Here is a 57,094-nt window from a genome sequence, read left to right as displayed (position 1 = left end):
CGAGCCCGCACCCGAACCAGCCACTTCGCAGCACTTCGCCCCGCCGACCAAGTCAGCGGGGCGAAGCAACAGGGCCCGAATTAACCAACAGCGTCTGCTGAGCACTCCGGGCCCTTCCCGTTACAACTCCGTCACCGAATGTGTCGGTGACGGCACGTGCCGGTTACCGGCTGTGTCGCCTAGGCGACAGCGCGGCCACCGCCGACGAGGCGCGGCAGCATACGGAAGCCGATGCCACCCGCGATCATCGTCGCGGCACCGATCAGCAGGAACGTGGTCTCTGCGGCGCCGGTCTCCGCCAGCTCCTCCTTGGCCTCGCCCTGCTGGACCGGCTCGGAGCCGGCGTTGTTGGTGTCGGTGCCGTCGCCGCCGATCGGAGCGTCACCGTCGATGACGCCACCGTCGGTGTCGTTGTCGTTACCGCCACCGGGGTTGTCCGGAGTGGGGGCGGGGTCCTCGATCGGGTCACCGGGGTTGCCCGGCTCTCCCGGCTCACCCGGTTCCCCAGGCTCTCCCGGCTCACCCGGCTCACCCGGCTCACCCGGCTCTCCCGGCTCACCCGGCTCTCCCGGCTCTCCCGGCTCTCCCGGCTCTCCCGGCTCACCCGGCTCTCCCGGTTCCCCAGGCTCTCCCGGCTCTCCCGGCTCTCCCGGCTCTCCCGGCTCACCCGGCTCACCCGGTTCCCCAGGCTCACCCGGCTCACCCGGCTCACCCGGCTCTCCCGGCTCTCCCGGCTCACCCGGCTCACCCGGCTCACCCGGCTCACCCGGCTCACAGATCGTCGGGTCGATCTCGCAGTCGCCCTCGTTGATGCCGATACCGGCGGCGATGCCGTTCTCGTCGGCATTGGCGGACACCTCGACGGGGCCGACGTCGAACCCGAACCCGACGGCACTCGCGGCGCCTGCGGCGGTCAGCGACGCACCCGCGGCGATCACGGCGCCGGCGGCTATACGCGCGACACGAATCCGCGTCTTCTTGGTCATCTGGCTGCTACCCCCAGTAGCTATCTCGTTGTCGGAGCAGCGTCAGGGGCAGCGGGTTCAGGGGCCGTTGCTCCGTGGCCCCCGTTCGCACGCGCCCCAGAAACACGCATGCCGCGCGCCACCATTCCCAGTTTCCGAAAGCGCGTCAAGGTCGTTAGCGGACGCGATGCCCGAAATGCTGTCACTTGCCTGACCTGCGGGGATGCAACTGTGACATAAAACGGAACTGCCGCCCCGTAGGCGGCAGTTACCTTGTCGACAAAGCGCTTCGCTACTTCTCCTGCTGCTTGCGCCAGCGAATTCCGGCTTCGAGGAAGCCGTCGATCTCACCGTCGAGCACCGCCTGCGGGTTGCCCACTTCGAACTCGGTGCGCAGGTCCTTGACCATCTGGTACGGGTGCAGCACGTACGAACGCATCTGGTTTCCCCAGGAGTTGCCGCCGTCGCCCTTGAGGGCGTCCATCTTGGCCTGCTCCTCCTGGCGGCGGCGCTCGAGCAGCTTCGCCTGCAGGACGTTCATCGCGCTCGCCTTGTTCTGGATCTGCGAGCGCTCGTTCTGGCAGGAGACGACGATGCCGGTGGGGACGTGCGTCAACCGCACCGCGGAGTCGGTGGTGTTGACGCCCTGGCCACCGGGTCCGGAGGCGCGGTACACGTCCACGCGCAGCTCGGACTCGTCGATCTCGACGTGGTCGGTCTTCTCGACGACGGGCAGCACCTCGACGCCCGCGAAGGACGTCTGGCGGCGGCCCTGGTTGTCGAACGGCGAGATGCGCACCAGCCGGTGCGTCCCCTGCTCGACGGAGAGCGTGCCGTACGCGTAGGGCGCCTTGACGACGAAGGTGGTCGACTTGATGCCGGCCTCTTCCGCGTACGACGTCTCGTAGACCTCGGTGCCGTAGTTGTGCCGCTCGGCCCAGCGCAGATACATGCGCTGGAGCTGCTCGGCGAAGTCCGCGGCGTCGACACCGCCGGCCTCGGCGCGGATGTTGACCAGCGCCTCGCGCTCGTCGTACTCACCGGACAGGAGGGTACGGACCTCCATTTCGTCCAGCGCCTTGCGCACCGACTCCAGCTCGGTCTCGGCCTCGGCACGGGCGTCCGGGTCGTCCTCGGCCTCCGCGAGCTCGAAGAGCACCTCGAGGTCGTCGATACGGCCGCGGAGCGCCTCCGTCTTGCGGACCTCGGCCTGCAGGTGCGAGAGCTTGCTGGTGATCTTCTGTGCCGCTTCGGGGTCGTCCCAGAGGGACGGTGCCGCCGCTTGCTCCTCGAGCACGGCGATCTCCGCCCTCATCCTCTCGAGGTCCAGAACGGCCTCGATCGACCCCATGGTCGAGGAAAGGGACTTCAGCTCTTCGGATACATCGACGACTGCCACGGGTCCAGCGTAACGGCTGAGCGGACGGGCCCGTGATGGCCCCGACCGCCCGAAGATCGTCACAACCTCTCGGGACAGAACACCTAGGGGTCGGAAGGTGCCGACTGCTGGGAATCCCCCGGGGGTGCGGGGCTGTCGTCGCCGCTGGTGGCCAGCCAGCCGCCGACGCCGACGGCCGCGGCCACGGCGAGTGCAGCAACGGCCAGCGTGATGCGCCGCCTGCGCACGGCGGTGGACCTGTTGCGGGCCGAGCCGGGGCGGCGCTGGCCCGGGGAGCGCGGGGCCCTGGCGGTGCCGTGGGCGCCGCCGGCGAGCTCGTCGGGGGCGGGGACACGCATCGAGGTGTGGGTGTCGCGGTTGGAGTCCGCTGGGGCCGCACCAGGGACGAGCGGGACGGCGCCGCGTCGGCGGGGCTCCCCGGCGGCGGGCCGCACGATGTCCTCGTACGGCTCGGTGGGCGGCTCGGCGTCGGGCTCGTCGACGTCCAGGGGCGGCATTCCCGCCAGCGTCGGGAGCAGGTCATGCAGCCGGGACGCCACCTCGGAGGCGCGCAGCCGGGACGCGGGCGCCTTGGCCAGGCACTGGACGATGAGCTGCCACAGCTCGTCCGGGATGCCGGGCAGCGGCACCACGGTCTCGGTGACGTGGCGGCGCAGGACCGCGCCCGGGTGCCCGCCGCCGAAGGGGGTGAAGCCGGCCAGGAGCTCGTAGAGGACCGTGGCCAGGGCGTAGATGTCGACCGCGGCGCGGGGCGGCAGGCCCTCGACGATCTCGGGCGCGATGTAGTCGGGGGTGCCGATGATTCCCGACGGGTTCGGCGCGCCGGTGCCGGTGGGGCGCTGCGCCTTGGTGCGGCGGGGGGTGTCGATCAGCTTGGCGACGCCGAAGTCGGTGAGGAGCGCGGGGTGCGAACCGGCGGGCCCGAGCGGGCCCTCCATGTCGAGCAGGATGTTCTCCGGCTTGACGTCCCGGTGCACCACTCCCGCCGAGTGGGCGGCGGCCAGACCTTCGGCGACGTCCGCGATGATCGCGACCGCGGCCTCCGGCGCGAGGCGGCGCTCGCGGTCCAGGCGCGTACGCAGGTCTGTGCCGCGCACGAGCTGCATGACCAGCGCGAGATCGTTGCCGTCGACGACGAGGTCGCGGACGCCGACGACCTTGGGGTGGCCCAGCCCGAGCAGGGCGGTGCGCTCCTGCACGAAGCGTCCGACGAGTTCCTGGTCGGAGGCGAGATCCTCGCGAAGAAGCTTGATGGCCACGGGACCCTCGGGTCCCTCGCCGAGCCACACCGTGCCGGCGCTGCCCCGCCCCAGGATCTGGTGGGCCGTGTACCGGCTGCCGATATTCCGTGCCAAGACTGCTCCCTCAGCGGCTGGCGTTGCCCCACAACGTACGCGGGCATCCGGGGCCTGTGTGCCCCGGATGACACCAACCTCCACTTCTGCGGGATAAATCGGCCCGCGGAAGTCGACAAAACGACAGAGTTACTGCTGGTTACCGGCCCTGGCGCCGATTACTGGTTGCCGATTTCGTCGGCGGTGTCCTGGGCCGAGCCGAGCTCCGAGATCCAGTTGGTGACCGTGGAGATGCCGTCGCCGATCGCGTCCCAGTAGCTCTTGCCCTGCGCGACCCAGTCCTGCAGCGGGGTCAGCTCCCAGATCAGCCAGCCGGCCACGACGAACAGCAGCACCGTGAACAGACAGCCCTTGAGGCAGCCGAGCCCCGGGATCCGCATGGGGTTCGCGCGCTGCCGCGGCTGACGCGGCGCGGGCTGCTGGGGCGGCGGCTGCGGGGGGGCGTACTGCTGTTGCTGCGGCGGCGGAGCGTACTGCCGCCTCTGCGGCTGATGCTGCTGCGGGGCCGGCGCGTACGGCTGCGGCTGGGGGCGCTGCTGCCGCTGCGGGGCCTGGCGCTGCGGCGGCTGCTGCGGGGCCTGGCGCTGCGGCCGGCGGCGCAGCGGGTCCTGGCTGGGGTCGAGGTACTGGACCTGCGTCTGCTCGTTGCGGTCCCGGGCCGCCCGAAGCTGCGACTGCCAGGGGTGCGGGTCCTCCGGACCCGGCTGCCCCTGCGGCACGGGCGGCATCAGGGCGGTCGGGTCAGCCGTGCCCCCGGACGGACCGGTCTGCGGCATGACGCTGGTCGCGGCGGACGGGTCGTAGGCCGCGCTGCCGCCACCCGTGTTCGGCAGGACCTGGGTGGGATCGGCGGCGCCCGGCGTCTCGGGGACCGGGGCCGGCGTCGGGTCGGGTGCGAGCAGCACGGCGACGCCGAGGGCGGCGTCGACCTGGGCGGCGTTCGAGTGCACGCCGATGCCCGCGGCGACCGTGCGCAGGCCGCGGGCGAGGTTCTCGGCGCTGGGCCGCTCCGAGGGCTCCTTGCGCAGGCAGCGCTCTATGACCGTCCACAGCGGCTCGGGCACGGTGGTGGGGCGGCGGGGCTCTTCACTGAGGTGGCGGTGCAGCACCTCGAGCGCTGTGCCGCCCGCGAACGGGGGCCGCCCGGTGACCAGCTCGTACAGCAGGATGCCCGCGCCGTAGATGTCGACGGCGGACGTCTGCGGGCGTCCCTCCGCGGACTCGGGGGCGACATACGCGGGCGTGCCGACGAACTCGTGCGTGCGGGTCAGGCCCGGGGAGTCGGCGAGGCGTGCGATGCCGAAGTCGGTCAGCATCGGGTGCATCTGGCCGTCGGCGTCGGTCTTGAGCAGCACGTTCGCCGGCTTCAGGTCGCGGTGCACGACGCCGTCGGCATGGCTGGAGGCGAGCGCGTCCGCGATCTGGGCCGTCATGAGCGAGGCGGCGACCGGGGTGAGCGGGCCGCTGTCGCGCAGGTAGCGGTGCAGGTCCGGGCCGTCGACCAGGTCCATGACGAGGGCGAGGAGATCGCCCTCCACGACGAGGTCGCGGGTGCGGACGATGTTCGGGTGGGTGAGCCGGAGCAGGACGGAGCGCTCCCGGAGGAAACGCATCACCACGTCCGCGTCGTTCGCGAGCTCCTCCTTGAGGACCTTGATCGCGACGGTCTCACCGGGCTGGCCCGCGACGGCCGCCTCGGCGCCCGCGGTCTCCCTCTGACGGGCTCGCCAGACGGTGCCCGTGGCGCCGCGCCCGAGCGGCTCCTCGAGCAGGTACTTGCTGCCTACCGGCCGCACGTCATGCGCTCCCTGCTGATCGTGATCATGGGTCCCGGCCCACCGGGCGATCTTCGGCCCGCCGGGTCTCCGTCCCACTTTAGGGGAGGTCCTTCCCGTCGCCCCTGTTCGAAGAACAGACGCGGGCATCGTACGGATGGTTGCCGGGCCCGCGCGCACTGAACATCACGATCGGTGCCGTCCGTACGTACGGATGGCATACCCACCCGACCCGACCTGGAGCCTTTCCTTCCGGACTTGGCCCTGATTTGTTCGTGATGTGCCCCATGGGCCGACCGGTCAAGATCAATTACCGGTAGGGGGCGGGCGTGTTGTCAGTGGCGGATGCGAGGATGCCCTCAGCACGGAGCTGTGGGGAGGGAGACCGTGGCGCGTGCCGACCTGCCGGGCGGGGGCGATCAGGGCACTCCCCTGCCGGGTACCCCGCGCAGAAGGGATGGCTGACGGCGATGCAGATCCGGCTGACTGTTCTCGCGCCGCGCGGCGGACCGTCGGGGGCCGCCGGGCGCCCCTGTGACGTGGTCGTCACCGCGCCCGCAGGGACGGCGCTCGCCGCAGTGGCCTCCGGCCTCGCCGCGGCCGTCTCCGGCCCCGACGTCTCCGGCACCGTAGTGCTGTACGCGGGACAGGAGCGCCTCGATCCGCAGCGCCGCACCCTGGGCGAGCCGCCCCTGGTGGACGGGGCCGTGCTGGCCCTGCAGACACCGGTCGAGGACGAGGGACACGACACGGACGTCTTCGCGCAGCTCCATGCGGTCGCCGGGCCCGACGCGGGCGGCGTCCACCTGCTGCACGGCGGCCGGGTCGACATCGGCCGGTCCGCCGAAGCCGACGTGCCGCTCGACGACCCCGACGTCTCCCGGCTCCACTGTGCGGTCACGGTCGCGGAGGACGGCCGGGTCACGGTCACCGACCTCGGCTCCACCAACGGCACGACGGTCGACGGCACCCCTGTGGAGGCCCGCCCCGTCCGCCTTCCGGCAGGCGCGCTGCTGCGCCTGGGCGAGTCCACCCTCCGCCTGTCCACCGGGGCCCCGCCGCCGGTCCTCCCCACCGCCCCGGACGGCGAGGGCCACCTCCGCGTTCCGGCGCGCGCGGCCCACGGCCCGGCCGCCTCGCCCGGCGACCCGGCGCGGACAAGCGGAGGCGGCTCGGCGTGGACAGCCGAAGGCGGCCCGGAAGATCACGGGCGGGCCGTCGAGGGCACCGGCCGGCCCCTCGCCGGCTCGCCGCACCACGGCGGGGCCCGGCCGGTGCCCTCGTGGGACGCCTTGGACGGCCACGCCGCCGCGGCAACCGCGGGGGGGCGTTCACGCCCTGACGCGGCAGGGCGTGAGGCACCGGGCGCGGCCACCGGCGTTCACGGCTCCCCCGGCACCACAAGCGCCACGCTCCGCACCGACGGCACCGCGTACCCGGCCAACGGCGTCACCGCCCACGAAGCCGTGTCCCCGCCGTACGGACACACCGGCTCGGCGGCGACGCACCATTTGCAGAGCCCGCTCGGTGACGCCGCCGCGCGCGTTCCCGCGCAGTACGCGCCCGGTGCGCCGGGCCGAGCCGGCTCCGACGTGCCGGGCGGCTCGTACGACGACGCCCAGGAGGGCCTCCCCCACCCGCTGCGCACCCAGCGAAAGCGCGGCATAGGCGCCTGGGCACGACGCCTCGCCGGCAGCCGGGGCGGGGCGGCGGCCGAGGAGAGCAGCGCGGCCGGTCCGGCGCTCTCCACAGCAGTGCCCACAGTGGAGAGCTGGCCCGATCCCGCGGCCGTCCTCCTCACCGCGCTCGGCCCCGGCCCCAGGCTGTGGGAGCGGGACGCCGAGCACCCCGAGTGCCTCGTCCTCAGGCTCGGCACCGCCGACCGTGCCGAGCTGCCGTCCGTGCCCGTGACCGTCGCCCTGCGCGAGGCCGGCTCCCTCGGGCTCGCCGGCCCGCGTGCACGGCTCGCGGGCCTCGCCAGGTCCGCCGTCGCCCAGCTCGCCGCGCTGCACTCACCGGGCGACCTGGAGATCGTGCTCATCAGCACGGACCGCGCCCGCACCCTCGAGGAGCGCACGAGCGAGTGGTCCTGGCTGGGCTGGCTTCCGCATCTGCGCCCGGCGCACGGCCAGGACTGCCGGCTGCTGCTCGCCTACGACCGCGACCAGGCGGCCGCCCGCACCGCGGAGCTGACGCGCCGGCTGGACGAGGGCCCGCTCGGCACGGGCTGGCCGAGCGCCGGCCGGCGGGCGGTCACGGATGCCGCCTCCCGCCACACCGGCCCGCGCACCGTTGTCGTCGTCGACGGGGACCCCGGTTCCGCGGCGCTGCGCGAGACGACGGCCCGGCTGGCCGAGGTGGGCTGGGCCGCCGGTATCCATCTGATCTGTCTGGCGGAGACGGCCGCGGCCTCCCCGTCGTCCCCTGTCGCCGCGACGTACGAGTCGGCCTGCGCCGCCTCGCTGCCTTTCCGGGAGTGCGGGGCGGTCGCCCTGTTGAGCGGGGACGTGGCCACAGCGCTGCGGCTGATGCGGGTGGCGGGCGGTCAGCCGGCCGGCCACGGCACCGTGGGCGTGGTGGACGCCGTCTCCGCGGCCTGGGCGGAGCGGTTCGGCCGGGCACTGGCCCCGCTGCGTGCCGAGGGCGCCGGCGTGCACCCGGGCAGGGCCGCGGTTCTTCCGCAGTCCGCCCGGCTGCTGGACGAGCTGGAGCTGGCTCGCGCCACTCCGGCGTCGCTGATGGCGCGCTGGGCGTCGGCCTGCGACGGCACCGTGGTCCTCGGCGCGGGCCCCCGGGGTCCGCTGGCCGTCGATCTGGCCGAGGAGGGCCCGCATCTGCTGATCGAGGGCCCGGCGGGCAGCGGCCGTACGGAACTGCTTCGCTCCGTCGCCGCGTCGCTCGCGGCGGCCGGCCGTCCGGACCGGCTCGGCCTGCTGCTGGTCGACGGGGCGGGCGGCGGGCGCGGCGAGGGGCTGGCGGTCTGTACCGAGCTGCCGCATGTGACGGAGCACCTGGTAGCGAGCGACCCGGTGCGGATGCGGGCGTTCGCACAGGCGCTGGGCGCCGAGCTGAAGCGGCGCGCGGAGCTGCTCGACGGCGGGGACTTCGCCGAGTGGCGTACGCGACGCGAGGTGGCGGACCGCATGGTCGGCCAGCGCGGGCCGAGCCCCGCCGAGCAGCGCGGCGACCTGGACTCACCCTCCTCGGGGACGCTCAGGCTCCGGCCCGGGGGGCGCACGAGGAGTCAGGAGCCGGATCCGCTGCCGCGTCTGGTGGTGCTCGTCGACGATTTCGACGCGCTGGTGGCCCCGGCGCTGGGCAGCCCCGGCCGGCCGGCGGCCGGTTCCGTCGTACGGGCCCTGGAGGCGGTGGCCAGGGACGGCGGTCGCCTCGGGGTACATCTGGTGGCGACGTCGTCGCGCCCGGACCGCACCTCGGACACGCTGCTGGCCGAGGGAGCGCGACTGCGGGTGGTGCTGGAGGCGCCGCCCGTGGCGCCCGGGCCGGACGACCCGGCGCCGGGCCGGGGCAGGCTGGGGCACCCCGACGGGCGGGTGACACCGTTCCAGAGCGGGCGGGTGACGGGTCGCATTCCGCGTACGGCGACCTTGCGGCCCACTGTGGTTCCGCTCGAGTGGGAGCGGATGGGCGATCCACCCACGCGCCGCCCCGTGCGCGAGCTGGGCAACGGACCGACGGACCTGGCGCTGCTGGCGAGTGCCCTGGAGCGGGCGGCTCGTTCGGTGGACGCGGCGCCGGTCGCGCCGCTGACCGCGGCGCATTCCTGATCAACCGACCGCTCCGGGGCGCTTCCGCACCCCCGGGACTGTTCCCGGCCGCCCCGCCGTTTGACCTGACATCACGTCACAAGGGGATCACGAAAGGGTGATTGTCGCCGGGGGCGGTATTGCGACACCCGAACCGCGGGCGTAGACCTGTCGGACGGACCGGCAACGGCCCGGTCACAGGTGACTCGCAACAGATCACGGGACAGCAGCGCACGGCAGAGACGGGGCAGTGATGCACAGAACTCTTCGTACGGGCAGGGCCGCAGTGGTGTTCGCGGCGATCGGCGCGCTCGCACTTGCCGGCTGTGGCGGCGACAAGGACGGCGACGAGCCGGGCGACGGCGGCCCGACGAAGGGCACCGAGAAGCCCGCGTCGGTCCAACTGCCCAAGCTGGACGGCGAGAAGATCGAGATCGCCGCCGTCTGGAGCGGCCCGGAGCAGGAGAATTTCACCAAGGTCCTCGACGAGTTCGAGAAGCGCACGGGCGCGACGGTCACCTTTGTCCCGGCGCAGGACCCGATCGTCAACTTCCTCGGCACGAAGATCGCGGGCGGCAGTCCGCCGGACGTGGCGATGCTGCCCCAGGTCGGAGCGATCCAGCAGGCCGTGGCGCGCAAGTGGGCCAAGCCCGTCGGGCCGGAGGCCAAGGCGCAGCTCGCGAAGAACTACGCGAAGGCCTGGCAGGACCTCGGCGCCGTCGACGGCACGCAGTACGGCGTCTACTACAAGGCCGCCAACAAGTCCCTGATCTGGTACAACAACACCGTTTTTGAGAACGCGGGGGCGACAGCGCCGAAGACCTGGAAGGAATTCCTGACGACGGCGGAGACGGTCTCGGCGTCGGGCGTCACACCGGTCTCGATCGCCGGCGCCGACGGCTGGGTCCTCACCGACTGGTTCGAGAACGTCTACCTCTCCCAGGCGGGCCCGGAGAAGTACGACCAACTGGCCAAGCACGAGATCAAGTGGACCGACCCGTCGGTGAAGGACGCGCTGACCACGCTGGGCGAGCTGTTCGGCAAGCCGAGCCTGATCGCGGGCGGTACGGACGGCGCGCTCCAGACGGAGTTCCCCGCTTCGGTCACCCAGACGTTCAGCGGCGGCGACGCACCCAAGGCGGCGATGGTCTTCGAGGGCGACTTCGTGACCGTCAACATCGCCCAGACCGACGCCAGGATCGGTACGGACGCGAAGGTCTTCCCGTTCCCGGCCGTCGGGGCGAAGCCGCCGGTCGTGACCGGTGGGGACGCCGCGGTGGCGCTGAAGGACAGCAAGGGCGCGCAGGCGCTGCTGACCTTCCTGGCCTCGCCCGACGCCGCGGCCATCCAGGCGGCGGCCGGCGGGTTCCTCTCGCCCAACAAGTCCCTGGACGTGGCCGCGTACCCGAACGACGTGCAGCGTGAGATCGCGAAGGCGCTGATCGCGTCGGGCGACGACTTCCGCTTCGACATGTCGGACCAGATGCCGCAGTCGTTCGGTGGCACGCCCGGCAAGGGCGAGTGGAAGATTCTCCAGGACTTCCTGAAGAACCCGAAGGACGTCGCGGGCACCCAGCAGAAGCTGGAGTCGGAAGCGGCCAAGGCGTACAAGAGCTGACGTCATGTCGGCCGTGACCGCGGGGGGCCCGGCTCGTCCGACGCCCCCCGCCGACAAACGCAAGAGCGTGACAGGCACACGTAAATTGGTGGCGGCCGGCTTTCTGCTGCCCGCGCTGGTGCTGCTGGGCGCGCTCGTGGTCTACCCGATCGGGTTCTCCCTCTACCGCTCCTTCTTCGACCAGTCGGGCAGCGGCTTCGCCGAGCTCGGCAACTATGTGGAGATCTTCACCGACGACACCATCCTGACAGCGGTCAAGAACAACGCGATCTGGGTCGTCGTCGCGCCGACGGTCTCCACGGCCCTCGGCCTCATCTTCGCCGTGCTCACCGAACGGATCCGCTGGGGCACCGCGTTCAAGCTGATCGTCTTCATGCCGATGGCGATCTCGATGCTCGCCGCGGGCATCATTTTCCGGCTCGTGTACGAGCAGGACCCGGAGCGCGGAGTGGCCAACGCAGTCTGGGTGGGCGTGCACGACACGTTCTCCGAGTCGGCCGGTTTCCCGCGTGCCCGTCCTCTGCCGGTGCATCCGCTGGAACCCGCCGGGGGCGGTGCGTTCATCACCAAGGAGCCGGTGTCCGCCGGGACTCCGGTACAGATACCCCTGGTCGGTGTCGCACCCGCGAAGATGCCGACGGACGCCGAGCCCGCGAAGCCGGCCGAGACGGGCGACGGGAAGATCCACGGCACGGCGTGGCTGGACTTCACCCGGGGCGGCGGCGGCAGACCGAACGTCGTCGACACCAGGGAGCTCGGGCTCAAGGGCATCAAGGTGGAGGCGGTCAAGGACGGCAAGGTGGTGGCGGACGCCCGCGCCGGAGCCGACGGGACGTTCACGCTCCCGGCCTCCGCGGAGGGCGCGCTGCTGCGGCTGCCCGCCGAGAACTTCCGCGAGCCGTACAACGGCGTCAACTGGCTGGGACCGAGTCTGGTCACCCCCGCGATCATCGGCAGTTACGTGTGGATGTGGGCGGGATTCGCGATGGTGCTGATCGCGGCAGGTCTGGCGAGTGTGCCGCGCGAACTCATGGAGGCGGCCCGCGTCGACGGCGCGAACGAGTGGCAGGTGTTCCGCAGGATCACGGTGCCGCTGCTGGCGCCCGTGCTCGCGGTCGTCCTGGTGACGCTGATGATCAACGTGCTGAAGATCTTCGACCTGGTCTTCATCATCGCGCCGGGCTCCTCCCAGGACGATGCGAACGTCCTGGCGCTCCAGCTCTACCGCTCCTCCTTCGGCACCGACGCGGACCTGGGCCTGGGCAGCGCGATCGCGGTACTGCTGCTTCTGCTGGTGCTGCCGGTGATGTTCTTCAACATCCGGAGGATGCGAAGGGAGACCCGGCGATGAGCTCGACCGGCACCACGGCGAAGGCCGGCACCCCGGTCGGGGCGAAGCACTCCCTCGCCACGCGGATCGCGGCCCGCACCGGCGGCGGCGTGCTGCGGGTCTTCCTCGTCCTGGCCGCCCTGTTCTGGCTGATGCCCACCGTCGGCCTGCTGCTCTCCTCCCTGCGCGACAGCGGCGACATCGCGGAGAGCGGCTGGTGGAAGGTGTTCAGCGCCCCTGCCGAGCTCACCACCCAGAATTACTCACGGCTGCTGGAGAACGAGGCGATCACCGGCTCGCTCCTCTCCACGGTGATGATCACCGTCCCGGCCACCGTGCTCGTCGTGGTCATCGGCGCGCTCGCCGGGTACGCCTTCGCCTGGATGGAGTTCCCCGGCCGCGACTGGTGGTTCATGGTCGTCGTGGGGCTGCTGGTGGTCCCGGTGCAGGTCGCCCTCGTTCCCGTGTCCGAACTCTTCGGTGTGATCGGGATCTTCGAGACGACGCTCGGTGTGGTCCTCTTCCATGTCGCGTTCGGTCTGCCCTTCGCGATCTTCCTGCTGAGGAACTTCTTCGCGGAGATCCCGCGTGAGCTGCTGGAGGCGGCCCGGCTCGACGGCGCCGGCGAGATCCGGCTGTTCACCCGGGTCGTCATGCCGCTGGGCGGACCGGCGATCGCCTCGCTCGGCATCTTCCAGTTCCTGTGGGTGTGGAACGACATGCTGGTCGCTCTGATCTTCGCGGACTCCGACAGCGCGCCGATCACCGTCGCGCTGCAGCGTCAGGTACGGCAGTTCGGCAACAACATCGATGTGCTCGCGCCCGGCGCGTTCGTGTCGATGATCATCCCGCTGGCGGTGTTCTTCGCCTTCCAGCGGCAGTTCGTCTCCGGTGTCATGGCGGGGGCCGTCAAGTGACCGGCTGACACAAGAGCGCGCGAAGGACGGCGGCCCGGTTACCCCGTAACCGGGCCGCCACTGCGTGTTGGTCCCCCGTATGCCACGTGCGGCGTAACCAAGTCACCCCATTGGCCGTTCTCGGGCCATCTGCCCGCGCCGACCCATGGATGTGACGTGCCCCGGTTCAGTGTCATCGTGCCCGCGTTCAAGGTTCAGGCCTACCTGCATGAATGCCTGGATTCGGTGCTGACACAGACTTGTCCGGACTTCGAGCTGATCGTGGTCGACGACTGCTCGCCCGACGCCTGCGGTGCGATCATCGACGAGTTCGCGGCGCGCGACCCGCGCGTGCGGGCCGTCCACCTCCCCGCGAACGTCGGCCTCGGGCAGGCGCGCAACACCGGCCTGGCCCGCGCGAGCGGCGAGTACCTCCTCTTCCTCGACAGCGACGACAGCCTCGTCCCCGGCGCTCTCGCGGCCATCGCCGACCGACTCGAGGAGACCGAGGACCCCGACGTCCTGATCTACGACTACGCCCGGACGTACTGGACGGGCGAGGTCGCCAGGAACAGGTTCGCCTCGCTGCTGACCGATCAGGGACCGGCTGTCTTCCGTCTCGACGACCGCCCGGACCTGCTCAAACTGCTCATGGTGGTCTGGAACAAGGCGTACAAGCGGGAGTTCGTCGAGCGCGAGGGCTTCGCCTTCCCGCCCGGCTACTACGAGGACACTCCCTGGACCTATCCGGCCCTGCTCGCCGCGTCCACCATCACCACGCTGGACCGGGTCTGCGTGCACTACCGCCAGCGCCGCCAGGGCGGCAACATCCTCGCCACGACCAGCCGCAAGCATTTCGACATCTTCGACCAGTACGACCGCGTGTTCGCGTTCCTCGACGTACGGCCTGCGCTCGCGCACTGGAAGCCGGTCCTCTACCGCCGCATGATCGACCACTTCTCCACACTGGCCACCGCACGCGGCCGGCTGCCGCAAGGCAGCCGCGCGGAGTTCTTCCGCATGGCCCGCGCGCACTGCCGCCGGCACCGTGCCCCCGGCGCCGCACCCGCCCTGCGCGGCCGGCTGCGCCATGCGCTGATCCGCAGCGGCGGCCACCGCGTCTACCGTGCGCTGTGGGCGACCGACCTGCTGCGCTCACGCACCCGCCGTGTCGCCGGGCACGCCCGTCGTGGGCTGCTCGCCGCCGCCCTGCGGGTGCACTACCGCATCCAGCTGCGGCTCCCGGTCCGCTCGGACCTGGCGGTATTCGCCGCGTACTGGAACCGCGGCTACTCCTGCAATCCGGCCGCGATCGAGGAGAAGGTGCGCGAGCTCGCCCCGCACATCCGCACGGCCTGGATCGCGCAGGAGGCCCACCATCACACCGTCCCCGCGGGAACGAGGCGGCTCCGGCCGGGGACGTTCGCGTACTGGTCGGCGCTCGCCCGCGCCAAGTACCTCGTCAACAACGTCAACTTCGACCGCCGCCTGGTCAAGCGGCGCGGCCAGATCATGCTCCAGACCCATCACGGCACGCCGCTGAAGACGATGGGCATCGATCTCCAGGAGCGCCCGGCCGCCGCCCGCTCCATGGACTTCGAGCAGCTGCTCGCGAACGCCGACAAGTGGGACTACTCGCTCTCCGCCAACCGCCACTCGACCCTGGTGTGGGAGAGGGTGTACCCGTCGGCCTGCACCGTGCTCGAGTACGGGTATCCGCGCAACGACGTGTTCCAGCGCACCGGTGCCGAGGACGTGGCACGGCTGCGCGCCTCACTCGGCATCCCGGAGGGCCGCACCGCCATCCTCTACGCCCCCACCCACCGCGACTACCGCCGCAGCCAGACCCCGCTGCTCGACGTCGAACGGCTCGCCGCCGCTCTCGGCCCCCGGTCCGTACTCCTCACCCGCGCCCACTACTTCAGTGACGCGCCGCTCGGCGGCGCCGCGGCCCACCGCGTCATCGACGTGTCCGACCACCCGTCGGTCGAGTCCCTGTGCCTGGCCTCCGACGGGCTCATCACGGACTACTCGTCCCTGATGTTCGACTACGCGGGCCTCGACCGGCCGATCGTCCTGCACACCGGCGACTGGGACGCCTACCAGGCGGCGCGCGGAACCTACTTCGACGTGCGGGAGTGTCCGCCGGGGGAGGTCGCCCGCACCGAGGACGAGCTGATCGACATCTTCGCGACCGGCCACTGGCGCGGCTCACGCTCGGCCCAGCTGCGGGCCGCGTTCCGCGAGCGCTTCTGCCCGTACGACGACGGGAACGCCGCCGAGCGCGTCGTGCGCCGGGTGTTCCTCGGCGAGTCCGCGGGCCTGCCGGTCGTCCTCCCGCAGGAACAGCGCACCCCGGTGGGGGTGCCGGTACCGGCACCCGCCAGGGAGGTCGTGCCCGAGGACGTGGCCGGATCCGCCCCCGGGTCGGCCTCCGTCTCCGTCCCCGAAGCCGCCCCCGGGTCGGTACCCGGGCCGGCGCCCGTCCACGCCTGAACCAGAGCAGACAACCAGAGCAGCAAGAACGCGAGAAAGAGTGTCCATGCCCCGTCTGAGCGTCGTCGTCCCCGTCCGTCGTGTGCGCGGAAGCCTGCGCGAGTGCCTGAACTCGGTGCTCTCCCAGTCCTTCGCCGACTTCGAGATCATCGGGGTGGCCGACGGATCGCCGGACGGCTCAGGGCAGTTGCTGGACGAGATCGCGGCCGGTGACCCGCGGGTGCACGCCGTCCACCTGGCGGAGCCGGCGGGCTCCGACGGCCGGCGCACCGCGGGGACCGAGCGGGCGAAGGGCGACTACCTGCTGTTCCTGGAGGCCACGCACATCCTGCTGCCCGGTGCGCTGCAGCGCATCGCCGACCGGCTCAGTGCCGCGCAGGACCCGGACCTGCTGCTGTTCGGCCATATCCGTACGCCGTTCCGCGGCACGCCCCAGCCCAGCCGTTCCCTCCAGCTGCTGACGGAGACGGGCGGCGCCGAGGTCTGTACGCTCGCCGACCGCCCGGAGTTGCTCGGGGTGGCCGCGGTGAGCTGGAACCGCGCGGTGCGCCGCGAGTTCCACGAGGCCGGGCAGCTGTCGTTCGCCCCGGGCCAGTACGGCGACCGCACGTACGCGCTCGGCACGCTCGCGACGGCGGGCACCGTCGCGGCGCTGCCCGTCCCCTGTGTCGAACACCGGCAGCAGCGGTACGTGCCGGAGCTCGCCGAGCCGGAGGACACGGTGCGCCCCGTCGACGTGGTCGAGCATTTCGGTGAGCTCTTCTGCACGCTGCGGGGGACGCCGGGCTTCGACGCCGTGCACGCCCCGCTGTTCGACCTGGTGGCGAAGGAACTGCTGGAGACATACGCGACGGTCACCCGCCGCCGTCGTGCGTACGTCCGCGCGGTTACCGCGTTCCACCGGGACCACCGGCCGCGCGAGCACCGGGCTCCCAAGGGCCTCGCGGCCCTGCGGCTGCGGCTGCTCACCGGCGGCCGGGCCGCGCGGCTTCGGGCCCTCGACGCGGCGCTCGCGATCCGCCGGGGGCTGCTGGCCGTCCCGCCGGCGCTGCGCAAGCAACTCGCTCGCAGGCTCTCTCCGTTGCACTACCGGTTCCAGCGGCTGCTGCCGCTGGACCGCAGGCTCGCCGTCTACAGCGCCTACTGGAACCGCGGTGTGAGCTGCAACCCGGCGGCGATCCAGCGCAAGGCGGCCGAGCTGGCGCCTCATGTGCGCGGTGTGTGGGTGGTATCGCAGAATGCGGCCGCCGAGCTGCCGCCCGGCATCGACCATGTCGTACCGGGCACGCGTCGCTACTGGGCGGTGATGGCCCGCGCCACGTACTTCTTCAGCAACGTCAACTTCCCCAACCAGGTCGTCAAACGTCGGGGACAGATCCATGTGATGACCCACCACGGCACACCGCTGAAGGTCATGGGGGTGGGCCAGCACTGGTATCCGGCGGCCGCGCAGGGGCTGAACTTCAAGGATCTGCTGCACCGGGTCGACCGCTGGGACCTGAGTCTGTCCTCCAACCCTCACTCGACGGAGAGCTGGGCGAGCGCCTACCCCAGCGCCGTACGGCACCTGGAGACCGGGTATCCCCGCAACGACGTCCTCGTCGGCGCGGACCCCGAGCGGATCCGCGCCGTCCGCGAGTCGCTCTCCATCCGGCCCGGGCAGCGGGCCGTGCTCTACGCGCCGACCTTCCGCGACCACGAGCGGACCTTCACCTGCCGGCTCGATCTGGAGCGCGTCGCCAAGGCCCTGGGCGAGGACACCGTGCTCCTGGTCCGAGCCCACTACTTCCACGACGACAGCGGGCTCGGCACGCACCCCGGCATCATCGACGTCTCCGGCCATCCGAGCGCCGAGGAGCTGTACCTGGCGGCGGACGCCCTGGTCACCGACTACTCGTCCGCGATGTTCGACTACGCCAACCTCGACCGGCCCATCGTCGTGCACGCCCCCGACTGGGAGACCTACCGTGCGGTGCGCGGCGTCTGCTTCGACCTGCTCTCCGGCGCGCCCGGCGACACACCGGGCGCCGTGACCCTTTCGACGGACGAGCTGATCCGGGTCTTTACCGACGGCACCTGGGACAACGAGGCCAACCGCGAGCTGCGCGCGGCCTTCCGGGCGCGCTTCTGCGCTTTCGACGACGGCCGGGCCGCGGAGCGGGTGGTACGCCATGTGCTGCTGGGCGAGGAACTGCTGCCGGTGACGCCGCCCGCGCAGCGCAACCGGGCGGCGGTGCCGCGCCAGGCGCACGGCACCGCACCGGAAGGCACGCTCAGCGCTGCTGACCGGCCATCACCGTGACCAGGCCTGCCACCACCATCAGCGAACCGGCCCAGGTCCACATCGAGGTCCGCTCGTGCAGCAGGGTGGAACTGGCGAGCACGATCAGCAGATAGCCCAGGGCGTTGAAAGGATAGGCGACGTTCAGCGGCACCTGGGCCAGGGTCGACATCCAGGCGACCGCGGAGACGCCGAAGACGACGAGGCCGACGACGACCCACGGGGTCGTCGCGGCTCGCATCACCAGCGACCCGCCGCTGTGTTCGGCCACCGCGGCGGCCGACCGCATGCCGTGTTTCAGCATGATCTGCCCGGCCGCCGACGAGAAGACCGCGAAGAGCAGCAGCAGCAGGCTGGGCAGGGTCAAGGTCTTCCTCCTGGGCGGCGGTCGGAACAGGGGGTCAGGCTCCGACGCCCACTCGGCCGGCCTGCTCGGCCGGGACATACTGGCGGTTGAGAATGTCTTGGACATCGATGTGCTCCCCGGCGACGATCGTCTGCGCCGCGTGCGGGGTGAGCACGGCGACGTACTGGTAGCCGAAGAGTGTCGGCCGCACGCGGGTCAGGAGCCGGGAGACTCCGCCCAGAGCTCTCGCGGCGATGCCGCCGCCGAGCACGGACCAGAAGGGCGCGCCGGTCGAGGTGACCTGCAGCTGGTCGAAGCCGGCGGCCCGCACGGTGCGGCGCAGGCTGCTGCGGGTGAAGAAGCGCAGATGCGTCTCGTCGAGGATGCCGCGCCGGTCGTAGCCGAAGGCGCCGAAGGCGACGCGGAGCCGCGAGTACCAGTGGCTGAAGTTCGGCACGGACAGCAGCATCCGGCCGCCGGGGCACAGCACTTCGCGCAGCTCCCGCAGTACGTGCTCCGGCCGGGACAGGTGCTCGATGACGTCGCCCGCGACGACGTAGTCGTAGTCGGCGCCGATGTCCGGCGGCAGGCCCTCTTCCAGGTTCGCCAGCACGAATTCGGAGCAGCGCTCCCTGACGCCGGGGACCTCGACGAAGTCCAGCCCGGTCACGGTGTGCCCGAGGTCCTCCAGGCGCTCGGCGAACTGGCCGCCGGAGCAGCCGACATCGAGGACGCGGCCGGGCGGCATGGCGCGCATGATGCCGAGGATGGCGGAGTGCGACGAGCCGTCGCCCTCCTTGAAGGCGTACTCGACAGGCTTGGGGATCCAGGGGCAGGTGCCGAATCCCTTGAGCGCGAGGCGGTATTCGAGGACGTCCTTGACGACGTCCTTGGCGTAGCGCATGCCGTTGACGTAGCAGATCTCGTCACCGTAGTAGGTGGGGACGGGAATCTCCTTGATCCGCATGCCGGCGTCGAGCAGCTGGACGATGATCTGGGTGTCGAAGTCGAACGCGTCGGTGTTCCGGTCGATGGGCAGCCTGCGCAGCGCGGCGACGCCGTAGGCGCGGTAGCCGGAGTGGAACTCGGTGAGTTCGGAGCCCAGGAGGCCGTTCTCGAAGCGGGTGAGGATGCGGTTGCCGAGCCACTTGTAGAACGGCATGCCGCCCTTGAGGGCGCTGCCCGGGCGCATCATGCGGGAGCCGAACACCGCCTCGCACTCGCCGCGTTCGATGGGGGCGACCATCTCGGGCAGCAGCTCGGGGGCGTACTGGCCGTCGCCGTGCAGCAGCACCACGATGTCCAGTCCGCGTTCGGCGGCCAGGGCGTAGCCCGCCTTCTGGTTGCCGCCGTAGCCGAGGTTCTTGGTGTGCCGCATGACGACGGTCGGCGGCATGCCCTCCAGCTGCGACCAGCGACAGCCCGCGGTGAACGTCTCGTCACTGCTCGCGTCGTCGAGGATGAGGATCTCGGCGATGCGGGACCGGAAGTCCTTGGGGATGCGGTCGAGCGTCTTCTCCAGCGTCGACTCGGCGTTGTAGGCCACGACAAGGATGCCGATCCGCGGGCTGGGGCTTTCCTTCACGGGGGCTTCTCTACTCTTTCTTCGGTGCGGGTCTTCGGTGCGGGTCTTCGGTGCGGGTCTTCGGTGCGGGTCTTCGGTGCGGGTCTTCGGTGCGGGTCTTCGGTGCGGGTCTTCGGTGCGGTCAGTTGACGGATGAGGCGGGGAAGGGCTTCTCGGTCCGTGGGGCGACGACGGGCACCGGCTCGTCCGGTCCCCGGGCGGGCGGTTCGGCGAGCACTCTGCGCAGGCCGGACACGATCCCGGCGGCGAGCAGCAGCCAGCCGGCCTCCGCGAGGTGCAGCGCCCAGTCGTCCCAGCGGACGGCGCTGGCGCCGGAGTACACGCAGACGGTGACGATGCCGACGACGACGCCGTAGCCGAGGCCTTCCCACAGTCCGAAGAGGCAGAGGCCGACGACGGGCCAGGCCAGGTACTGGACGGCGGAGCCGGTGCTGAGCAGGAGCAGCAGTGTCAGCGACAGGGCGACCGCGTAGGCCGGGGCGGTGGGCCGCTCCCAGGCGAGCCAGGCGCCGGCGGCCATGCACAGCAGCACGCAGACGAGGCGGAAGTCACTGTGCAGGGCGAGGATGAACTCGTCGGACGCGCCCGCCCAGTCCGCGAACCGCACGAACCCCCACAGCCGGGCCCGCCCGCCCTCGTACTCGAGAACCTTCTCCCGCAGCGGCACGGGCACGGTGGCGAGCACCGATCCCCACAACAGCAGCGCCACGGCCGCGAATCCCGCGCAGAGACGGGTCAGCGCCGGACGGCCCGCACGGGCGGCGGCGACGAGGAGAGCGGGAACCGCGACGACCGGAATGAGTTTGATGCTGACGGCGAGCGCGGCGACGGCTCCGGCGGCAAGGGGGGAGCGCCGGTCGGCGAGCAGATAGGCCGCCAGGACCGCGAACATGATGGCCACCGAGTCGGTGTTGCCGTGATATCCGGACGTGGCGAACAGGACGGGGCTGACGGCGCATCCGATTCCGCATGCCATGGCGGTGCTCAGGGAGCGGCGGCGGCGCAGGATCTCGAATACGAGAACGGCGGACACGAAATCGGCGACGCACGCGGGCGTGCGGATCAGCGCGCCGAAAGCGATGCCGAGTTTCTCCAGTTCGTCGAAGCCGAGGAGCATCCAGCTCGCGAGCGGTGGATGGTTGTAGACGGGCAGCCGCGGCATCGGGTGCTCGTAGATGCGGACCGGGCCGACCTGGGCGATCGCGGCGGCGAAGGCGTCGAAGAAGCGAACGTCGGCCGGCCCGCGCACCAGTGCGGCGAGGACCATTTTGGCCGCGAACGCGACTGCGGAGACGCCGATGACGGCGGTCCTTGCTCGCCGCACCGCGGGCGTCGCCGTTTTCGTTCGCATTCGCTGGTCCATGGCCGCCGAACGTAGCAATCCGAAACGTCAACATCCCGCACCGATAAACACACTTAAATGTTGGGGAGTTCACTGCGCTGCGATCTTCGGCACTTGCCCGGCGCGTGAATCACCCGTACGGCGGCGTCAGCCGATCGCCTCGAGCATCCGGTCGGCCACCGCCGCGGCGGCGCGCTCGTCGTCGAGATCGCAGAACACCTGGCGGAACGCCTCGTACGCCTCCGCGTGCCGCGCCATGGCGTCCGCCGGGGCGCGCATTGCCTCGATGAGTTCCGCGCCGTCCGGGATCAGCGGTCCGGGCGCCTTGGTCTCGAAGTCGAAGTAGAAGCCGCGCAGGGAGTCCCGGTAGTGCTCCAGGTCGTACGTGTGGAACAGCATCGGGCGGCCGGTCTGCGCGAAGTCGAACATCAGCGAGGAGTAGTCGGTGACGAGCGCATCGCTGATCAGCATGAGCTCCGCCACGTCCGGGTAGCGCGAGACGTCGAGCGCGAAGCCGCCCGTGTCCGGCAGCCGCTCGCTGACGAGATAGTGCCTGCGGACCAGCAGGACGTGGCTGTCGCCGAGTTCGGCCCGAGCGGCCGCGAGGTCGAGCCGCAGGTCCAGCGCATAGCGTCCACCCCCCTTGGGGCGGTCCTCGCGCCAGGTCGGCGCATGGAGGACGACCTGCTTCCCCTTGGGGATGCCGAGGCGTTCCCGCACGGAGGCGGCGACCTTGGCCCGGTCCTGCGCGTGCAGCAGAGAGTTGCGCGGATAGCCCGACTCGACCACCTCCCCGCCGTAGCCGAAGGCACGCCGCAGGATCGGGGTGGAGAAGCGGTTGGGCGACACCAGCAGACTCCACTGCGCGGCGCGCCCCGGCAGCGACTCGATGTACGCGCGGTTGGCCTGGGTCGTGCCGAGCAGGTCCCGGCCGATGCGCTTGAGGGGCGTGCCGTGCCAGGTCTGCACCACGAACTGGTCCGTGCCGCGCTCGAACCACTCGGGCAGTTGGGTGTTGGTCACCACCGCCCGGCTGGTCGCCAGCGCCTCGTGCCATTCCGCGCCACCGTATGCGACGGCGCGGACCCCGGCGGGCAGCCGCGCCTGCTGGTCGCGTACGACCCACAGCGGCTCGAACGGGGTGTCGCGGCGGAGCAGTTCCTCGTGGACGGCGCGGGGCGAGTCGGAGAACTGGCGGCCGTCGAAACTGCTGAAGAGCACGGTGTCACGGCGCGGCCTGACCCGCAGGACGGCCGCCCTCTCCCGCATCCGGCGCTCGTTGAAGCCGCCCCGCTCAGAGACCGGCAGCACCGGGCCGGACTCCAGGACGAGTTGGTCGTGGTGGCGGCGGGTGAGGGTGAAGTCCCTCCCGCGGACGCGCTGCACGGCCGGCACGGTCGTGTGCGCGGCGAACGCCAGCCGCATCGGGGCGTACCGGTCCGGGTCGCTCTCGCCGCGCTCACGGAGGAACGGGTACCAGCGGCCCTCGGCGAGCGGGACCTCTCCGCCGGGACCGTCGACGGCCCCCGGCGCGATGACGGCGCGGAAACGGCCGCCGCCCTGCGGCTCGTGGCCGACGACGGCTTCCTCGTGGGTGGCGCTGTGCTGCAACACCAACTCTGCGGCCACGAAGGCGGATTCGTTGAACTGCCCCTCGATGACCAGCTCGCCGGAGATCGTCCAGGCGAACGTGTCGACGAGAGGCTGGACACGCTGACCGGACAGGACGAGGTTGCCGGACGCATCGGCGCCGACGGCGATGTCACGGTCGCCGAACGGGTACCGGCCGGTCGGCGTCGTGTCGCGCATCGCGAGGGGCACCCGGCTGCCGTCGGCGCGCAGCAGGCGGACCGCCCACGGGGTGCCGCCGAGGGACTCCGCGGCCACCTCCACCGCGAACGTGCCGTCTTCCGCGGCCCGTACCGGCAGCTCCAAGTGCTCCTTGGTGTGCCGGTTCTCCAGCCGCAGGGCCTTGGCCTCGCTTCCGCCGCCCAGCACAGCGCCCTCGATGCGTACCTTCCCGTCGGGCGTCCCCGCGTGCCCGGTGCACAGCGCTGCGACCTTCTCCGTCCTCATCCGCAGCTTGTTGCCGCTGAGCACCGGCACGACGCGCAGATCGTCGCGGACGTGGTGGACGACGGGGGCGGCACGGTTGCCGAGCATCCGCAGCGGCCCGCGGCGCAGCGCCCCACCGCCGAACACGCCGACCTCGAGGTTCCAGGTGGCGGTCGGCCCGTCGAGCCGCGCGGGATCGACGACGGTTTCGAAACCGGCCCGGTCGTAGCAGTGCAGGCCCTGCCGCGAGGCAGCGGTCGCCTCCGGCGCGTCGGCGGCGCGCAGCCGCAGCGGCACCACCCGCCACCTGCCGGCCCGCAGCCAGCCCATGGTGAGCGGACGCCGCTCCGCCGCCGGGCGGTTGCGGATGTACGCGTAGCCCTTGAGATGCAGCTTGCCGTCCCGCCACACCGCCTCCGTGATGTCGGACATCACCGGCAGATCGCCGGGGGCAGGCCGGTCGGCGCCGCGCGGCAGCGGTGCGGTGAGCACGGGGTACTCGGCGCGTCGCCCACGCGGCCCACGGAGGCGGAACGCGTCCCGCCCGTGCTTCTTCTCGAAGGCGAGCAGGTCGAGGAGTTCGGCGGTGCGGCGCTTTCGTACGAGCTGCCACTTGACGCGGAGATGCAGCGGAAGCGCCGCGAGGACGGCCGGGTCGGCGGAGTCCGCGAAGGCGCCGGCGTGCTCCATGAAGGCGCCGTGGTACTCGGCGTCGCCGTCCGGCAGCGCCTCCATGAACAGCCAGAGGTCACTGCTCAGCACACTGAGCTCGTAACGCCGCCTGCCCTCGGCCCACTTGGGCTCCCGTGCCAGGAAGTCACGCGCCGAGGTGACCGACGTGGTGCGGTCGTGCACCGCTTTCGGCCGCGCCCTGCGTGTGGTGATCGATCCGTCCCGGTCACGCCACAGGTAGACCGTGTCGTGCAGGACGTCGACGGACGCGGCGAGGAAGTGCGCCGGAAGGATCACCGGGATGTCCTCGAACAGGACGCCCTCGGGGAAGGCGAGGGAATGCCGGTCCCAGAACTCCCTGCGGAACACCTTGTTGCAGGCGATCCGGTCGTAGAGAAGCGGCCAGTGCCGTGTGACGTGCGTGGCCGTACGGGACGTGGCCATGGGCTCGCGGAACATGGGCGACTGCTGGATCTTGCCGCTCGCCCGCAGCCGGCTCACGTTCCCGCTGACGAAGTCGGCGCCCGAGGCGCCGAGCGAGTCGAGCATCTTCCCGTACGCGTCGGACGGCACGATGTCGTCGCTGTCGACGAAGGCCAGGAACTCGCCGCGGGCCACACGTGTGCCGGCGTTGCGGGCGGCGCCGAGTCCGGCGTTCTGCTGCGGGACGAGCCTGAACCGCTCGTCCTCGTCCACGAACCTCCGGGCGATCGCCGCGCTCCCGTCCGTGGAGCCGTCGTCCACCATGACGACTTCGAGCTCACACAGGCTCTGCTCGGCGAGCGAGCGCAGGCACTCCTCGAGGAAGTCCTCCACGTTGTACACGGGAACGACGACGCTGAGCCGAAGCGGCATGGTGGGCACGTCCATTCAAGAAGCGCGGGGTTGCTGCGGAGAACAACCCGTCCACCGCAGCGGGGTCACCCCCCTTCGCCCATCCGGGTGACGCCCCGGACACCGGGACGGCGCAGGCGGGAACGTGCGTCCACAGCGAGCCCTACGCCAGGAGGGCCGCCACCGCTCCCCGCGCCGCGTCGTCCAGGTATCCCTCCGGCAGTTCGCCCCGCACCACGACCAGCCGCCAGTACAGCGGCCCGACGATCACGTCCAACGCCCGGTCCGGGTCCGTCGATTCGGGGAGTTCGCCCCGCGCCACCGCGTCACGGACCATCAGGGCGGCCACGCCCCGCTGGCTGTCCAGGAGCGCCGCCTTGATCGCGTCCGAGATCTCGGGGTTGCGCGCCGCCTCGACGAGCAGATCAGGGATGACCTGCGAGGCCACCGGGTGCCGCAGGGCGTGCGCGGCCGCTTCCAGGAGCGCTCGTACGTCCCCGTACAGCGACCCCGTGGCCGGTGCGGGCAGCCCGTCGGCCGCGAAGGCGGAGACCAGGTCCAGGACGAGCGAAAGCTTGGACTTCCAGCGCCGGTAGACCGCCGTCTTCCCGACACCCGCCCGCCGCGCGATGCCCTCGATCGACATCCGGGCGAATCCGACCGCCGCGAGCTCCTCGAAGACGGCGCCGCGAATGGCGTCGGTCACATCCTCTCGGAGCACGGCCGCTCCAGCGGGGGCGCGTCGTGGGCTTCTGGGGTCGGTCGTCATGCGCAGGAGCATACGCCGCGAGGACGCAACGGTTGCGTTCCGACGTCGCGGCGTCCTACCCTCCCCGTAGCGACGATACGGTGCCGTTCCATCGTTGACCATCACGACGGCCAGTGAGCACCCCGGAAAGCGAGTCCCGTGACCACAGCGACCGCCGCCGAACCCGCAGGCCTCATGGGCCCCACTGTCCCGGAGGACCCTGCCGGCCCCGCAGGCCCGGCAGGTCCCACTGCCGGGCCGCGCCCCACCGACCTCGCCGCGCTCGCCGCCCGCCACGGGCTGACCGTCAGCGGGGCGCGCCCCACCCTCCCCGAGTACGTCCGTCAGCTGTGGGCCCGCCGCCACTTCATCACCGCGTTCGCGACCGCCAGACTCACGGCCCAGTACAGCCAGGCCCGTCTCGGCCAGCTCTGGCAGCTGATGACCCCGCTGCTCAACGCGGCCGTCTACTACCTCATCTTCGGCGTGCTGCTCGGCACCGCCGACAACGTGCCCGACTTCGTGCCGTTCCTGGTCACCGGCGTCTTCATCTGGACCTTCACCGCCAACTCGATCACGGCCGGCACCCGTGCCGTCTCCGGCAACCTCGGACTGGTCCGAGCCCTGCACTTCCCACGCGCCGCGCTGCCCATCGCACTCGCGCTGCAGCAACTGCAGCAACTGCTCTTCTCGCTCGGCGCGCTGATCGTGATCCTCATCGGCTTCGGACAGTTCCCCACCGCGTCCTGGCTGCTCGCCGTCCCCGCGCTGCTACTTCAGGCCGGCTTCAACACCGGCCTGTCGATGGCCATGGCCCGGGTCGCCGCCCACACGCCCGACGTCTCGCAGCTGATGCCGTTCCTGCTGCGCACCTGGATGTACGCGTCGGGCGTGATGTGGTCGGTCGACAAGGTCGTCGGCGACCGGAACCTGCCGCATCCGGTGGCTCTCGCGCTGCAGTACAACCCGGCGGCCGTCTACATCGACCTCGTGCGCTTCGCGTTCATCGATTCGTTCACCGCCGACCGCCTGCCGCCGCACGTCTGGGCCGTGGCCCTGGCATGGGCCGTGCTCTGCGCCGCCGGCGGATTCCTGTACTTCTGGAAGGCTGAGGAGCGCTACGGCCGTGGCTGACAACCGAACCGACGAACCCGCCCCCACCGTCGTCGTCGACGGCGTCCACATCACCTACAAGGTCAACGGCGCACGCACCGGCCGGGGCAGTGCCACCTCCGCCCTCAGCCGCATAGTCTCCCGGAGGGCAGCCCCCGGTGTGCGGGATGTGCACGCGGTCAAGGGCGTCAGCTTCGCCGCATACCGAGGCGAGGCGATCGGCCTCATCGGTTCCAACGGATCGGGCAAGTCCACCCTGCTCAAGGCCATCGCCGGGCTGCTCCCCACCGCCCAGGGCAAGGTGTACACGCAGGGCCGGCCGTCCCTCCTCGGCGTCAACGCCGCCCTCATGTCCGACCTCACCGGCGAGCGCAACGTCATCCTCGGCGGCCTCGCGATGGGCATGACCCGCGCACAGATCCACGACTGCTACGACGACATCGTCGACTTCTCCGGCATCAACGAGAAGGGCGACTTCATCACCCTTCCGATGCGCACGTACTCCTCCGGAATGGGGGCACGGCTCCGTTTCTCCATCGCCGCCGCCAAGAGCCACGACGTGCTGCTGATCGACGAAGCGCTGTCCACCGGCGACGCACGCTTCCGCCGCCGCAGCCGGGAACGCATCGACGAACTGCGCCAGGAGGCCGGCACGGTCTTCCTCGTCAGCCACAGCAACTCGACCATCACCGAGAGCTGCGACCGCGCCCTGTGGCTGGAGGCGGGCACCCTGCGGATGGACGGCCCGGCGAAGGAGGTCGTCGCGGCCTACGAGGAGCTCACCGGAGCCAGGTCCGGAAAGAAGGCCGCGCGGTAGGCTCCCGTGCCGGACGCCGACCGGGACGGGCCGGCGGGGATGGTGGGGGTGGGTGGTGGGCAGTCGAGGGCCTGAACCACTGCGGGACGACGATCCGCGCGAGATCGCCGGATACCCGCTCGAGGCACGGATCGGCGAGGGCGGCATGGGCACCGTCTTCCTCACCCGCACCCGCGATGCCGGCGCGCTGCCCGTCGCCCTGAAACTGATCCGCCGCGAGCACGCGCAGAGCGAGAACTTCCGCCGACGGTTCGCCCGCGAGGTCGAAGCCGCACAACGGGTCCACGGCCCCCACCTGGTGCGGGTCGTCGACCACGACGCGGAAGCCGAACGGCCGTGGCTCGCGACCCTCTACCTGCCGGGACTGCCGCTCGACGAGGCACTCGGCACCTTCGGGCCGCTGCCGCCCGCGTGCGTCCTGCTGCTGACTGCGGGCGCGGCCCGCGCGCTGGACGCCGTGCACACCGCCGGCCTCATCCACCGCGACGTGAAGCCGGGCAACATCCTGCTGACCGCCGAGGGGCCCTGGCTGCTCGACTTCGGCATCGCACGCGCCGCCGACGGTACGTCCGTGCTGACCACCGTCGGCCGCATGGTCGGCACGCCGAAGTACATGTCGCCCGAGCACGCCCTCGGCAGGCAACTCACCCCGGCGTCCGACGTGTTCACGCTCGGTCTGGTCGCCGCGGAAGCCGCCACGGGACGCCATCCGTACGGGGAGGGCGGCGGCCTCGTCGTCGCGACCCGCATCGCCGGCACCGACCGTGAGCCCCCGGACCTGTCCGCCCACCCACCGGCCCTGCGCCGGCTTCTCACCGCCACCCTCGCGCCCCGCCCGGAGGACCGCCCGTCGGCGTCGGAGGTGGCCGACATGTGCGGGGCAGCCGACTTCACCTGCTGGCTGCCGAAGCGGCTCACGTCGTCGGTGACGGCCATCGGACGGGCGGCGGCGAAGGCATCGGGCCGCAGCCGAACGGACCCCCGCACCACAGGCTGGTTCCCCCGCCTCCGCGACAAGCCCTGACGGGTCTGCCGCGACACGGCGTGAGAGAGAACACGGGGGCCGGGCCGCGCATGGATGCGCGGCCCGGTCCCCGTGCCAAAGGCACAGCCCGTCAGCTGTGCGTACGCAGCAGCTGCCGCATCGTCCGCATCGCCACCGACAGGTTCGCCAGATCGAACGTGTCCGAGCTGTGGATCTCGTCCAGCGTCGTCCGCGCCCGGCCCAGGATCGCCGCGTTCTTGTGCTCCCAGGCCTCGAACCGCTCCTGCGGCGTCGAGGTCCCGTTGCCCACGGTCAGCACGTCCGCCGTCAGCGCCGCGTGCGCCGCGTACAGGTCCTCGCGGATGGAGGCGCGGGCCATCGACTGCCAGCGGTCGGCCCGCGGCAGTTCGATGATCCGGTCCATCAGCTGCGTGATGGAGAGCCGGTCCGCGAGGTCGTAGTACACCTCGGCGACCGCCAGCGGGTCCTGGCCGCTACGGTCCGAGATGGCGACGATGTCGAGGGTCGGGAACGCGGAGGAGAACCCGGCCACCCGCAGCGCGAGGCCCTCAGGGACGCCCGCCCCGGTGAGCTCGTCGAGGATGCCCTGATACCACTCCAGGTCCGCGCCGCGCAGCATCTTCGGCAGCGCCGACCACACCTGCTCCACGCGGTCGGCGAAGAACTCGATGGTCTCCCCGAGCTCCAGCGGCTGCGGCCGGTTGCCCAGCAGCCAGCGCGTGCCCCGCTCGACGAGGCGGCGCGAGTGCAGCCGGACACGGGTCTGGATGTCCGCGGCGACCTTGTTGTCGAGCGCCTCGACCGCGTCCCACACCGCGCTGAGCCCGAAGATCTCACGCGCCGCGGTCTGCGCCCGCACGATCTCCTCGATCGATGCCCCGGTCTCCTCCCGCAGCCGGTGCAGGAACGTGGAACCACCGGCGTTCACCGTGTCGTTGACGAGCACCGTCGTCACGATCTCGCGGCGCAGCGCGTGCGCGTCGATCGCGTCGCCGAACTTCTCGCGCAGCGGCTTGGGGAAGTACGCGTGCAGCAGCCGGCGCAGATACGGGTCGTCCGGCAGGTCGGTCCCGATCAGGTCCTCCGCCACCGTGATCTTCGTGTAGGCGAGAAGAACGGCCAGTTCGGGCTGGCTCAGGCCCTTGCCATGGCCCAGCAGTTCGCGGATCTGGCGGTCGGTCGGCAGGAACTCGAGCGCCCGGTTCAGATGTCCGTCACGCTCGAGACGCCGGATGAAGCGCTGGTGGGCGTGGAGCAGGGAGGGCGACTGGGCGACGGCGTTGGCGAGCGCGGTGTTCTGCGCGTAGTTGTTGCGCAGCACGAGCGCGCCGACCTCGTCGGTCATCTGTGCGAGCAGCTGGTTGCGCTGCTTGACGGTCATGTCACCGTCCGCGACGAGGCCGTTGAGCAGGATCTTGATGTTGACCTCGTGGTCGGACGTGTCCACACCGGCGCTGTTGTCGATGGCGTCGGTGTTGATCTTCCCGCCGTGGCGGTCGAACTCGATACGGCCCAACTGGGTGCAGCCCAGGTTGCCGCCCTCGCCGACGACACGGACGCGCAGGTCCTCGCCGTTCACGCGGATGGCGTCGTTGGCCTTGTCTCCGACGTCGGCGTTCGACTCGGTGGATGCCTTGACGTACGTACCGATGCCGCCGTTCCACAGCAGGTCGACCGGTGCCTTGAGGATCGTCTGCATCAGATCGGCCGGGGTCATCTTGGTGACGCCGGGCTCGATGCCGAGGGCTTCGCGCATCGCCGCGTTGACCGGGATCGACTTGGCACTGCGCTGGTGGATTCCGCCGCCGTGCGACAGCAGATCCTTGTTGTAGTCGGCCCAGGAGGAGCGGGACAGCTCGAAGAGCCGGCGGCGCTCGGCGTATCCGATGGCCGCGTCCGGGTCCGGGTCGATGAAGATGTGCCGGTGGTCGAAGGCGGCGACGAGCCGGATGTGCTCGCTGAGCAGCATGCCGTTGCCGAACACGTCGCCGGACATGTCACCGACGCCGACGACGGTGAAGTCCTCGGTCTGGGTGTCGTGGCCGAGCTCGCGGAAGTGCCGCTTGACCGACTCCCACGCACCGCGGGCGGTGATGCCCATGCCCTTGTGGTCGTAGCCGGCCGAGCCTCCGGATGCGAACGCGTCGCCGAGCCAGAAGTTGTAGGCGAGCGCGACCTCGTTGGCGATGTCGGAGAAGGACGCGGTGCCCTTGTCGGCGGCGACGACGAGGTACGTGTCGTCCTCGTCGTGGCGGACCACCTGCGCCGGCGGGACGACCTCGCCCGCGACCATGTTGTCGGTGATGTCGAGCAGCGCCGAGATGAAGGTCTTGTAGCAGGCGATGCCCTCGGCCAGCCAGGCGTCGCGGTCCACGGACGGGTCCGGGAGCTGCTTGGCGACGAACCCGCCCTTCGCGCCGACGGGCACAATCACGGTGTTCTTGACCATCTGCGCCTTGACCAGGCCGAGGATCTCCGTACGGAAGTCCTCACGCCGGTCGGACCAGCGCAGGCCGCCGCGCGCGACCTTGCCGAAGCGCAGGTGGACGCCCTCGACCCGCGGCGAGTACACCCAGATCTCGTACGCCGGGCGCGGCGCGGGCAGGTCCGGGATGGCCCGCGGATCGAACTTCATCGACACGTAGCCGTGCGTGGCGGCCGCCGCCTCCCGGCCCTGCTTGCCGCTTCCCGCATCGGCGCTCTGGAAGAAGTTGGTGCGCAGAGTGGCCTTGATGACCGTGAGGAAGGAACGCAGGATACGGTCCTCGTCGAGGCTCGCGACCTGGTCGAGCGCGCCGTCGACCTCCTCGAGCAGGCCGTCGATCAGCTCGGTGCCCGCCCGCTGGCGGTCCGGCGACATCCGGGCCTCGAAGAGGGAGACAAGCAGCCGGGTGGTGTGGACGTTGTTGCGGAGGGTGTCCTCCATGTAGTCCTGGCTGAAGGTCGAACCGGCCTGGCGCAGGTACTTCGCGTAGGCGCGCAGCACCATCGCCTCACGCCAGTTGAGCCCGGCGCCGAGGACCAGCGAGTTGAAGCCGTCGTTCTCCGCCTCGCCCGTCCATACGGCGGCGAAGGCGTCCTGGAAGCGCTCGCGGGCGTCGTCGGCGAGGTAGTCGCCGCCTGAGCTTGTCCGCGGCAGACGCATCCCGAAGTCGTAGATCCAGGCGTGCGTACGGTCCGCGCAGCGCAGCTCGTACGGACGCTCGTCGACGACCTCGCAGCCGAGCCGCTGCAGCACGGGCAGCACTGCGGACAGGGAGACCTGCTCTCCGGTCCGGTAGATCTTGAAACGCCGCTCGCCGGGGCCCGCGCCGACCGGCTCGTACAGCGAGAGGGCGAAGTCCTTGTCGGAGTGGGTCAGCTCCTCGAGGCGTACGAGGTCGGCCACGGCGGAGCGCGGCGAGTGGTCGGCCTTGTAGCCCTCGGGGAAGGCGCCCGCATAGCGGCGCAGCAGCTCGGCGGCGCGCTCCTCGCCGAACTCGGCGTTCAGCGCCTCGCCGAAGCCGTCCGCCCAGGAGCGGGCGGCCTCCACCAGCCGGGCCTCGATCCGCTCGGTGTCGGCGTCGGTGAGGTGCGGCAGCTCGGTGCCGGTCGGCACCCGGACCACGAAGTGGATACGGGAGAGGATCGACTCGGTGTTCCAGGCGGTGAAGTCGACGCTGGTACCGCCGAGCTCCTCCTTGAGGATGTCGATCAGGCGCAGCCGGACACCCGTGGTGTAGCGGTCGCGCGGCAGGTAGACGAGGGCGGAGTAGTAGCGCCCGTACTCGTCCTGGCGCAGGTAGAGCCGCAGCCGGCGGCGCTCCTGGAGGTACAGCACGCTGGTGACGATCGACCGCAGCTGGTCGGCCGGGGTCTGGAACAGCTCGTCGCGCGGGTACGTCTCGAGGATCTGCAGCAGGTCGCGGCCGTCGTGGCTGTTGGGCGAGAAGCCGGCGCCCTGCAGCACCTCGGCGACCTTGCGGCGCACGACGGGCACACGGCGCACGGACTCGGTGTACGCGGCGGACGAGAACAGGCCGAGGAAGCGGCGCTCGCCGACGACGTTGCCCTCTGCGTCGAACTTCTTGACGCCGATGTAGTCCAGGTAGCTCGGGCGGTGCACGGTCGCGCGGCTGTTGGCCTTCGTCAGGACGAGCAGCTTGTGCTCACGGGCCTTGGCGCGGGCGTCGGCGGGCAGCCGGCTGAAGGACGGGCTGACCGGGTGGGTCTCGTCCTCGCTGTGGTGCGGGTCGGAGCGCAGTATTCCGAGACCGGTGCCGGGCACGGCGGCCAGCGCGTCCGAGTCCGTGAGTTCGTACTCGCGGTAGCCGAGGAAGGTGAAGTGGTCGGCGGCGAGCCAGCGCAGCAGTTCGCGCGCCTCCTCGACCTCCTGGTCGGGCAGGTCGTCGGCCTTGGGCTCGTTCGGCAGGTCCTCGGCGATGCGCAGCGCGGCGTCGCGCATCTTCTCCCAGTCCTCGACGGCCTCGCGGACGTCGGACAGGACACGCAGCAGATCGGCGGTGATCTGCTTCAGGTCGGCGCGGTCGGTCTCACGGTCCATCTCGACATGGATCCACGACTCGACGAGGGCGTCGTGCGGCAGGTCCTTGGCGTGCGTCCCGGAGGGCAGCACCTCGATGAGCCTGCCCGTCACGTCGCGCCGGACGACGACCTGCGGGTGGATCACGACATGGATGCCACGGCCCTGGCGGGAGAGCTCATTGGTGACCGAGTCGACGAGGAAGGGCATGTCGTCGGTGACGACTTCCACGACGGAGTGGCTGCAGGTCCACCCGTTCTCCTCCACGGTCGGCGTGTGGACCCGGACGTTCGCCGTGCCCTGGGGGCGGTTTTCGGCGAGCCGGTAGTGGGAAAGTGCCGCACCGAAGACATCGACCGGATCACGGCCGGTGAGATCTTCCGGAGCAGTGTGCAGGTAGTAGCGCTGGAGGTACGTGAGGAGGGTGTCCCGGTCGGGACGCTTTCCCTGCTCGGTCCCAGTCGGAAGGTGCCCCCCGGCCGGGCTGTTCTCAGCTACCCGGGCGGCCCGTGCGAGCAGCTCGGCCTTGGCTTCGTCCAGCTTGGTCTGCATGTCCTCTGGCTCCTGTCGCGCGCCGTTGCGTGACGTAGGTGAAAGATGCGACGAATCGCCGCGACACGGGGTGTCCGTTCGCAGTCGACGGTATGCCGCGATGAGAGTCGTCCGATTCGATATCGGCCAATTCGGTCTGGCCGGCCGGACGGGAAGGGTCAGCGAGAGCCCGGGCGCTGTAGCGCTCCGGGCGAGGGCCGGGGGCTTCGCTGCCCCCACGGCGTATCGCGCTGATCACGCCCCCAGGCTATCTCCCCGCACCCCCGACCCGTCATGAGCCGTATGTGTACAAAAGCGGGGCCCGAAGTTTGACACTCTGGACAGCGACACAGGGCCCTGTTGGCAACCAACACCGGGAGCAGCCATGACCACGAAGATCCTCATCGTCACCGGGGACGCCGCCGAGTCCCTGGAGGTCCTCTACCCCTACCAGCGGCTGCTGGAGGAGGGGTACGAGGTGCACATCGCGGCGCCCGCCCGCAAGAAGCTGCAGTTCGTCGTGCACGACTTCGAGCCGGGCTTCGACACGTACACGGAGAAGCCGGGCTACACCTGGCAGGCCGACCTGGCCTTCTCGGAGGTCGACCCGGGATCGTACGCCGCCGTCGTGATCCCCGGCGGACGCGCGCCCGAGTACCTGCGCAACGACCCCGAGCTGCGCAAGGTTCTCAAGGCGTTCTTCGACTCCGACAAGCCTGTGGCCCAGATCTGCCACGGACCACTGCTGACGGCGGCGACCGGCGGCCTGGAAGGGCGCCGGGTGACGTCCTATCCCGCGCTTGAGCTGGACATGCAGGCTGCGGGAGCGACGTTCCAGGACACGGAGGCGGTTGTGGACGGCACACTGATCTCCTCGCGCGCCTGGCCGGACCATCCGGCGTGGATGCGGGAGTTCCTCAAGGTGCTGCGGGCGACGGCACCGGCGACCTAGTCTCGTGATTTTCCCTGGCCAACGGCCTGGCGGTGAGAAGTCCAGCGGGTGTGCGGCGTTCGTGGGGCGATCGGGCACCCGACGGAACACCGGCCCCCTGCACTCAGAGTCAGGCCCCTGACCAGCAGGAACAGCGAAACGCTGCTGGAGTATCAGAAGAGGAGCACGCCGACCGCGAATACCGACAGACTCACCGCCACGCACAGGAAGACCATCGCGATGCGGTTGCGCCGCGCGGCAGCCTCGCGGTACCGGCCCAGGAGCCGGGCCGCCTCCAATACCTCCTGCTCGAAGCTCTCGGAACTCCGTCTGCCATCCCTCACGTCAGCCGCCTCCGTCACGCTTCTCCGTGTCTCCGCCCCCCGGCCGTCCGGATCGGTGGCTCCCGCGTCGAACAGGGCCGGTGATGCTACACCCGTGCGACGCAGCCGGTCACGCCCGTGTGTCTGGGCTGCTGGGGACTGCTGGGGTCGGCCAAACACACCGCGAGCGCGCGGCCGCCTTGCGCCGCCGCCGACCGCAGGCCGGGACAAGTGGTATCGCGAAGAGGTCAAGCGGCGCGGCCACACGTTCGCGGGACGGCCCGGCAAGGACCGTCCCACTCCCATTCCAGCCCGCTGCACTCTCCGCGCCCAAGGCTGTTGACCGGCGCTGATGAAGAGTCCGGCTGGAGTACAGGGCCTCTCGTTTTGATCATGCCGGGCGCGCGGAGCGCTTGCGGCGCCGGGCCGCGAGCGTCACCTGGACTCACGGGCCGTCAGGCGACGAGCTCCTCCGCCACCTCGACGGCCTCCTCCAGTGTGTCCACCACCGGCACTCCCACCGACTCCAGGCTCGCCCGGCTGTGCGATCCCCCCGTGAAGAGCACCGCCTTCGCACCGACGTGGGCCGCCGCGACGGCGTCGTCCGCCGCGTCACCGATGACGACGACCCGCTCGGCGCTCACGCCCGCCAGACCGGCAAGGTGGCGCACCATGTGCTCCGCCTTGCCGGACGTCGAGGCGCCGACCCGGCCGTCGACCCGGACGAACCGCTCCTCGATGCCGTGGCGGCGCACGATCGGTATCAGATGCTCATGGGGGGCGAGCGACAGCAGGGACTGGGTCAGCCCCGACTGCTGCCGCCGCACCAGCAGCTCGGCCGCCCCCGCCGCGAGACCGCACGCGTCGGCCCGTGCCCAGTAGTGCTTGTGGAACGCGGCGTCCATGACGAGCCACTCGTCGTCCGTGGGAAGGCGCCCCATGAGCCGCTCGTAGAACCGCGGGACGGGCACGCAGAACAGCTCGCGGTAGCGCTCGAGCGTGATCTGCGCAAGGCCTATCTCCGCGAAGGCGGCGTTCGTCGCCGCGATCACGGTGCTGATGTCGTCGAGCAGCGTGCCGTTCCAGTCCCAGACCAGATGAGCGCTGCGGTTCCCCGTCTTCCCCATGCCGGAAACCGTACAGGCGGGGTACGACAACGCCGACCGCGGACGGTCATCCTCCGGGCGCGGGCGGTCAGCCGACGATGTTCGGGATCTCCTGCACGCCGAACCAGAGCAGCTCGTGGTCCTCGGCTCCGTCGACCGTGAACTGCGCGTCGTCGTCACCGTGGTCGGCGGCGCCGAGCGCGTCCACCGCGGCGGAGACGTCGTCCACGGCGTCGTCGGCGTCGACGTGGACGGCCGCCGCCTTGCCCAGCGGCACGGCGGAGGCGATCCGCACCTCACCGAGCGCGCCCGCGTCGAGCACACTGTCTGGATCCGCGACCGCGTCCTGGTCCGCCACGTCGACGGCCACGACCACACGCCGCCTGGCCGCCTCCGGGGCACCGGCCAGCAGGCGCAGCGACGCGGCGGCGGCGCGGTTCAACGCGGCGTACTCCAGCTCCTCGATGTCGTCGGAGACGTACCACTCACGCAGGCCGGGCGTGACGGCATACGCGGCCAGCGGACCGGGACCCAGCTCGCCCGCTTCGTGCGCCGCTGCGAGACCGGGGAGGGTCAGGGGGACGTACACGCGCATGGCAGGCCGCTTTCGTAGTCTTCGGGACGCCCACAGGATACGTGCGACGTCCCCCATCGAGGTGCACTCCCTCCCCCGCCGGCCGTCCACCTCGCACCCCGTCGACGGCTCTTCTTCCCAGCCCCTACTGGCCCTCGTCACCCAGATAGGTGACTCTTCCGGCCCGGCCCGGCAGCAGGGGACGCGCGTTGCAACGCACCGCTCGACCCCATAGAAGATCACCGACCACAGCCACCTCCCGGTACACGACCGGGCACGGCACCTCGGGGGCGATCTCCATGGACAGGACCCGGCCCGCAGGCCGACGCGACCAGCGACGGCCGGCCGTCGCGGCGGCGGCAGCGGCACGAGCACGGCGGCAGCATCTGCCGCACTACTGGTTCGCCGACCGCCTGCTGGCGGTCCTCAGCGGCCAGCGGCCCGTCCACTGGATACTCGGACACACGATCGGCGAGGCCTACGAACAACTCGTCCACCTCGCCCCGGGAGCCCCGCTGCGACCGCAGGAACGGGTGATGCCGGTGGTCCGCCACTGCGGCGAGTTCCACCCGGGCCCCGGCGTCATCGAGGCCTTCGCCCGCATCGGCTCCGGCGACCGGGTCAGCGCGATGGCCTTCCGCCTCGAACAGGGCGCAGACCGCCGCTGGCGCTGCGCGGCGATCGAAGTAGCCGCGGACCGATGAGTGCCGGCTTCGGGGCCTTCGGCGCCCGGCCCTCTGCCGCCCTGCCGGGCACCCGACACCGGGGAGGCAGGGCCTGGGGCGCCGCAGCCCTGCAGACGCCGCTGACGTGCCTCTGAGGGGCGCATCAGGAGACTCCTGCACGGGAGCTCGCCTGGGCCCCGGAGGCCATGGAGCGCGCACGGGCAGGCGCAGGACCATGCAGCCCGTCGGGCACGCATCGGGCGAGCCCAGGACCGGGTCGAGCCCGGAGCCCATGGGAAGCACGCATCGGGCGGGGCTTGGACCGTGGCGGCGTTGGGCGGCGGGAACGGGACCGGGACGGGCCCCTGGAGGGGGCGTGGGACGGGCGGACCTGTGGAGCGCACGAGGCGTGCGCTCCCCGCAGCGGAAGGGGGGCCCAGTGGGTAGCCCGCCCGGGGCCGAAGATCACACGGGCGGGCCCCGACAGGCGCTCAGGCCCGCCCGAGGACCTGGAGCGCAGCACCCCGCGGGGCCGAAGATCACACAGGCGCACCGCCTCGGGCGCTCAGGCCCGCCCGACGCTGCGGTCCCTGAACCGAAGGGTCCTGAAGGCCACACGAGGGCGCCGACCCGGGCGCTCCGAACCACTCGACCACCGCGGCCCCGCGCCGGCGGGACGCGGCACGGAGGCTCGGCGCCACAGGGTTTCCGGCCCCGCCACGGCCCTGTGCGCAGCGCAATACGACGCCCCCAGAGCCGGCCACCGCTCTCCGGGGGCGGCGGGGCGGGCCGGACGGGAAACGCGGCCGGGGCCGGACACCATCGGTGTCCGGCCCCGGCGCGAGTACGACCTGCCCGTTACTTCTTGCGGCGGCGCCCGCCGCTCTTCGCCGCCTTGCGGCGCTCAGCGCGCGTCAGTCCGCCCCCCGACTGACCGCCGTCGGTCTCGAAGTCGCCCTCGACGACACCACCCTCGCCGTCCACCGTCGGCGCGGAGAAGTGCAGACGGTCGGGACGCTGCGGCGCCTCGAGGCCCTTCGCACGGATCTCGGGACGCCCCGCGCCCGCCGGCACCGCGTCCTCCTTGGCCAGCGAAGTCTTCGCGGCCGCGTCCTGCACGGGGACCTCCTCGACCTGCTGCTCGACCTGGACCTCCAGGTTGAACAGGTAGCCGACGGACTCCTCCTTGATGCCCTCCATCATCGCGGTGAACATGTCGAAGCCCTCGCGTTGGTACTCGACCAGGGGGTCCTTCTGGGCCATCGCGCGCAGGCCGATGCCCTCCTGGAGGTAGTCCATCTCGTAGAGGTGCTCACGCCACTTGCGGTCCAGGACGGACAGCACCACGCGCCGCTCGAGCTCGCGCATGATGTCAGAGCCGAGCTGCTTCTCACGCTCGTCGTACTGCTCGTGGATGTCTTCCTTGATCGCCTCGGCGATGAACTCGGCGGTGATGCCGGCGCGGTCGCCGACCGCCTCCTCGAGCTCCTCGATGGTCGCCTTCACCGGGTAGAGCTGCTTGAACGCGCCCCAGAGCCGGTCCAGGTCCCACTCCTCGGCGAAGCCCTCGACGGTCTCGGCCTGGATGTAGGCGTCGATCGTGTCGTCCATGAAGTGACGCACCTGCTCGTGCAGGTCCTCGCCCTCCAGGACGCGGCGGCGCTCGCCGTAGATGACCTCGCGCTGCCGGTTGAGCACCTCGTCGTACTTGAGGACGTTCTTACGGGTCTCGAAGTTCTGCTGCTCGACCTGGGACTGCGCGGAGGCGATCGCGCGCGTCACCATCTTGTTCTCGATCGGGACGTCGTCGGGCACGTTCGCCATCGACATCACGCGCTCGACCATCTGCGCCTTGAACAGGCGCATCAGGTCGTCACCGAGCGAGAGGTAGAAGCGCGACTCACCGGGGTCGCCCTGTCGGCCGGAACGGCCTCGCAGCTGGTTGTCGATACGCCGCGACTCGTGCCGCTCCGTGCCGAGCACGTAGAGGCCGCCGAGCTCCTTGACCTCGTCGTGCTCGGCCTTGACGGCCGCCTCCGCACGCTCGAGCGCCGTCGGCAGGGCCGCGGCCCACTCCTCGACGTGCTCGACCGGGTCCAGACCGGCCTGGCGGAGCTCCGCCTCCGCGAGGTCGTCCGGGTTGCCGCCGAGCTTGATGTCCGTACCGCGGCCGGCCATGTTCGTGGCGACGGTGACGGCGCCCTTGCGGCCGGCCTGGGCGACGATCGTCGCCTCACGGTCGTGCTGCTTGGCGTTGAGCACCTCGTGCTGGACACCGCGCTTGCTGAGCTGCTGCGAGAGGTACTCGGACTTCTCGACCGAGGTGGTGCCGACCAGGATCGGCTGGCCCTTCTCGTGCTTCTCGGCGATGTCGTCGACGACGGCGGCGAACTTGGCGACCTCGGTGCGGTAGATCAGGTCGGACTGGTCCAGCCGGACCATCGGCCTGTTCGTCGGGATCGGGACGACGCCGAGCTTGTAGATCTGGTGGAACTCGGCGGCCTCGGTCATGGCCGTACCGGTCATACCGGAGAGCTTGTCGTAGAGGCGGAAGAAGTTCTGCAGGGTGATCGTGGCAAGGGTCTGGTTCTCGTCCTTGATGTCCACCCCTTCCTTCGCCTCGATCGCCTGGTGCATGCCCTCGTTGTAGCGGCGGCCGGCGAGGATACGGCCCGTGTGCTCGTCGACGATCATGACTTCGCCGTCGATGACGACGTAGTCCTTGTCCTTCTTGAACAGCTCCTTGGCCTTGATGGCGTTGTTCAGGTAACCGACGAGGGGGGTGTTCACCGACTCGTAGAGGTTGTCGATGCCGAGCCAGTCCTCGACCTTGGCGACACCGGCCTCGTGGATGGCGACCGTGCGCTTCTTCTCGTCGACCTCGTAGTCGCCGGTCTCCTCGATGCCCTTGAGCTGGTTGCCCGCCTCGCCCTTGGTCAGGCGGGTGACCAGCTTGGCGAAGTCGCCGTACCACTTCGTGGCCTGGTCGGCGGGGCCGGAGATGATCAGCGGCGTACGCGCCTCGTCGACGAGGATGGAGTCGACCTCGTCGACACAGGCGTAGTTGTGGCCGCGCTGGACGAGCTCGTCCTTGGACCACGCCATGTTGTCGCGCAGGTAGTCGAAGCCGAACTCGTTGTTCGTGCCGTACGTGATGTCGCAGTTGTACATCTCACGGCGCTGGGACGGCGACATGTTGGCCAGGATGCAGCCGACGGACAGGCCCAGGAACTTGTGGACCCGGCCCATCATCTCGGAGTCGCGCTCGGCCAGGTAGTCGTTGACCGTGATGATGTGGACACCCTTGCCGGACAGGGCGTTCAGATAAGCGGGGAGCGTGCCGACGAGGGTCTTGCCCTCACCGGTCTTCATCTCGGCGACATAGCCGAGGTGCAGCGCGGCGCCGCCCATCATCTGGACGTCGTAGTGGCGCTGGCCGAGCACTCGCTTGGCGGCCTCGCGGACGGTCGCGAACGCCTCGGGCATGAGGTCGTCCAGGCTCTCACCGTCTTCGTAACGCTGCTTGTACTCATCTGTGAGCGACCGCAACTCGGCGTCGGAGAGGTTGACGAAGTCCTCTTCGATGGAGTTGACCTGGTCCGCGATGCGGTGCAGTTTGCGCAGGATCTTGCCTTCGCCTGCACGCATGAGCTTGTTGAAGACGGACACTGAGGTTGGTCTCCTTGCCGGTCGGGCCTGGCACTGGGTCTGTGATGGACACTGGCGCGGGCACGGCAGGTGGGCCCTACCGCATCGGCCATCGTAAGCGAGGACCCCACCGCGCCGGGAGGTCCATCGCCGCTCAGGCCTGCTGTCCGCCACCAGGTGAACGCGCGGGAAGCGCCGAAGGTGCCGGGAGACCGGGCAAAAGTGCTCGCTTCGGCTCGCCGGTCTGACCAGAATCCCGGCATGGAACCGATCACACTCACCACCGAACGCCTGCTGCTGCGGACCTTCACTCCGAAGGACACGAAGGCCGTGCATCAGGCCTGCCAGGATCCCGACATCCAGCGGTGGACGACGGTTCCCTCCCCGTACGAGGAGCAGCACGCGACCGAGTTCACCGAGCGCATCGTTCCGGACGGCTGGCGCAACGGCACCATGTGCACGTTCGCCGTCCTGCCGCGCGAGGGCGGGCCCCTGATGGCTTCGGTCGCCGTGACGATGCGCACCTTCTCGGGAACGTGGGAGATCGGCTTCTGGACGGGCAAGGAGCACCGGGGACGCGGCGTGATGGCGGAGAGCGTGACCGCCGTGTCGCACTGGGCGTTCATGAGGCTCGGCGCCACCCGGATGGAATGGCGGGCCGAGGTGGGCAACACCGCCTCGCGCGCGGTCGCCGAAAAGGTCGGCTTCCGCGTCGAGGGGGAGCTGCGCGCGGCGCTGCTCAACAAGGACACCCTGCGGGACGTGTGGGTGGGCGGGCTGCTCCCCTCCGACCTGGGCCTGAAGGGCAACCATCCGTATCTGCCCAGCCGCTCCTGATCTCGGCTCCGGCCCGGCTGTCAGCGGCGCCCTCTATCGTGCGGGACATGACGACGCCGCCGCCCACACTCGAACTCTCCGCCGACGAGGCCCGCCGCATCGCGCTGCGGGCCCAGGGGTTCCTGGGCGCGCCTGACCGGCGCGGCGGGGTGCGGGGAGTGCTGCGGCACCTCGGCGCGGTACAGCTGGACACGATCTCGGTGCTGGCGCGTTCCCATGAGCTGATTCCGTACGCCAGGTTGGGCGCCGTCGGCCGCAAGGCGGTCGAGGACGCCTATTGGACGGACGGTCACAGCTTCGAGTACTGGTCGCATGCGGCGTGCATCCTGCCCGTCGAGGAGTGGCCGCACTTCGCCTTCCGCCGCCGCGCCTACCGCGCCCGCCCGCAGTGGTACCACGAGCTGCCGGACGGCGCCTACGACGCGGTGATCAAGCGGCTGCGCGCCGAAGGGCCGCTCACCGCGACCGGCCTGGGCGGCGCCAACAACGGTGGCGAGTGGTGGGACTGGTCGGCTTCCAAGGTCGCCGTCGAGCGCGCGCTGATGTACGGCGAGGTGGTGTGCACCGAGCGGCGCAGCTGGAAGCGGGTGTACGACCTTGCGGAGCGCGCCATTCCGGATGCCCTCCTGCACGACGCTCTGGACGACACCGAGTGTCTGCGTCGTCTCGTCCGCCTCGCCGGCCAGTCGCTCGGCGTGGGCACGCGCGCGGACATCGCCGACTACCACCGCCTCAAGGGCGAGCAGTTCGACGCGGTGGTCGCGGACTCCGGGCTGGTGCCGGTCTCCGTCGAGGGATGGGCGAAGCCGGCCTGGGCGGCTCCGGAGGCTCTCGCGTCGACGCCGCGCGGTCGGCATCGGACGACCCTGCTCTCACCGTTCGACTCGCTCATCTGGGAGCGGGCGCGCACCGAGCGGATCTTCGGTTTCACCCACCGGCTCGAGGCGTACGTCCCCAAACCGAAGCGGGTCCATGGGTACTTCGCGATGCCTCTGCTGGCGGGCGGGAAGCTGATGGGCCGCGTCGACCCGGCGCGCGAGGGCACGACACTCGTGGCCCGCCAGGTTTCCCTGGAGACACCGAAGACCGTGGAGTCGATGGCGCAGGCGCTCCGGGAGGCCGCGGAGTGGGTGGGCTGCGACTCCGTACGAATCGAGCGGGTCGACCGCCCCGAGCTGACCGCAGCGCTGGTGAAGGCCCTGGGCTGAGCGCGGCGGATGTGCGTCGACCGCTGCGACGGCGGATTTCCTGCCTGCGGCCGCGGGCGGCTGATCTTTTGGACCTGCCGACGGCCGACGGCCGACGACTAGCGGATCTCCAGAATCTTCTCCCGCATGGCGTAGACGACCGCCTCCATCCGGGAGTGCAGCTGCAGCTTCTCCAGGATGTTGCGCACATGGTTCTTGACCGTGTTCTCCGAGATGAACAACTCCTTGGCGATGTCGCGGTTGTTCATTCCCGTGGCCACGAGCTTGAGCACTTCCAGCTCCCGGTCGGTCAGCCGGGGGGCCGGCACCAACCTGCGCTCGTCCGTCCGCTGGATCATCGACTTGAACTCGGTGAGCAGCTTGGACGCCATGGAGGGGCTGATCTGCGACTGCCCGTCGGCCACCGCGCGGATGGCTGTCGCGACCTCGTCCGTGGAGATCTCCTTGAGGAGATAACCCGTGGCACCGGCCTTGATAGCTTCGTAGAGGTCGGCTTCCTCGTCGCTGATCGTCAGCATGATGATCTTCGCGCTGGGCGCCACCTCCTTGATCGAGGTGCACGCCTCGATGCCGCCGCGCTTCGGCATCCGTACGTCCATCAGCACGATGTCCGGCAGCAGATCCGCCGCCTTGTCGACGGCCTCCGCCCCGTCGCCCGCCTCGCCGACGACCTCGATGCCCTCCTCGTGCGCGAGGACGATCTCGAGCCCCCTCCGGAACAGCGCGTGGTCGTCGACCACGAGAACCCGGATCGGCTCCCTGCCGTAGCCGGCCGTCTCCTCGTCGCTGTGCGCGTCGGTGTCCGCGTGTGTCTTACCGGGGTGGTCCGCATCGCCGTGCACCGGACCGAAACTGTCCGCCATCGTTCCTCCCCCTGAAGGCCGTGGCCCGAAGATCATGTGTGGTTCACCAACGTCAGTACGCAGCGCACCGGTTGGCTTGCGACGTCATGCTTTCATGCCCGGACGACAGAACGGTGATCCTGTGGTTGCACGAGGGTGCCCCTGGGGGCGCACAGCGCACCCCAGGGGCACCAATTTCTTCGTCGGCAGGGCTACGGGATTTTCGGCGTCAGCCGCCGAGTGCTCCTCCGGCGCCGCCCGCCTCCGACCCCGCCAGCGGGTCGGTCTCCAGGTGGATGACGCCGTAGTCGTAGGCATGTCGCCGGTAGACGACACTGGGCTGCTTCGTCTCGGAGTCGACAAAGAGATAGAAGTCGTGCCCGACCAGCTCCATCTCGTAGAGCGCCTGGTCGAGCGTCATCGGTGCTGCCGTGTGCAGCTTCTCGCGGACCACCAGCGGCCCTTCGCCCTGTACTTCGATCGAACCGATCTTGGTGGTGGGAACGGCCTCCGCCACCTGCTCGGCAATGGGCCGGCCGTTGCCGGCGCTCAACTCTGCGACGCCCGGGACGACATCGACCACCTCGGCCGCGGACAGGCGGCCGTTGCCACGTCGGTTGTGGCGCTTCTCGTGCTGCTTGCGAAGCCGTGCCTCCAGCTTGCCGGTTGCAAGGTCCAGCGCTGCGTACGGGTCGGCGGCTGCGGCCTCCGCCCGGATCACCGGGCCGCGCGAGCGGAGAGTGATCTCCACGCGGTCGGAACGGTCGGCCTGCCGCGGGTTGTGCTCCTTGGACACCTCGACGTCGAGGCTGATCACCTTGCCGTCGAGCTTCTGGATCTTCTCCAGCTTCAGCTTCTCGGCCACGTGCTTGCGGAACCGCTCGGGCACCTCGGTCTTGCGGCCCTTGACGACGATGTCCACGCAGAACTCCGTTCCCGGATTCGCTCCGCCCGCTCACCGGCTGCGGAGCTTCTCCCACTTGCACCAGGCTCCGGTGGTCTCCGGAGCCTCGGACTTGGCGACTTTCACCTCCTCCTCCCCAGCCGACAACATCTCCACTCACCCGACTTTTCGAGGGTGACGCCGCCGCTCATCCCCGGCCGGGAAAACCGGCAGCGCATTCGGTGAGGGAGGCCGTTCGCCATTCCTCACACCGAACATAGCTCTCTCGGACGGGTGTCGGCACCCGCTACCCGGAGGTACCTCCGATCAGGCGTTTTTCCCCTCTCACTACCTGCAACGATGCAAGTTCCCGGTCAGTTCCGGTTTAATTCGAAGGAGGGCGAAGGAACTGCGACAACGGCTGCACTCGGCTGTACGAACCATGCAGAATACGGTTCGGCCGCGGCACTCAGTGCCCGCGCCGCCTCGACCAAAGAAGCGCCGGTCGTCATGACATCGTCCACGATCACCGCCCTGCCGTCCGCCAGAAGGCGTCCGCCGCCGGGCCGTACCTCCAGCGCCCCTGAGAGGTTCTCGAGCCTCTGGCGGGCCGTGAGACCCGCCTGATCGGCCACCCAGCGCCGCTGCCGCAGCACCGGCAGCACTCCGGCCGCTCTTCCCGTACGCCTCAGTTCACCCGCCGCCGCCCGGGCGATCCGCCGCGCTGCGTCATGACCACGCGCCTTGACAACACTGCGGGCGGACGGCACGGGCACCAGCAGCAACGGCATGTCCGGCCCCGATACGTCCACCACGGCCGCGCGAACCGCTCCGGCCAGCGCCACACCGAGCGGACCGGCCAGCCCCATGGCGCCCCGCTCCTTGTGCGCCAGAAGTACCGCACGGACGGAGTCCGCGTAGACGGCGGCAGCATGCACCACGGGCAGCCCCGCCGGTTCCGGCACCGGCCTGGCCCTGCGTGCCACAGTCCCGCGCAGCGCATCGGCGCACTCGGCGCACAACTGCATACGCGGCGCGCCGCAGCCACCGCAGACGGCCGGAAGGACCAGACCGGAGATCTCCCGCCACCACCCCCGCATGGACACCACTGTGCCGACGTGGCACCGCACCCGCCACCTCTGTGGAAAACGGCGGTCGGGGGCCTGGAGTCGAGAGGCCCTCACCCCGGATAGACCGGCGATGACCCCTTCTTGACCAGCGTCTGCCAGTTGGCGCCGACCGGAAGACGCACGATGCCGTCCTCCGCCGAGTACGCGACCAGCGGCCGGCTCTCGTCGTCCGACGCGGCAACCGACTTCACCTGGTTGACGCCGGGCAGTATTCCGTTGGGGACGGTCGAGCCGTCGGTCTGGATGTAGCGCACCTGCTGCACCCCGCCCGCTTCCTTCCCGACCACCACCAGCCGGCTCGGCCCGGCCCACGAAACGGCTGTCACCGTCTCCAGCTGCGGTGCGGCGGGCCGCAGTTCGGTGACGGTCACCACGGCCTCGTCACCGCCGCCCTGCCGTTCCACCCGTCCGATCTTCAGCGTCGTACTGCCGTCCTTGGTCAGCAGCAGCGCGATCCGCGCGCCGTCCGCCGACACCTTCACCGCCTCGATACGCGCCCCGTCCAGTCCTGGGACGATCTTGACTCCTTCCGGTGCTTCCGCGCCGTTCGCCAACCGCTTCAGCGCCGGCCGGCTCGGGTCGCGGTCGGCCACCCACACATCGCCGCGGCCGTCCCAGCTCGGCGCGGACAAGCGGTTGTCACGCCCCTTGCCCGAACTCGTGATCACTGGGTCGCCCAGCTCGCTGTTGGAGACGATCGACGAGACGTACAGACCGCTGGCGTCGTCCGAGACCGCCGCAGCCTTGTGCTCGTCCCTGGCCACGCCGACCGAGCTCATCTCGAGCCGACCGTCGCCGAACGGCCCCGCCACGTTCTGCGGTTCAGCGGTGTCGTTGTCGCCGGCCTCGAGGACCGCCAACCGCTGCTTGCTGTCGACGAAGTACTGGTTGTCGGGCCGGCCGGTGGAATGGTCCGGCGCGTACTCCTTCGCCTGCCCGGCGCTCAGCACGCACAGTTGCGTGCCGTCCGCGCGCAGCAGCTCCACCTGTTCGAGCCGGGCCGACGTGAGGTCCCTGATGGTGAACAGGATCTGCGCCGCCATCTTCATGCACTGCGGCCGGCCCACATGGGAGGCCTTGTCGCCGAGCGGCACCTTCAGGCCGTTGCGGTCGTCGAACGCCAGCGACGTGGCGCCGTCCTTGAGCTTCAGCCCCGTGCCGCTGGGGAACCTCGACTCGACGACCGGCTTCAGCCAGTTCGTCGGACCCTCCAGGAGCGCCTTGACCGCCTGGGTCACCGGGTCCATCCGGGTCACCGGGTCCTGCCGCTGCCGTATGAAGACGGGGTCGGCGACCATCACGTCCCGCCCCGAGGCGAAGTAGTACTTGTTGACCGAGCGGTAGTTGCGCTCGAAGTCGGACGCCCCCAGCAGCAGCCCGGACGGCAGACTGTCGATGCGCCACTGCTTGCCGTCCTGGCCGCTCTTCCGCGACAGGTGGATGGTCCTGCGGTACTCACTCGGGACGACAGGCTCATACGCGTGCTGCGCGTCCACCGTGGCGATCTGCTGACCCAGCAGGGGATAACTCATCCCCGGGTTGTCCCCGCGCCCGGGCACCGGCGTACCCGGGTCGGGAGCAGACGACAGCACCGTGGTGCTCTCCTCCGGCTTCCACTTCTTCGACGCCTCGGGTGTCAGATAGGAGCGGGCCGTGTCGAAATTGGTGTCGTCACTGGTCATCGCCTCCAGGAAGCCCGTGACGATCTCGTCCGGGGTCGCGTCCTTCCGCGGCGGAACCGCATACACCCGGACCTGTGAGTCGGCCCGCTGGGACGCCTTCACCGCGTGGACGTCACCGCTGTCCGGCATCGAGGCGCAACCGGCCAGCAGCACGCCGCTGCAGCCGAGCAGCGCGGAGGCGCGCCGCGCCCCCAGCCGCCCGTGACGACGGGTCTCAGCGCCCACGAATCGTGTCCTTCCGGTCCGAAGAAGCGTGTGCCGCACAGTCGTCGCCCCGCTCTCCACCGGGCCGTGCCACGACACGGGAGCCGTTGCCCGGCAGCGCCGCCGGATCGACCTCGGGGAGCGCCGTGCGCGGCGGCAGCGGCGACAAATCCTGTGCCGTCTGAACGGGCACGGACGTCAGCCGGTGCCCGTTCGCCTCAGGTACTCCCGACGAGCGGGTACGCTCCCTGTTCTGCCGCGAGTCCTCCGGCTCCAGCGGTATCGGAGAGCCCCGCAGCGGCTCGTCCGCCGTGCGCGGCAGCGTCAGACGGAACTGCGAGCCGCCGCCCGGCTCGCCCCAGGCCTGCAGCCAGCCGCCGTGCAGCCGGGCGTCCTCGACGGCGATGGAGAGCCCCAGACCGGTACCACCGGTGGTGCGCGCCCGCGCCGGATCGGCCCGCCAGAACCGGCTGAACACTCGAGTCGCCTCGCCCGGCTTCAGTCCCACCCCGTAGTCCCGCACCGCGACCGCGACGGCGCCGCCGGCCACCGCCATACGCACCACGACATCCTTGCCGTCACCGTGCTCGACGGCGTTGACCACGAGATTACGCAGCACGCGTTCGACACGGCGGGCATCGGCCTCGGCGACGACCGGCTGCTCGTCGCCGACCACCCGTATCCGGCTGCCCTTGCGCTCCGCCAACGGCTCGGCACCGCCGATGACCCGCCGTACGACCTCGCGCAGGTCTATCGGCTCGGCCTCGAGGGCTGCCGCACCCGCGTCGAAGCGGCTGATCTCGAGCAGGTCGGCGAGGAGGGACTCGAAGCGGTCGAGCTGGTCGCCGAGGAGCTCCGCGGAACGCGCCGTCACCGGATCGAAGTCGCTCCGCGCCTCGTGGATCACATCGGCCGCCATCCGCACCGTCGTCAGTGGCGTGCGCAGCTCGTGCGAGACGTCCGAGACGAAACGGCGCTGCATCCTGGAGAGCTCCTCCAGCTGCTGGATCTTCAGCTGAAGGTTCTGCGCCATCTTGTTGAAGGCCTCGCCGAGGCGGGCGATGTCGTCCTCGCCGGTGACCTTCATCCGCTCCTGGAGCCTGCCGGCGGCGAGCCTCTCCGCGATACCCGCCGCCATGCGGACGGGGGTGACGATCTGCCGCACCACGAGCCAGGCGATCGCCCCGAGCAGCACCACCACGAACAGCCCGGCCGTCGCCAGGGTGCCTCTGACCAGATTGAGCGACTGCTCCTCCTGCGCCAGCGGGAAGAGGTAGTACAGCTCGTACGGATTTCCCTCGATGTCGTTCAGCTGGGTGCCCACCACGAGCCCGGGCTCCGGGTCGAGCACGTCGTCGGTGTACTTGATGCTGACGTACTTCTCGAACGTCCCCGCGCCCTGCCCGACGGAGTCCCGCAGGTCCTGGGGGATGCTCGCCGGGTCCACGCCGCCGGACGTCCGAGGCGCGCGACTGGAACCGGCTCCCTGCGCGTCGGCGCTGAGCGCCACCACATTGAACGCGCCCTGCCCGCCGCTGGACAGTTGCACCACCAAGTCGGAACGCCAGGTGCGGGCGTTCCCGTCGGCCGCGTTGTCGTCCTGCCCGCCTCCCGGTCCGATCGGTGCGTTCGCCTTTTCGCGTGCCACGGCGAACCCGCCGGACGCCTGGCTCTGCGCCGCCTTGCTCTTCGCGTCGAGCAGACCGTTGCGCACCTGCCCGATGACGACGAAGCCCAGCAGCACGACGACGCCGAGCGACATCAGCAGTGTGCTCACCACGACGCGGAGCTGGATGTTCCGCCGCCACAGCCTCATTGCGGGCAGCAACGGACGGCGCACCCAACGCATGACGAGCCGCGGTACGGGCCCGCCGGACGTTCCGTCCTGGAGCAGCCGTCCGCCATGGAGCAGACGGCCGAATCGCGAGGGCCCACGCCCCGGTCCGGCAGCCCGCCCCGTACGGACTCCCGGCTCGCCGGGCTTCGGAGCAACGCTGCCACTGGACATGTCAGCTCGGCCCGGCCTTGTAACCGACGCCACGGACGGTCACCACGATCTCCGGCCGCTCCGGGTCCTTCTCGACCTTGGAGCGCAGCCGCTGCACGTGGACATTGACCAGTCGCGTGTCGGCGGCGTGGCGATATCCCCACACCTGCTCGAGCAGCACCTCACGGGTGAAGACCTGCCAGGGCTTGCGCGCGAGGGCGACCAGCAGATCGAACTCCAGCGGGGTGAGAGCAATCGACTGCCCGTCGCGCTTCACCGAGTGGCCTGCGACGTCGATGACCAGGTCCCCGATCGTCAGCTGCTCCGGCGCGGGCTCCTCCGACCTCCGCAGCCGCGCCCGGATCCGGGCGACCAGCTCCTTCGGCTTGAACGGCTTGACGATGTAGTCGTCGGCCCCGGACTCGAGTCCGACCACAACATCGACGGTGTCGCTCTTTGCGGTGAGCATCACGATCGGAACGCCCGATTCGGCCCTGATGAGCCGGCACACCTCGATGCCGTCCCGACCGGGCAGCATGAGGTCCAGCAGCACCAGGTCCGGCTTGGCCTCCCTGAAAGCGGCAAGTGCCTTGTCACCGTCCGCTACGAACGACGGCTCGAAACCTTCACCACGCAGCACAATGCCGAGCATCTCGGCAAGTGCGGTGTCGTCGTCGACGACAAGGACTCGTCCCTTCATATTCGACATCATCCCATTAGCTAATCGTTACCTGACGTGACCTGGCACACAGCTCCGCTATTCCGCCCCCGGTGACCGGCGACAACACCCCCTCCTCGGTGACGATCGCCGTCACCAGATCCGGCGGCGTGACATCGAACGCGGGGTTGTACGCCTGGGTTCCCAGGGGAGCCACGGACAGCCCACCGCTTCCGGCACCGGCCGCTGCGGACTGCGGGGATGTTACCTCCGTCACCTCATGCCCCGGTCGCTGCTCCACCTCGATCGACGCCCCGTCCGGGGTGGACAGGTCCATGGTCGTGGTCGGCGCGACCACGATGAACGGCACATGGTGGTACTTGGCCAGGACCGCCAGCGGGTAGCTCCCGACCTTGTTGGCCACCGAACCGTCGGCGGCGATCCGGTCGGCGCCGATCAGCACGGCGTCCACCTCACCGGCCGCGAAGAGCGACCCCGCGGCGTTGTCGGTGAGCAGCGTGTAGGGCAGTCCGTTGCGCGCCGCCTCGTACGCCGTCAGCCGGGAGCCCTGCAGCAGCGGCCTCGTCTCGTCCACCCACAGCCTTTGAAGCCGCCCCGCCCGGTGTGCGGAGAGCGCCACGGCGAATGCCGTCCCTTCGCCGCCGGACACCAGTGCCCCGGTGTTGCAGTGCGTCAGGATCCGGTGGCCGCCCCCGGGCAACAGCTCCGCCAGAAGCTCCAGACCGTGCGCCGCCATGCGCCTACTGGCCTCCGCGTCCGTCCGGTGCAGTTCCTTGGCCGCCGTGAGCGTGGCAGCGGCGGCCTGCGCGCTGTCGGCGCCCTGCGCGAGGGCCGTCCGGTGCGCGGAGGCCGCCAGCCGTACCCCGTAGCCGAGATTCACAGCGGTGGGCCGCGCCGTCTCCAGCAGCTCCACGGCCTCCTCGACATCGAAGCCCCGCACCGCGGCGAGCGCCACGCCATAGGCACCGGCGACGCCGAGGACCGGCGCTCCGCGCACGGCGAGCATGCGGATCGCCCGCACCAGGGCCGGAACGTCGGTGCAGACCAGCTCGAGCTCCTCGGCAGGCAGCCGGGTCTGGTCGAGAAGTACCAGTACAGGCCCTTCGGGCGGCTCGTCCCAGCGCAGCACCGGAAGCCCGGGCGGCTCGGTACCGGCCTGGTTTTGTGCGTACTGATCAGCCATCCGCCCAGTCTGCCCGCTGAGGCTTCGACAATGAAGGCACGAAGGAGACCCGGGCCCCGGTCCACCGGCGGCCTGCGCGTGGCACGATGGCTGCCAACCGGCCGCCCTGACAGGCGGAAGGGCACCGTGAACGTGCCGGCTCCATGAGACGGCCCCGCGACCAATCCATGAGGTGGACGACCGTGAACGACACTCCGGGCTGGGCATCGCCCGGATCGGCTCCCTCCGAGGGGCAGAACTCCGGCGTGCCGCATCCTGCCCCGCCCGTCGACGGAAGCGGTCCCTCCTCGAAGTGGTCCAAGGAGCAGCCGCCCCCGGGGCAGTGGTCTGCGCCGACCGGCCCCGGCCGGGTTCCCGGCCCGCCGCCCTCCTGGGGCGGAGGCCGGCCCGACGGCGGCTGGGGTCGCCCTCCGGCCGCGGCAAAGCCCGGTGTCATCCCGCTCCGCCCGCTGGGGGTCGGGGAAATCCTGGACGGCGCGGTCTCGACGCTGCGCGCGCACTGGCGCCCGGTTCTGACCGTGACGATCACGGTCTCTGTCGTCTCCCAGATCTTCAGCATCCTCGTGGAGCGATACTTGCTCCCCGCGCCTCCTGACATCGATCCGAACGCGACGCCCGAGGAGGCGCTGGAGCAGTCGGTCGATTCCCTGCAGGCCAGCCTGCTGGCCATGGGTCCGGCCCTGCTCATCATGCTGATCGGCACACTGCTCACCACCGCACTGCTCACCGTGGTGATCAGCCGCTCGGTGCTGGGCCGCCCGGTCACTCTCGCCGAGGCCTGGCGCGAGGCCCGGCCCCGGCTGCCCCACCTGCTGGGTCTTACCCTGCTCCTCCCCCTGGGCAGCGCCACGATCATGACGGCCGGTGTGCTGCCCGGGCTGCTGATCGGCGGCGCGGGGGTCCTCCTGTCTGTGCTCGGAGGCCTCGCCGCCCTCACCGTGATCATCTGGCTGGTGATCCGCTTCGCCCTCGCCTCCCCCGCGCTCGTACTGGAGCGCCAGGGCGTCATCGCGTCCCTGCGCCGCTCCGCCAAGCTGGTCCAGGGCGCTTGGTGGCGCATCTTCGGCATCACGCTGCTGACCGTGCTGCTGGCCTTCCTCGTGAACATGATCATCGCGATTCCGTTCACGATCATCGCGTTCGCCGTGGACGGAGTCGGGCTCAGCGATCTGTTCAGCGGTAACAGCCCCGACTTCGGCTGGGCGTTCCTGATCATCACGGGCGTCGGCTCCGTGATCGCCTCCTCGATCACGTACCCGATCTCCGCCGGCGTGACGGTGCTCCTCTACGTGGACCAGCGCATCCGCCGCGAAGCCCTCGACCTCGAACTCGCCCGGGCAGCGGGGCTCCCTGGCTACGGGGCGCAGTCGCCCGGCATCAACACCACCGGGGGCTGATGCGGTGTTGGGCACGGGGGGCGTGGCGGCAGCAGCGCTGCTGACCCGAGCGAGCGATGACGTACCGGTGGACACTCCGCGCATTCCCGCCCGGGAGGCGGCGGAGCGCGAACTGTCCAGACCGATGTACCACGAGAACGAGCCGAACCTGCTCCAGCGCGCGCTGAACCGCTTCTGGGAGTGGGTCGACAGCCTCTTCGGCGCGGTCTCCGGAGGTGCACCGGGAGGCACGATCGGCCTCATCGCCATCGTCCTCGTGGTCGCTGCCCTGGCGGCCGCGCTCTGGTGGCGGCTCGGCAAGCCCCAGCGCGCGGCAAGCTCCGCCGACTCCCTGTTCGACGACAGCCCGCGCAGCGCCTCCGCACATCGTACGGCGGCAGAGACACACGCAGCCGCCGACCGCTGGAACCAGGCCGTACAGGAACGCATGCGCGCCATCGTCCGGTCGCTGGAGGAACGGACCCTCCTCGACGCCCGGCCCGGCCGCACCGCCGACGAGGCGGCAGCCGAGGCGGGCCGCTCCCTTCCTGACCACGCCAACGAACTGCGTGCGGCAGCCCGCGCCTTCGACGACGTCACATACGGCGGTCGCACCGCCGACCGACGGACGTACGAGCGACTGCGGGACCTCGACCTGGCGCTGGAACGCACCAAGCCCCTGCTGACCACCGCTGCCCAGGGAGCGGCCGAATGACCGCGTCCAGCAGCGCCACCTCCATGTCCCCCACCACGCGCGAGGTGTGGAACCGGGTCCGGGGCCTGCTCCTGGCGCTCGCCCTCCTCGTCGCGGCGGGCATCGCCATGGCCGCCATGCGCTCCGGTGACCATCACGGCCGACTCGATCCGCGCTCCGCCGACCCGTACGGAAGCCGGGCCGTCGCCGAACTCCTCAAGGACCGCGGAGTGTCCACCCGAGTGGTGACCACCCTCGACGAGGCCACCGCTGCGGCGGGCGCCGACACCACGCTTCTCGTCACGGAACCCGACATGCTGACCGATGGTCAGCAGCAGGGGCTTCGGTCCGCGACCGCCTCGTCCGAGGGACGCACGGTCCTGCTCTCCCCCGGCCCGGCCTCCCTCGGCATCCTCGTTCCCAGCGTGAACGTGGACTTCCCTTCCGAGGTCGACGCCCGGGAGCCCCAGTGCGACTACCCCGCCGCCCGCAGAGCGGGCAGCGCCGACCTCGGCGGTGAGCGCTACTCCACCGACGCTCCGGACGCCGACAGTTGCTACCCGAGCGACGGACTTCCCACCCTGCTCAGGCTCGACGGCCCCGGCGCCGGCGCCGGCGACACCGTCCTCCTCGGCACCCCGGACATCTTCTACAACGAACGTCTCGACCAGTACGGCAACGCCTCCCTCGCCCTGCAACTCCTCGGGTCCCGACCCGAGCTCGTCTGGTACATCCCGTCACTCGACGACGCCTCGGCCGTAGAGGCCCCCGACGGCGACAACCGCAGCGAGGGCGAGGACGCGTTCTTCGACCTGATCCCCGGCGGCTGGCTGTGGGGCACGCTGCAACTCGGCGTCGCAGCCGTCCTGGCCGCCGTCTGGCGGGCCCGCCGGCTCGGGCCGCTGGTCCTCGAGCGGCTCCCGGTGGCCATCCGCGCTTCCGAGTCCACAGAAGGACGCGCCCGCCTCTATCGCAAGGTGAACGCGCGCGACCGTGCCGCCGCCTCCCTGCGCGCCGCCGCCAGAACCCACTTGGCCCCGCTCCTCGGTGTATCCGCAGCCGACACCCACTCACCCGAGGTACTGCTTCCCGCGGTGTCGGCCCAGCTCCCCGACGGAGAGTGGGACGTCCGCGAGCTGCTCTTCGGCCCTCCTCCGGCCGACGACAGCGCACTCGTCCGACTTGCAGACCAACTCGACGCCCTCGAAAGAGAGGTACGCACCTCATGAGCGCCCCGACCCCCGAGACAGCCGAGAGCTCGGACCGCGCCCGCGCCTCCCTGGAGGCTCTGCGCTCCGAGATCGCCAAGGCGGTAGTCGGCCAGGACCCCGCTGTCACCGGTCTCGTCGTGGCCCTGCTCTGCCGCGGCCATGTCCTGCTCGAGGGCGTCCCCGGCGTCGCGAAGACTCTCCTCGTCCGTGCTCTGGCGGCCTCTCTCGAACTCGACACGAAGCGTGTCCAGTTCACCCCCGATCTGATGCCCAGCGATGTCACCGGGTCCCTGGTCTACGACACCCACACCTCCGAGTTCTCCTTCCAGCCCGGGCCGGTGTTCACCAACCTCCTGCTCGCCGACGAGATCAACCGCACTCCGCCCAAGACCCAGTCGTCGCTGCTCGAAGCGATGGAGGAGCGTCAGGTCACGGTCGACGGCACTCCTCGTCCGCTCCCCGAGCCCTTCCTCGTCGCAGCGACCCAGAACCCCGTCGAGTACGAAGGCACCTACCCGCTGCCGGAAGCGCAGTTGGACCGCTTCCTTCTCAAGCTGACGGTCCCCCTTCCGTCCCGCGACGACGAAATCAACGTCCTGACCCGTCACGCCGACGGGTTCAACCCGCGGGACCTCGCTGCGGCGGGGGTGCGTCCCGTCGCCGGCCCCGCCGAGCTGGAAGCTGCCCGCGCCGCCGTCGCCAAGACCTCGGTCTCGGCCGAGATCGCCGCCTACGTCGTCGATATCTGTCGTGCCACCCGCGAGTCCCCCTCACTCACTCTGGGCGCCTCTCCTCGAGGTGCCACGGCGCTGCTGTCCACCGCCCGCGCCTGGGCCTGGCTCACCGGACGCGACTACGTCATCCCCGATGATGTGAAGGCCCTGGCCCTGCCCACCCTTCGGCACCGACTCCAGCTCCGGCCCGAGGCGGAGATGGAAGGAGTCACAGCCGACTCCGTCATCACCGCGATCCTCACCCACGTCCCCGTCCCCCGCTGAGGCACTCCATGGCCCTCACCGGACGAACCGCGCTACTGGCCGCGCTCGGCTCTCTCCCCGTGGGCATCCTCGCCCCGAGCTGGACGGGGATGCTCGCCGTCAACGCCCCTCTCTCACTCGCAATCCTGTGCGACTACGCCCTCGCCGCGCCAGTGCGAACGCTCCGATTCACCCGAAGCGGTGACACAACCGTTCGACTCGGTGACGCCGCCGAGGTGGAGCTGACGGTCACCAACCCCTCCAACCGCCGGCTCAGGGCGCATCTCCGCGACGCCTGGCCGCCGAGCAGCTGGCTACCGGGATCGGAACAAGCTGCGTCGCGCCACAAGCTGACCGTTCCGGCCGGCGAGCGCCGTCGTGTCACCACGACGCTGCGCCCTACCCGACGGGGAAATCGCCACGCCGAACGCGTCACCATCCGCTCCTTCGGACCGCTGGGTCTTGCAGCAAGGCAGGGAAATCACGACGTCCCGTGGACAGTCCGCGTCCTGCCGCCTTTCACCAGCCGTAAACACCTGCCTTCGCGCCTGGCGCGCCTGCGTGAACTCGACGGCCGTACGAGCGTTCTCATCCGCGGGCAGGGCACCGAATTCGACAGTCTCCGGGACTACGTGCCTGGGGACGACACCCGCTCCATCGACTGGCGTGCCACGGCGCGTCGTACCGCCGTCGCCGTACGCACGTGGCGCCCGGAGCGGGACCGGCACATCCTCATCGTCCTGGACACGGGCCGCACCTCGGCCGGTCGCGTGGGAGACGTGCCGCGCCTCGACGCAGCCATGGACTCCGCCCTGCTGCTCAGCGCACTGGCGTCGCGCGCGGGGGACCGTGTCGGCCTGCTGGCCTACGACCGACGTATCCGGGCTCAGGTCCTGGGCCGCTCTGCCGGCGACATCCTCCCCGCCATGGTCAACGCATTCGCTCCACTGGAGCCGGAACTCGTCGAGACCGATGCACGCGGCCTCAGCGCGGCCGCCCTGCAGAACGCTCCCCGCCGGTCCCTCATCGTGCTTCTGACGAGCCTCGACGCCACCCCCATCGAGGAGGGCCTGCTGCCGGTCCTGCCCCAGCTGACTCAGCGCCACACCGTCCTGGTGGCCTCCGTGGCCGATCCGCACGTCGAGCGCATGACGAATGCGCGCGGTTCCATCGAGGGCGTCTACGACGCCGCGGCAGGGACACAGGTCCAGGCACAGAGGCGCCGCACAGCAGAACAGCTGCAGCGCCACGGCGTCACCGTTGTCGATGCGACACCCGAGAAACTCGCACCCGCCCTCGCCGACGCCTATCTGGCGTTGAAAGCCGCCGGCCGACTCTGAATACGGGCGCCCCGGGTCTACCGACGCCTTCACAGGCCGGATTACCGTCAGGGGGTGCCAGCGGTGGCCGGGTAAACGCGGAAAAGCCCCGCACCTCGAGGGTGCGGGGCTTTCCCACAATAATTGTTCGGCGGCGTCCTACTCTCCCACAGGGTCCCCCC

39 protein-coding genes are annotated in these 57,094 nt (G+C 70.7%); 18 read left to right on the top strand and 21 right to left on the bottom strand.

The annotated features are described in order from the left end of the window. Positions 1 to 179: 179 nt before the first annotated feature. The 4 genes from ACZ4SA_RS32725 to ACZ4SA_RS32710 all read right to left on the bottom strand — a co-directional run bounded on the left by ACZ4SA_RS32725 (position 180) and on the right by ACZ4SA_RS32710 (position 5,515). On the bottom strand, positions 180 to 986 hold the full coding sequence (locus ACZ4SA_RS32725; protein ID WP_468281543.1) for an LPXTG cell wall anchor domain-containing protein: 807 nt from the start codon (positions 984 to 986) through the stop codon (positions 180 to 182). Between the two features lie 271 nt (positions 987 to 1,257). Continuing rightward, a complete protein-coding gene (gene prfB / locus ACZ4SA_RS32720) occupies positions 1,258 to 2,364 on the bottom strand; it encodes a peptide chain release factor 2 (protein WP_468281542.1) in 1,107 nt (368 codons plus the stop codon). A gap of 83 nt (positions 2,365 to 2,447) precedes the next feature. Next, entirely contained in the window at positions 2,448 to 3,719 is a 1,272-nt protein-coding gene (locus ACZ4SA_RS32715; RefSeq protein WP_468281541.1) for a serine/threonine-protein kinase, read from the bottom strand. Positions 3,720 to 3,877: 158 nt separating this feature from the next. Next, positions 3,878 to 5,515 (bottom strand): serine/threonine-protein kinase, encoded by a 1,638-nt coding sequence (locus ACZ4SA_RS32710; protein ID WP_468281540.1) that lies wholly within the window; start codon positions 5,513 to 5,515, stop codon positions 3,878 to 3,880. Between the two features lie 449 nt (positions 5,516 to 5,964). On the opposite strand from ACZ4SA_RS32710, the gene ACZ4SA_RS32705 reads away from it, so the two are divergent. The 6 genes from ACZ4SA_RS32705 (at position 5,965) to ACZ4SA_RS32680 (ending at position 17,903) form a co-directional block, all read left to right on the top strand. After that, positions 5,965 to 9,282, top strand: a complete 3,318-nt coding sequence (locus ACZ4SA_RS32705) for an FHA domain-containing protein (RefSeq protein ID WP_468281539.1) — start codon at positions 5,965 to 5,967, stop codon at positions 9,280 to 9,282. Positions 9,283 to 9,514: 232 nt separating this feature from the next. Then, entirely contained in the window at positions 9,515 to 10,879 is a 1,365-nt protein-coding gene (locus ACZ4SA_RS32700; protein ID WP_468281538.1) for an ABC transporter substrate-binding protein, read from the top strand. Positions 10,880 to 10,883: 4 nt separating this feature from the next. Further along, the gene (locus ACZ4SA_RS32695) at positions 10,884 to 12,230 is read left to right on the top strand and encodes a carbohydrate ABC transporter permease (protein WP_468281537.1); all 1,347 of its coding nucleotides are present in this window, start codon (positions 10,884 to 10,886) and stop codon (positions 12,228 to 12,230) included. Next, positions 12,227 to 13,126: a carbohydrate ABC transporter permease gene (locus tag ACZ4SA_RS32690; RefSeq protein ID WP_468281536.1), complete on the top strand. Its 900-nt coding sequence runs from the start codon at positions 12,227 to 12,229 to the stop codon at positions 13,124 to 13,126. Before ACZ4SA_RS32695 ends, ACZ4SA_RS32690 begins: the two co-directional genes overlap by 4 nt. Positions 13,127 to 13,282: 156 nt before the next feature. After that, complete coding sequence (locus ACZ4SA_RS32685) at positions 13,283 to 15,601, top strand: bifunctional glycosyltransferase/CDP-glycerol:glycerophosphate glycerophosphotransferase (RefSeq protein ID WP_468281535.1); 2,319 nt, start codon at positions 13,283 to 13,285, stop codon at positions 15,599 to 15,601. A 46-nt stretch (positions 15,602 to 15,647) separates the two neighbouring features. After that, positions 15,648 to 17,903, top strand: a complete 2,256-nt coding sequence (locus tag ACZ4SA_RS32680) for a bifunctional glycosyltransferase family 2 protein/CDP-glycerol:glycerophosphate glycerophosphotransferase (RefSeq protein ID WP_468281534.1) — start codon at positions 15,648 to 15,650, stop codon at positions 17,901 to 17,903. On the opposite strand, the gene ACZ4SA_RS32675 is transcribed toward ACZ4SA_RS32680, so the two are convergent. The 5 genes from ACZ4SA_RS32675 to ACZ4SA_RS32655 all read right to left on the bottom strand — a co-directional run bounded on the left by ACZ4SA_RS32675 (position 17,875) and on the right by ACZ4SA_RS32655 (position 25,497). Next, the gene (locus tag ACZ4SA_RS32675) at positions 17,875 to 18,249 is read right to left on the bottom strand and encodes a DMT family transporter (RefSeq protein ID WP_468281533.1); all 375 of its coding nucleotides are present in this window, start codon (positions 18,247 to 18,249) and stop codon (positions 17,875 to 17,877) included. The two genes, ACZ4SA_RS32680 and ACZ4SA_RS32675, sit on opposite strands and share 29 nt — an antisense overlap. 34 nt (positions 18,250 to 18,283) lie before the next feature. After that, entirely contained in the window at positions 18,284 to 19,813 is a 1,530-nt protein-coding gene (locus tag ACZ4SA_RS32670; RefSeq protein ID WP_468281532.1) for a methyltransferase domain-containing protein, read from the bottom strand. A 121-nt stretch (positions 19,814 to 19,934) separates the two neighbouring features. Then, entirely contained in the window at positions 19,935 to 21,164 is a 1,230-nt protein-coding gene (locus ACZ4SA_RS32665) for a glycosyltransferase family 39 protein (protein WP_468281531.1), read from the bottom strand. A gap of 138 nt (positions 21,165 to 21,302) precedes the next feature. After that, on the bottom strand, positions 21,303 to 24,737 hold the full coding sequence (locus tag ACZ4SA_RS32660; protein WP_468281545.1) for a bifunctional glycosyltransferase/CDP-glycerol:glycerophosphate glycerophosphotransferase: 3,435 nt from the start codon (positions 24,735 to 24,737) through the stop codon (positions 21,303 to 21,305). Between the two features lie 142 nt (positions 24,738 to 24,879). Next, on the bottom strand, positions 24,880 to 25,497 hold the full coding sequence (locus tag ACZ4SA_RS32655; protein ID WP_468281530.1) for a TetR/AcrR family transcriptional regulator: 618 nt from the start codon (positions 25,495 to 25,497) through the stop codon (positions 24,880 to 24,882). A gap of 162 nt (positions 25,498 to 25,659) precedes the next feature. On the opposite strand from ACZ4SA_RS32655, the gene ACZ4SA_RS32650 reads away from it, so the two are divergent. From ACZ4SA_RS32650 to ACZ4SA_RS32640, 3 genes are read left to right on the top strand one after another with little or no spacing between them, the layout of a single operon-like run. After that, positions 25,660 to 26,598, top strand: a complete 939-nt coding sequence (locus ACZ4SA_RS32650) for an ABC transporter permease (RefSeq protein WP_468281544.1) — start codon at positions 25,660 to 25,662, stop codon at positions 26,596 to 26,598. Beyond that, on the top strand, positions 26,591 to 27,394 hold the full coding sequence (locus tag ACZ4SA_RS32645; RefSeq protein ID WP_468281529.1) for an ABC transporter ATP-binding protein: 804 nt from the start codon (positions 26,591 to 26,593) through the stop codon (positions 27,392 to 27,394). Before ACZ4SA_RS32650 ends, ACZ4SA_RS32645 begins: the two co-directional genes overlap by 8 nt. Before the next feature lie 52 nt (positions 27,395 to 27,446). Then, positions 27,447 to 28,418: a serine/threonine-protein kinase gene (locus tag ACZ4SA_RS32640; RefSeq protein WP_468281528.1), complete on the top strand. Its 972-nt coding sequence runs from the start codon at positions 27,447 to 27,449 to the stop codon at positions 28,416 to 28,418. A gap of 91 nt (positions 28,419 to 28,509) precedes the next feature. Here ACZ4SA_RS32640 and ACZ4SA_RS32635 read toward each other — a convergent pair whose 3' ends face one another. Beyond that, positions 28,510 to 33,474, bottom strand: a complete 4,965-nt coding sequence (locus tag ACZ4SA_RS32635; protein WP_468281527.1) for an NAD-glutamate dehydrogenase — start codon at positions 33,472 to 33,474, stop codon at positions 28,510 to 28,512. Between the two features lie 364 nt (positions 33,475 to 33,838). Here ACZ4SA_RS32635 and ACZ4SA_RS32630 point away from each other — a divergent pair, with 364 nt between their 5' ends. Next, positions 33,839 to 34,405: a DJ-1/PfpI family protein gene (locus ACZ4SA_RS32630; RefSeq protein WP_468281526.1), complete on the top strand. Its 567-nt coding sequence runs from the start codon at positions 33,839 to 33,841 to the stop codon at positions 34,403 to 34,405. Between the two features lie 152 nt (positions 34,406 to 34,557). Here the strand turns inward: ACZ4SA_RS32630 and ACZ4SA_RS32625 are convergent, their stop codons facing one another. From ACZ4SA_RS32625 to ACZ4SA_RS32615, 3 genes are all read right to left on the bottom strand, one after another. Beyond that, positions 34,558 to 34,728, bottom strand: a complete 171-nt coding sequence (locus tag ACZ4SA_RS32625) for a hypothetical protein (RefSeq protein WP_468281525.1) — start codon at positions 34,726 to 34,728, stop codon at positions 34,558 to 34,560. A 434-nt stretch (positions 34,729 to 35,162) separates the two neighbouring features. Then, on the bottom strand, positions 35,163 to 35,834 hold the full coding sequence (locus tag ACZ4SA_RS32620) for an HAD family hydrolase (RefSeq protein WP_468281524.1): 672 nt from the start codon (positions 35,832 to 35,834) through the stop codon (positions 35,163 to 35,165). A gap of 67 nt (positions 35,835 to 35,901) precedes the next feature. Continuing rightward, positions 35,902 to 36,408 carry a DUF6912 family protein gene (locus ACZ4SA_RS32615; RefSeq protein ID WP_468281523.1) on the bottom strand — a complete coding sequence of 169 codons (507 nt, stop codon included), beginning with the start codon at positions 36,406 to 36,408 and terminating at the stop codon, positions 35,902 to 35,904. A gap of 278 nt (positions 36,409 to 36,686) precedes the next feature. Between ACZ4SA_RS32615 and ACZ4SA_RS32610 the strand changes: the two genes are divergently transcribed. After that, positions 36,687 to 37,091 (top strand): Rv3235 family protein, encoded by a 405-nt coding sequence (locus ACZ4SA_RS32610; RefSeq protein ID WP_468281522.1) that lies wholly within the window; start codon positions 36,687 to 36,689, stop codon positions 37,089 to 37,091. Positions 37,092 to 37,910: 819 nt separating this feature from the next. Here the strand turns inward: ACZ4SA_RS32610 and secA are convergent. Continuing rightward, the gene (gene secA / locus ACZ4SA_RS32605) at positions 37,911 to 40,721 is read right to left on the bottom strand and encodes a preprotein translocase subunit SecA (protein WP_468281521.1); all 2,811 of its coding nucleotides are present in this window, start codon (positions 40,719 to 40,721) and stop codon (positions 37,911 to 37,913) included. Between the two features lie 240 nt (positions 40,722 to 40,961). Between secA and ACZ4SA_RS32600 the strand changes: the two genes are divergently transcribed. Together ACZ4SA_RS32600 and ACZ4SA_RS32595 are read left to right on the top strand one after the other, a co-directional pair. Next, positions 40,962 to 41,537: a GNAT family N-acetyltransferase gene (locus tag ACZ4SA_RS32600; RefSeq protein WP_468281520.1), complete on the top strand. Its 576-nt coding sequence runs from the start codon at positions 40,962 to 40,964 to the stop codon at positions 41,535 to 41,537. Between the two features lie 47 nt (positions 41,538 to 41,584). After that, positions 41,585 to 42,745, top strand: a complete 1,161-nt coding sequence (locus ACZ4SA_RS32595) for a winged helix-turn-helix domain-containing protein (protein WP_468281519.1) — start codon at positions 41,585 to 41,587, stop codon at positions 42,743 to 42,745. A gap of 98 nt (positions 42,746 to 42,843) precedes the next feature. Here ACZ4SA_RS32595 and ACZ4SA_RS32590 read toward each other — a convergent pair whose 3' ends face one another. From ACZ4SA_RS32590 to mtnA, 7 genes are all read right to left on the bottom strand, one after another. Beyond that, positions 42,844 to 43,608, bottom strand: a complete 765-nt coding sequence (locus ACZ4SA_RS32590) for a response regulator (RefSeq protein ID WP_468281518.1) — start codon at positions 43,606 to 43,608, stop codon at positions 42,844 to 42,846. A gap of 208 nt (positions 43,609 to 43,816) precedes the next feature. Beyond that, positions 43,817 to 44,509: a ribosome hibernation-promoting factor, HPF/YfiA family gene (gene hpf / locus ACZ4SA_RS32585; RefSeq protein WP_468281517.1), complete on the bottom strand. Its 693-nt coding sequence runs from the start codon at positions 44,507 to 44,509 to the stop codon at positions 43,817 to 43,819. 335 nt (positions 44,510 to 44,844) lie between these two features. Beyond that, on the bottom strand, positions 44,845 to 45,570 hold the full coding sequence (locus ACZ4SA_RS32580; protein ID WP_468281516.1) for a ComF family protein: 726 nt from the start codon (positions 45,568 to 45,570) through the stop codon (positions 44,845 to 44,847). 80 nt (positions 45,571 to 45,650) lie between these two features. Continuing rightward, complete coding sequence (locus ACZ4SA_RS32575) at positions 45,651 to 47,507, bottom strand: LpqB family beta-propeller domain-containing protein (protein ID WP_468281515.1); 1,857 nt, start codon at positions 47,505 to 47,507, stop codon at positions 45,651 to 45,653. Further along, positions 47,497 to 49,494, bottom strand: a complete 1,998-nt coding sequence (mtrB, locus tag ACZ4SA_RS32570) for an MtrAB system histidine kinase MtrB (protein ID WP_468281514.1) — start codon at positions 49,492 to 49,494, stop codon at positions 47,497 to 47,499. The genes ACZ4SA_RS32575 and mtrB overlap by 11 nt, the downstream gene beginning before the upstream one ends. A gap of 1 nt (position 49,495) precedes the next feature. Then, on the bottom strand, positions 49,496 to 50,185 hold the full coding sequence (mtrA, locus tag ACZ4SA_RS32565; protein WP_219852863.1) for a two-component system response regulator MtrA: 690 nt from the start codon (positions 50,183 to 50,185) through the stop codon (positions 49,496 to 49,498). Positions 50,186 to 50,189: 4 nt separating this feature from the next. Further along, positions 50,190 to 51,335: an S-methyl-5-thioribose-1-phosphate isomerase gene (gene mtnA, locus ACZ4SA_RS32560; protein ID WP_468281513.1), complete on the bottom strand. Its 1,146-nt coding sequence runs from the start codon at positions 51,333 to 51,335 to the stop codon at positions 50,190 to 50,192. Positions 51,336 to 51,517: 182 nt separating this feature from the next. Here mtnA and ACZ4SA_RS32555 point away from each other — a divergent pair, with 182 nt between their 5' ends. Genes ACZ4SA_RS32555 through ACZ4SA_RS32535 form a run of 5 tightly spaced genes read left to right on the top strand, consistent with a single transcriptional unit; the run spans position 51,518 to position 56,933 of the window. Next, a complete protein-coding gene (locus tag ACZ4SA_RS32555; protein WP_468281512.1) occupies positions 51,518 to 52,732 on the top strand; it encodes a glycerophosphoryl diester phosphodiesterase membrane domain-containing protein in 1,215 nt (404 codons plus the stop codon). 4 nt (positions 52,733 to 52,736) lie between these two features. Next, on the top strand, positions 52,737 to 53,426 hold the full coding sequence (locus ACZ4SA_RS32550) for a DUF4129 domain-containing protein (protein ID WP_468281511.1): 690 nt from the start codon (positions 52,737 to 52,739) through the stop codon (positions 53,424 to 53,426). Further along, positions 53,423 to 54,634, top strand: a complete 1,212-nt coding sequence (locus tag ACZ4SA_RS32545; protein WP_468281510.1) for a DUF4350 domain-containing protein — start codon at positions 53,423 to 53,425, stop codon at positions 54,632 to 54,634. Before ACZ4SA_RS32550 ends, ACZ4SA_RS32545 begins: the two co-directional genes overlap by 4 nt. Beyond that, on the top strand, positions 54,631 to 55,614 hold the full coding sequence (locus ACZ4SA_RS32540) for an AAA family ATPase (protein WP_468281509.1): 984 nt from the start codon (positions 54,631 to 54,633) through the stop codon (positions 55,612 to 55,614). Before ACZ4SA_RS32545 ends, ACZ4SA_RS32540 begins: the two co-directional genes overlap by 4 nt. Positions 55,615 to 55,622: 8 nt before the next feature. Continuing rightward, positions 55,623 to 56,933 carry a DUF58 domain-containing protein gene (locus tag ACZ4SA_RS32535; RefSeq protein ID WP_468281508.1) on the top strand — a complete coding sequence of 437 codons (1,311 nt, stop codon included), beginning with the start codon at positions 55,623 to 55,625 and terminating at the stop codon, positions 56,931 to 56,933. The last annotated feature ends 161 nt before the right edge of the window (positions 56,934 to 57,094 follow it).

The sequence above is a fragment of the Streptomyces sp. NPDC027962 genome (assembly GCF_055566095.1).
This window is presented reverse-complemented; position numbering and strand designations above follow the sequence as displayed.

Bases quoted from the DNA above. Each gene is read 5' to 3' on its own strand.
- ACZ4SA_RS32725 (WP_468281543.1), bottom strand. From the start codon at position 986: ATGACCAAGAAGACGCGGATTCGTGTCGCGCGTATAGCCGCCGGCGCC.
- ACZ4SA_RS32705 (WP_468281539.1), top strand. From the start codon at position 5,965: ATGCAGATCCGGCTGACTGTTCTCGCGCCGCGCGGCGGACCGTCGGGG.
- ACZ4SA_RS32700 (WP_468281538.1), top strand. From the start codon at position 9,515: ATGCACAGAACTCTTCGTACGGGCAGGGCCGCAGTGGTGTTCGCGGCG.
- ACZ4SA_RS32695 (WP_468281537.1), top strand. From the start codon at position 10,884: ATGTCGGCCGTGACCGCGGGGGGCCCGGCTCGTCCGACGCCCCCCGCC.
- ACZ4SA_RS32690 (WP_468281536.1), top strand. From the start codon at position 12,227: ATGAGCTCGACCGGCACCACGGCGAAGGCCGGCACCCCGGTCGGGGCG.
- ACZ4SA_RS32680 (WP_468281534.1), top strand. From the start codon at position 15,648: ATGCCCCGTCTGAGCGTCGTCGTCCCCGTCCGTCGTGTGCGCGGAAGC.
- ACZ4SA_RS32665 (WP_468281531.1), bottom strand. From the start codon at position 21,164: ATGCGAACGAAAACGGCGACGCCCGCGGTGCGGCGAGCAAGGACCGCC.
- ACZ4SA_RS32660 (WP_468281545.1), bottom strand. From the start codon at position 24,737: ATGCCGCTTCGGCTCAGCGTCGTCGTTCCCGTGTACAACGTGGAGGAC.
- ACZ4SA_RS32655 (WP_468281530.1), bottom strand. From the start codon at position 25,497: ATGCTCCTGCGCATGACGACCGACCCCAGAAGCCCACGACGCGCCCCC.
- ACZ4SA_RS32650 (WP_468281544.1), top strand. From the start codon at position 25,660: ATGGGCCCCACTGTCCCGGAGGACCCTGCCGGCCCCGCAGGCCCGGCA.
- ACZ4SA_RS32635 (WP_468281527.1), bottom strand. From the start codon at position 33,474: ATGCAGACCAAGCTGGACGAAGCCAAGGCCGAGCTGCTCGCACGGGCC.
- ACZ4SA_RS32630 (WP_468281526.1), top strand. From the start codon at position 33,839: ATGACCACGAAGATCCTCATCGTCACCGGGGACGCCGCCGAGTCCCTG.
- ACZ4SA_RS32620 (WP_468281524.1), bottom strand. From the start codon at position 35,834: ATGGGGAAGACGGGGAACCGCAGCGCTCATCTGGTCTGGGACTGGAAC.
- ACZ4SA_RS32615 (WP_468281523.1), bottom strand. From the start codon at position 36,408: ATGCGCGTGTACGTCCCCCTGACCCTCCCCGGTCTCGCAGCGGCGCAC.
- ACZ4SA_RS32610 (WP_468281522.1), top strand. From the start codon at position 36,687: ATGGACAGGACCCGGCCCGCAGGCCGACGCGACCAGCGACGGCCGGCC.
- ACZ4SA_RS32600 (WP_468281520.1), top strand. From the start codon at position 40,962: ATGGAACCGATCACACTCACCACCGAACGCCTGCTGCTGCGGACCTTC.
- ACZ4SA_RS32595 (WP_468281519.1), top strand. From the start codon at position 41,585: ATGACGACGCCGCCGCCCACACTCGAACTCTCCGCCGACGAGGCCCGC.
- ACZ4SA_RS32590 (WP_468281518.1), bottom strand. From the start codon at position 43,608: ATGGCGGACAGTTTCGGTCCGGTGCACGGCGATGCGGACCACCCCGGT.
- ACZ4SA_RS32580 (WP_468281516.1), bottom strand. From the start codon at position 45,570: ATGCGGGGGTGGTGGCGGGAGATCTCCGGTCTGGTCCTTCCGGCCGTC.
- mtrB (WP_468281514.1), bottom strand. From the start codon at position 49,494: ATGTCCAGTGGCAGCGTTGCTCCGAAGCCCGGCGAGCCGGGAGTCCGT.
- mtrA (WP_219852863.1), bottom strand. From the start codon at position 50,185: ATGATGTCGAATATGAAGGGACGAGTCCTTGTCGTCGACGACGACACC.
- mtnA (WP_468281513.1), bottom strand. From the start codon at position 51,335: ATGGCTGATCAGTACGCACAAAACCAGGCCGGTACCGAGCCGCCCGGG.
- ACZ4SA_RS32545 (WP_468281510.1), top strand. From the start codon at position 53,423: ATGACCGCGTCCAGCAGCGCCACCTCCATGTCCCCCACCACGCGCGAG.
- ACZ4SA_RS32540 (WP_468281509.1), top strand. From the start codon at position 54,631: ATGAGCGCCCCGACCCCCGAGACAGCCGAGAGCTCGGACCGCGCCCGC.
- ACZ4SA_RS32535 (WP_468281508.1), top strand. From the start codon at position 55,623: ATGGCCCTCACCGGACGAACCGCGCTACTGGCCGCGCTCGGCTCTCTC.